49 protein-coding genes and 1 tRNA gene (2 of these 50 only partly in view) are annotated in these 57,671 nt (G+C 62.7%); 38 read left to right on the top strand and 12 right to left on the bottom strand.

Annotated elements, in window-relative coordinates; all coding sequences use genetic code 11:
• A protein-coding gene (locus QCE49_RS13575; RefSeq protein WP_175979872.1) for a sensor histidine kinase crosses the window boundary here: on the bottom strand, positions 1-1,358 show its 5' portion. It extends 97 nt beyond the left edge of the window; 1,358 of the gene's 1,455 nt are visible here — the first part of the coding sequence; the start codon lies at positions 1,356-1,358; its stop codon lies off the left edge, out of view.
• 80 nt (positions 1,359-1,438) lie between these two features.
• Positions 1,439-2,125 (bottom strand): response regulator transcription factor, encoded by a 687-nt coding sequence (locus QCE49_RS13570; protein ID WP_008352418.1) that lies wholly within the window; start codon positions 2,123-2,125, stop codon positions 1,439-1,441.
• 178 nt (positions 2,126-2,303) lie between these two features.
• Here QCE49_RS13570 and QCE49_RS13565 point away from each other — a divergent pair, with 178 nt between their 5' ends.
• Both QCE49_RS13565 and QCE49_RS13560 read left to right on the top strand, forming a co-directional pair.
• A complete protein-coding gene (locus QCE49_RS13565; RefSeq protein ID WP_008352420.1) occupies positions 2,304-2,534 on the top strand; it encodes a DUF3717 domain-containing protein in 231 nt (76 codons plus the stop codon).
• 249 nt (positions 2,535-2,783) lie between these two features.
• A complete protein-coding gene (locus tag QCE49_RS13560) occupies positions 2,784-3,290 on the top strand; it encodes an Lrp/AsnC family transcriptional regulator (RefSeq protein WP_008352422.1) in 507 nt (168 codons plus the stop codon).
• Here the strand turns inward: QCE49_RS13560 and QCE49_RS13555 are convergent.
• Both QCE49_RS13555 and QCE49_RS13550 read right to left on the bottom strand, forming a co-directional pair.
• A complete protein-coding gene (locus QCE49_RS13555) occupies positions 3,245-3,778 on the bottom strand; it encodes a class IV adenylate cyclase (protein WP_008352423.1) in 534 nt (177 codons plus the stop codon). The two genes, QCE49_RS13560 and QCE49_RS13555, sit on opposite strands and share 46 nt — an antisense overlap.
• A 106-nt stretch (positions 3,779-3,884) precedes the next feature.
• Positions 3,885-4,787: a LysR family transcriptional regulator gene (locus QCE49_RS13550; RefSeq protein ID WP_239294376.1), complete on the bottom strand. Its 903-nt coding sequence runs from the start codon at positions 4,785-4,787 to the stop codon at positions 3,885-3,887.
• 131 nt (positions 4,788-4,918) lie between these two features.
• Between QCE49_RS13550 and QCE49_RS13545 the strand changes: the two genes are divergently transcribed.
• The 27 genes from QCE49_RS13545 to QCE49_RS13415 all read left to right on the top strand — a co-directional run bounded on the left by QCE49_RS13545 (position 4,919) and on the right by QCE49_RS13415 (position 35,638).
• On the top strand, positions 4,919-6,595 hold the full coding sequence (locus tag QCE49_RS13545; protein WP_250457083.1) for a GMC family oxidoreductase: 1,677 nt from the start codon (positions 4,919-4,921) through the stop codon (positions 6,593-6,595).
• A 348-nt stretch (positions 6,596-6,943) separates the two neighbouring features.
• Positions 6,944-7,723: an ABC transporter ATP-binding protein gene (locus tag QCE49_RS13540; protein WP_008352429.1), complete on the top strand. Its 780-nt coding sequence runs from the start codon at positions 6,944-6,946 to the stop codon at positions 7,721-7,723.
• Entirely contained in the window at positions 7,720-8,481 is a 762-nt protein-coding gene (locus QCE49_RS13535; protein WP_008352430.1) for an ABC transporter ATP-binding protein, read from the top strand. The genes QCE49_RS13540 and QCE49_RS13535 overlap by 4 nt, the downstream gene beginning before the upstream one ends.
• 78 nt (positions 8,482-8,559) lie before the next feature.
• Positions 8,560-9,780 (top strand): ABC transporter substrate-binding protein, encoded by a 1,221-nt coding sequence (locus tag QCE49_RS13530; RefSeq protein ID WP_008352431.1) that lies wholly within the window; start codon positions 8,560-8,562, stop codon positions 9,778-9,780.
• A gap of 96 nt (positions 9,781-9,876) precedes the next feature.
• The gene (locus tag QCE49_RS13525) at positions 9,877-10,761 is read left to right on the top strand and encodes a branched-chain amino acid ABC transporter permease (protein WP_008352432.1); all 885 of its coding nucleotides are present in this window, start codon (positions 9,877-9,879) and stop codon (positions 10,759-10,761) included.
• Positions 10,761-11,732 (top strand): branched-chain amino acid ABC transporter permease, encoded by a 972-nt coding sequence (locus tag QCE49_RS13520; RefSeq protein ID WP_250457162.1) that lies wholly within the window; start codon positions 10,761-10,763, stop codon positions 11,730-11,732. Before QCE49_RS13525 ends, QCE49_RS13520 begins: the two co-directional genes overlap by 1 nt.
• 520 nt (positions 11,733-12,252) lie before the next feature.
• Positions 12,253-13,419, top strand: a complete 1,167-nt coding sequence (locus QCE49_RS13515) for an ABC transporter substrate-binding protein (RefSeq protein WP_033536459.1) — start codon at positions 12,253-12,255, stop codon at positions 13,417-13,419.
• 237 nt (positions 13,420-13,656) lie between these two features.
• Positions 13,657-14,829, top strand: coding sequence for an ABC transporter substrate-binding protein (locus QCE49_RS13510; protein WP_008352435.1), 1,173 nt, complete (start codon positions 13,657-13,659; stop codon positions 14,827-14,829).
• Positions 14,830-14,956: 127 nt separating this feature from the next.
• Positions 14,957-16,012, top strand: a complete 1,056-nt coding sequence (locus tag QCE49_RS13505) for a branched-chain amino acid ABC transporter permease (RefSeq protein WP_250457084.1) — start codon at positions 14,957-14,959, stop codon at positions 16,010-16,012.
• Positions 16,013-16,016: 4 nt separating this feature from the next.
• Positions 16,017-17,789 carry an ABC transporter permease subunit gene (locus QCE49_RS13500; protein WP_409017196.1) on the top strand — a complete coding sequence of 591 codons (1,773 nt, stop codon included), beginning with the start codon at positions 16,017-16,019 and terminating at the stop codon, positions 17,787-17,789.
• Positions 17,786-18,535 carry an ABC transporter ATP-binding protein gene (locus QCE49_RS13495; protein ID WP_250457086.1) on the top strand — a complete coding sequence of 250 codons (750 nt, stop codon included), beginning with the start codon at positions 17,786-17,788 and terminating at the stop codon, positions 18,533-18,535. The genes QCE49_RS13500 and QCE49_RS13495 overlap by 4 nt, the downstream gene beginning before the upstream one ends.
• A 157-nt stretch (positions 18,536-18,692) precedes the next feature.
• The gene (gene mnmG / locus QCE49_RS13490) at positions 18,693-20,657 is read left to right on the top strand and encodes a tRNA uridine-5-carboxymethylaminomethyl(34) synthesis enzyme MnmG (protein ID WP_250457087.1); all 1,965 of its coding nucleotides are present in this window, start codon (positions 18,693-18,695) and stop codon (positions 20,655-20,657) included.
• A complete protein-coding gene (rsmG, locus tag QCE49_RS13485) occupies positions 20,654-21,319 on the top strand; it encodes a 16S rRNA (guanine(527)-N(7))-methyltransferase RsmG (protein ID WP_250457088.1) in 666 nt (221 codons plus the stop codon). The genes mnmG and rsmG overlap by 4 nt, the downstream gene beginning before the upstream one ends.
• A 76-nt stretch (positions 21,320-21,395) precedes the next feature.
• Positions 21,396-22,175 (top strand): ParA family protein, encoded by a 780-nt coding sequence (locus tag QCE49_RS13480; RefSeq protein WP_008352447.1) that lies wholly within the window; start codon positions 21,396-21,398, stop codon positions 22,173-22,175.
• Positions 22,176-22,219: 44 nt separating this feature from the next.
• Positions 22,220-23,122, top strand: a complete 903-nt coding sequence (locus QCE49_RS13475; RefSeq protein ID WP_008352449.1) for a ParB/RepB/Spo0J family partition protein — start codon at positions 22,220-22,222, stop codon at positions 23,120-23,122.
• A gap of 12 nt (positions 23,123-23,134) precedes the next feature.
• On the top strand, positions 23,135-24,271 hold the full coding sequence (locus tag QCE49_RS13470) for an SLC13 family permease (protein WP_008352451.1): 1,137 nt from the start codon (positions 23,135-23,137) through the stop codon (positions 24,269-24,271).
• A 213-nt stretch (positions 24,272-24,484) separates the two neighbouring features.
• Complete coding sequence (locus tag QCE49_RS13465) at positions 24,485-25,030, top strand: ATP synthase subunit I (RefSeq protein WP_081851863.1); 546 nt, start codon at positions 24,485-24,487, stop codon at positions 25,028-25,030.
• A 177-nt stretch (positions 25,031-25,207) separates the two neighbouring features.
• A complete protein-coding gene (gene atpB / locus QCE49_RS13460; RefSeq protein ID WP_008352455.1) occupies positions 25,208-26,059 on the top strand; it encodes a F0F1 ATP synthase subunit A in 852 nt (283 codons plus the stop codon).
• 89 nt (positions 26,060-26,148) lie between these two features.
• A complete protein-coding gene (atpE, locus tag QCE49_RS13455; RefSeq protein ID WP_007180033.1) occupies positions 26,149-26,418 on the top strand; it encodes a F0F1 ATP synthase subunit C in 270 nt (89 codons plus the stop codon).
• Positions 26,419-26,551: 133 nt separating this feature from the next.
• Positions 26,552-27,022 (top strand): F0F1 ATP synthase subunit B, encoded by a 471-nt coding sequence (locus tag QCE49_RS13450; protein WP_008352476.1) that lies wholly within the window; start codon positions 26,552-26,554, stop codon positions 27,020-27,022.
• A gap of 2 nt (positions 27,023-27,024) precedes the next feature.
• On the top strand, positions 27,025-27,567 hold the full coding sequence (locus tag QCE49_RS13445; RefSeq protein WP_034472325.1) for a F0F1 ATP synthase subunit delta: 543 nt from the start codon (positions 27,025-27,027) through the stop codon (positions 27,565-27,567).
• Positions 27,568-27,637: 70 nt separating this feature from the next.
• Complete coding sequence (gene atpA / locus QCE49_RS13440; protein WP_008352478.1) at positions 27,638-29,179, top strand: F0F1 ATP synthase subunit alpha; 1,542 nt, start codon at positions 27,638-27,640, stop codon at positions 29,177-29,179.
• Positions 29,180-29,243: 64 nt separating this feature from the next.
• Positions 29,244-30,128 (top strand): F0F1 ATP synthase subunit gamma, encoded by an 885-nt coding sequence (atpG, locus tag QCE49_RS13435; protein ID WP_175979661.1) that lies wholly within the window; start codon positions 29,244-29,246, stop codon positions 30,126-30,128.
• Between the two features lie 38 nt (positions 30,129-30,166).
• Positions 30,167-31,561 carry a F0F1 ATP synthase subunit beta gene (gene atpD, locus QCE49_RS13430; RefSeq protein WP_033536458.1) on the top strand — a complete coding sequence of 465 codons (1,395 nt, stop codon included), beginning with the start codon at positions 30,167-30,169 and terminating at the stop codon, positions 31,559-31,561.
• Positions 31,562-31,638: 77 nt separating this feature from the next.
• Positions 31,639-32,064, top strand: a complete 426-nt coding sequence (locus QCE49_RS13425) for a F0F1 ATP synthase subunit epsilon (RefSeq protein ID WP_008352481.1) — start codon at positions 31,639-31,641, stop codon at positions 32,062-32,064.
• A 279-nt stretch (positions 32,065-32,343) separates the two neighbouring features.
• Positions 32,344-34,074: an AMP-binding protein gene (locus QCE49_RS13420; protein ID WP_250457089.1), complete on the top strand. Its 1,731-nt coding sequence runs from the start codon at positions 32,344-32,346 to the stop codon at positions 34,072-34,074.
• A 616-nt stretch (positions 34,075-34,690) separates the two neighbouring features.
• Complete coding sequence (locus QCE49_RS13415; protein WP_250457090.1) at positions 34,691-35,638, top strand: alpha/beta hydrolase; 948 nt, start codon at positions 34,691-34,693, stop codon at positions 35,636-35,638.
• Positions 35,639-35,641: 3 nt separating this feature from the next.
• On the opposite strand, the gene QCE49_RS13410 is transcribed toward QCE49_RS13415, so the two are convergent.
• Entirely contained in the window at positions 35,642-36,487 is an 846-nt protein-coding gene (locus QCE49_RS13410; protein ID WP_008352486.1) for a transporter substrate-binding domain-containing protein, read from the bottom strand.
• Between the two features lie 182 nt (positions 36,488-36,669).
• On the opposite strand from QCE49_RS13410, the gene hemE reads away from it, so the two are divergent.
• The 4 genes from hemE to QCE49_RS13390 all read left to right on the top strand — a co-directional run bounded on the left by hemE (position 36,670) and on the right by QCE49_RS13390 (position 46,131).
• Positions 36,670-37,767: a uroporphyrinogen decarboxylase gene (gene hemE / locus QCE49_RS13405; protein WP_175979658.1), complete on the top strand. Its 1,098-nt coding sequence runs from the start codon at positions 36,670-36,672 to the stop codon at positions 37,765-37,767.
• A gap of 461 nt (positions 37,768-38,228) precedes the next feature.
• Positions 38,229-40,475, top strand: a complete 2,247-nt coding sequence (locus QCE49_RS13400) for a primosomal protein N' (RefSeq protein ID WP_250457091.1) — start codon at positions 38,229-38,231, stop codon at positions 40,473-40,475.
• A 471-nt stretch (positions 40,476-40,946) separates the two neighbouring features.
• The gene (gene putA / locus QCE49_RS13395; protein WP_250457093.1) at positions 40,947-44,873 is read left to right on the top strand and encodes a trifunctional transcriptional regulator/proline dehydrogenase/L-glutamate gamma-semialdehyde dehydrogenase; all 3,927 of its coding nucleotides are present in this window, start codon (positions 40,947-40,949) and stop codon (positions 44,871-44,873) included.
• A gap of 112 nt (positions 44,874-44,985) precedes the next feature.
• Positions 44,986-46,131, top strand: a complete 1,146-nt coding sequence (locus tag QCE49_RS13390) for a branched-chain amino acid ABC transporter substrate-binding protein (RefSeq protein WP_008352495.1) — start codon at positions 44,986-44,988, stop codon at positions 46,129-46,131.
• A 61-nt stretch (positions 46,132-46,192) separates the two neighbouring features.
• Here the strand turns inward: QCE49_RS13390 and QCE49_RS13385 are convergent, their stop codons facing one another.
• The 4 genes from QCE49_RS13385 to QCE49_RS13370 form a co-directional block, all read right to left on the bottom strand.
• Complete coding sequence (locus tag QCE49_RS13385) at positions 46,193-47,095, bottom strand: NYN domain-containing protein (RefSeq protein ID WP_239295427.1); 903 nt, start codon at positions 47,093-47,095, stop codon at positions 46,193-46,195.
• 127 nt (positions 47,096-47,222) lie between these two features.
• Positions 47,223-47,738: a cytochrome b/b6 domain-containing protein gene (locus QCE49_RS13380; protein ID WP_250457094.1), complete on the bottom strand. Its 516-nt coding sequence runs from the start codon at positions 47,736-47,738 to the stop codon at positions 47,223-47,225.
• 10 nt (positions 47,739-47,748) lie between these two features.
• Positions 47,749-48,012 (bottom strand): PepSY domain-containing protein, encoded by a 264-nt coding sequence (locus tag QCE49_RS13375; protein ID WP_008352500.1) that lies wholly within the window; start codon positions 48,010-48,012, stop codon positions 47,749-47,751.
• A gap of 78 nt (positions 48,013-48,090) precedes the next feature.
• Positions 48,091-49,782, bottom strand: coding sequence for a thiamine pyrophosphate-binding protein (locus QCE49_RS13370; protein WP_034472322.1), 1,692 nt, complete (start codon positions 49,780-49,782; stop codon positions 48,091-48,093).
• Between the two features lie 296 nt (positions 49,783-50,078).
• Here QCE49_RS13370 and flhF point away from each other — a divergent pair, with 296 nt between their 5' ends.
• The 3 genes from flhF to QCE49_RS13355 are packed head-to-tail and all read left to right on the top strand — an operon-like array spanning position 50,079 to position 53,511.
• Positions 50,079-51,851 carry a flagellar biosynthesis protein FlhF gene (gene flhF, locus QCE49_RS13365; RefSeq protein ID WP_250435339.1) on the top strand — a complete coding sequence of 591 codons (1,773 nt, stop codon included), beginning with the start codon at positions 50,079-50,081 and terminating at the stop codon, positions 51,849-51,851.
• A complete protein-coding gene (locus tag QCE49_RS13360) occupies positions 51,844-52,761 on the top strand; it encodes a flagellar biosynthesis protein FlhG (RefSeq protein WP_034472320.1) in 918 nt (305 codons plus the stop codon). The genes flhF and QCE49_RS13360 overlap by 8 nt, the downstream gene beginning before the upstream one ends.
• An 18-nt stretch (positions 52,762-52,779) precedes the next feature.
• Positions 52,780-53,511, top strand: a complete 732-nt coding sequence (locus tag QCE49_RS13355; protein WP_008352509.1) for an RNA polymerase sigma factor FliA — start codon at positions 52,780-52,782, stop codon at positions 53,509-53,511.
• Between the two features lie 6 nt (positions 53,512-53,517).
• On the opposite strand, the gene QCE49_RS13350 is transcribed toward QCE49_RS13355, so the two are convergent.
• Positions 53,518-54,612: a GGDEF domain-containing protein gene (locus QCE49_RS13350; protein WP_008352510.1), complete on the bottom strand. Its 1,095-nt coding sequence runs from the start codon at positions 54,610-54,612 to the stop codon at positions 53,518-53,520.
• Between the two features lie 212 nt (positions 54,613-54,824).
• Between QCE49_RS13350 and QCE49_RS13345 the strand changes: the two genes are divergently transcribed.
• Complete coding sequence (locus tag QCE49_RS13345; protein WP_250457095.1) at positions 54,825-55,814, top strand: aromatic ring-hydroxylating dioxygenase subunit alpha; 990 nt, start codon at positions 54,825-54,827, stop codon at positions 55,812-55,814.
• 33 nt (positions 55,815-55,847) lie between these two features.
• Here QCE49_RS13345 and QCE49_RS13340 read toward each other — a convergent pair.
• Positions 55,848-55,923, bottom strand: a tRNA-Arg gene (locus tag QCE49_RS13340).
• Between the two features lie 312 nt (positions 55,924-56,235).
• On the opposite strand from QCE49_RS13340, the gene QCE49_RS13335 reads away from it, so the two are divergent.
• Complete coding sequence (locus tag QCE49_RS13335) at positions 56,236-57,123, top strand: cytochrome c5 family protein (RefSeq protein ID WP_250457096.1); 888 nt, start codon at positions 56,236-56,238, stop codon at positions 57,121-57,123.
• 62 nt (positions 57,124-57,185) lie between these two features.
• Here the strand turns inward: QCE49_RS13335 and QCE49_RS13330 are convergent, their stop codons facing one another.
• On the bottom strand, positions 57,186-57,671 hold the final stretch of the coding sequence (locus QCE49_RS13330; RefSeq protein ID WP_008352515.1) for a UvrD-helicase domain-containing protein. 1,602 nt of this gene lie beyond the right edge of the window; the window shows 486 of its 2,088 coding nt (coding positions 1,603-2,088); its start codon lies beyond the right edge, outside the window — the gene reads right to left on this strand; the stop codon is at positions 57,186-57,188.

Here is a 57,671-nt window from a genome sequence, read left to right as displayed (position 1 = left end):
AGCACCATGATGTCGTGAACGATCGCGAGTCCGAGGCCCGCGCCGCCTTCGACGTTTTGCCCGTCGCCGCGGAAAAAGCGCTTGAAGAGATCGCCTTGCTGATCCGGCGGCACGCCTGGTCCGTTGTCTTCCACGACGACTTCGCCGAAGCGCCGGCCGTTCGCGTCGCTCCATTCCGTGACCGACATCGTGATGCGCGCGCCTTCGATGCGAAACGGCGGAATGTACTTGAGCGCGTTGTCGATCAGATTCGCGAGCACCTCACGCGCGAGCACGACATTGCCGCGCACGATCAGCGGATGTTCGTTCTCGGGATCGTCGAGGCGCTGAAAACCGAGATCGACGTGTGCGGCGAGGGCGCGCGGCACCCATTCCGCGCCGGTTTCGAACGCGAGCGCGGCCAGATCGAAATCGGAAAAGCGCGCCGCCTGTTCGCCCGGCTCGGCGCGCGCGAGCGAAAGCAATTGATTCGACAGCCGCACCGCCCGGTCTGCCGATGCGCGCAACTCCTTCACCGCTTCGACGGCCTTCGCGGGATCGCGCGAACTGAGCGCCTGCTCGGCGTGCAGCTTGACCGCCGTCAGCGGCGTGCGCAGTTGATGCGCGGCATCGGCGATGAACTTGCGTTGCGCATCGAGCGCGCTTTGCAGGCGCACGAGCAGGCCGTTCATCGCGCTCGTGAGCGGGCGGATTTCGCTCGGCACGTAAGTCTCGTCGACAGGTTCGAGCGAGATGTGCGTCTGCTGATTGAGCGCGTCGGCGAGATCGGTGAGCGGGTTCAACTGCTGATTCACGACGCGCCACACGATCACCCATCCGGCGAGCAGCAGCAACAGCAGCGGCATCATGATCGCGATGAGAAATTCGACCGCGATCCGATATCGCGAACCCACGCGTTGCGCCACTTCGACGACGATTGGATTGCCCGTCGGCTGCGGCACGCGCACTTGCGCCGCGCGCACGGAGACGCCCTCGAAGTGCGTCTCGAAGACGTACGCGTAGTGAATGCGCCGCACGTTGGTGCCGGTGAGCGGCAGATCGGGTTCCCCGGCGATTTCCTCATCGCCCGTGCTGATGCGGTAGATGAGTTGCTCGACGGGATCCGAGAACATCGCCTGCGCGAGCGGCGGCACGGTGACGGGCGCATCGACGCCGGCGAGCTGGATCTGCTTGGAGATGGCCGTCGCGAGATCCGCGAGCGAGCGGTCGACGACGTGCTGCGTGTATTGCCACGCGAGCCAGTAGGCCATGAGGCCGGACATCAGCGCGAGCAGGGACAGCGGCGCGGCGAGGCGGCGCAGGAGCGTGCGCCGCAGACTCGGCGGCGCCGGCGTCTCGGCGGCTTTCGACCGCGCCAGATCGAGCCAGTCTTCGCGGGCGAAACGCTGGTCGCCCGCGCGGCGAGTGGGAAATCGCAAGGCGTTTTACGGCAGAAGCGTTACGCCGCTTGCCGGATCTCCTGAAGCAGATAGCCGAAGCCGCGCACCGTCACGATTTCCACGCGCGTGTTCTCGAGTTTCTTGCGCACGCGATGCACATACACTTCGATGGCCGTATCGCCGAGATCGCCGCCGAAGTGCGTCAGATGATCCTGCAACTGCGCCTTGCTCACGACGCGGCCGTGACGCAGCAACAGCATTTCGAGCACGGCGAATTCGCGCGGCGAGAGTTCGAGCGGACGCTCGTCGTTGAAGATGCGGCGATCGACGCCCGACAGGCGCAAGCCGCCGAGCGACACTTCGGGGCGTGGCACGTCGCCGTGCGGGCCGCTGCGTCGCATCACCGCGCGGATACGCGCTTCGAGTTCCTGCGGCTCGAACGGCTTCAGCATGTAGTCGTCGGCGCCGCTGTTCAGGCCTTGCACGCGGTCGTGCAGTTCATCGCGCGCGGTGAGGATGATCACCGGCGTGTGACGATTGCCCTGGCGGAAACGCGAAAGCAGCGTCATGCCGTCGATGCCGGGCAGGCCGAGATCGAGAATGACGAGCTCGTGGCGGTTCTGCGCGAGCGCCTGTTCGGCGAAGATGCCGTCGTGCACCATGTCGACCGTGAAGCCGGATTGTTCGAGGCTGCTTTGAATGCCGCGCGCGATGGGGCGGTCGTCTTCGATCAGAAGGATTCGCATGGAGTCGCTCAAGTACAATGGGTTGAGCTCTAGCGGGCGGGGCGGTCGGCGGCATGGTCACATGCGCGGCGTGCGGCGCGGGCTCGAGCCGGTTCAAAACTCACATCTCATGCGGCGTGCGCGACCTGTTTTTCTGAAGCCGCGAGCGGCCGTACACCGAATGTATTTCTGCCCGGACATGGCTGTCATCCCGATCCACGAACTCGAAGCCGCGATCAACTACTGGCGCGGCCGCTCCCCGTCGAGCGGCGACGAACTCAGCCTCTGCAAGGAAGCGAGCGCACTGTCCAGGCCCTATGCGCTGCTGATTGTACAGCGTCAATCCGGGCTGCCGCCCGAGCAACTGGACGACGAGGCTCGCGCCGCCTGGGAAGCTTACGAGCGCTTCAGGAATGGTAGTCGAGACTGAAAGGTAACTGACGATCGAGCTTTCTATTTGCTGTTCGAAGGCTTGCGTTTATCCCGAACTCGCGTCTTTCCGTATGAAATCCGGCCTTTCGCGGTGTCATGGTTGGTAACATGCGCGTTACCTTGTTTGCCGCTGCAAGGAATTCGTAAAACGCGCGCGAAACGGCCCCTTTGCGCAAAGGGTTTGTGAGGGCACCCGTTGCCATGCGATAAAGTCGCATACATCACGGCTACCGCGCATATCCGCCTCATGCTCGAACTCGATCATTTCGACCTCGCCCTGCTCGACGTGCTTCAACGCTTCGGGCGCGCGACGCATCAGCAACTGGGCGAGCAGGTGCCGCTTTCGCCGTCGCAGATCGGGCGGCGCCTGCAGCGCCTCGAAGCGACGGGCGTGATCGAAGGATATCGGGTGGTGTTGCGGCCCGAAAAGCTCGGCCTGGGCGTGACGGCGTTCACGAGTTTGAAGCTGAAGCATCACGGCGATTCGATCATCGAGCAGTTTCAGCAGCAGATCGAAATGCTGCCCGAAGTGCTCGAATGTCACGCGACCGTCGGCGATGCGGATTACCTGCTGCGCATCGTCGCGCCCGATTTGAACGCGCTTTCAGGCTTCGTCATGAAGAAGCTGATGCGCGTGCCGGGCGTCGACAGCGTGCGCTCGAACATCGTGCTGACGACGTTCAAGCGCAACGGTCCGCTGCCGCTTTCTCATCTCGCCGACGACGACGCCTCGGGACTGAGCAAATCGACGTAAGCGAGCGGCACGAGATCGGTCTGCGCCACGCCGAGACGCGCGAACATCGCGTGAGCTTCTTCTTCGCCACCGGCTTCGTCGTCGTCCTGGCCGAGCACCACTTCCAGCTCGATGAAATCGCCGAGACCGTCCACGCGGTCCAGATGAATGCGCGTGCGCCCGACGAGAAACACATGCCGTTCCTTCGAGACAATGCCGCGCGTCGTCAGCGCCTGCGCGAGCAGCGCGTGCATCGCCTCGGGATTCGTCACCGGGCTGCGCGTGTAATACGAGACTTTCGGGCCGTCGCGGTCGTCGCGCTGATAAAAGATCAGCTCGGATGGCGTGCCGTCGTCGAACTGGCGTAGCTTGAGGCGTCCGGTGGGCACGTCGTAGAAGAAGTCTTGCTGGCGGAAAACCAGCGGCGCGTCGGGGGCGAGCGCGGCCGCGCGTTCGCGCAGTGCGTCGAACTGATGCGCGCGCGCCTTGATTTCGATGTTGCGTGCCATGAAGACTCCTCGAACACGGTTGGATGTAAAAAAGCGAGCGCCCAGCCTAGCAGACGATCGATGAAGCGCGCTTGAAAGCCCTTGCCCGCGAAGTCGGGATTTGCCCTCAGACGGACCATTGCGCGTCGATCAAACGCAGCGCCGCCGCGATCGCCGGTTCATCGCGACGTTCCGCGAGCGCGACGAAGGACAACTGCGTCGGCACCGTGACGCCTTCGACGATCGTCAGCGCGTGTGCGTGCGCCTGCGCCAGCGCGATCGAATCGCGCGCGAGCGACAGACCGACGCCCGATTTCACGAGATCGAGCATCGACGGCTCCTGATCCACTTCCGCGACGACGAGCGGCGTCGCGCCCGCCTCGCGGAAGAGGCGCGACAACAGCCGGTTATGCGCGGATTCCTGCGGCGTCCAGATCCACGGCAGCTTGGCGAGCGCGGCCCAGTTGCGCTTGCCCTTGTTGACGCGGTTGTGCCATCCCGCCGGCGCAAGCACGCGATACAGAAATGGCGTCAGCCTGACGACGTGAAAGCGCTCGCCGTCGCGCGTGCCGTCGACGGCCGGATCGCCGATGTAATAGCCGACGTCCAGATCACGCGCCCTCACGCGCTCCAGCACCCAGCCCGACATGCCGTGCCGCAATGACGTCTCGATGCGCGGATGCGTCTCCACGAGCTGGCGCAAAAATCCGCCGAGCCGCAGAAACTCGGGATCGAGAATCGTGCCGATGCGCAGCGTGCCGCTCACTTCGTGACGCAGCGCAGCAGCGGCGCGCTGCACGTCGGCGGCGGCTGCGAGCGCGCGTTCGGCGTGCGGCAGGAGCGCTTCGCCATCGCGCGTCAGCAAAAGTCCGTGCGACGTCCGCGAAAACAGGACGACGCCCAGCATCTCCTGCAGATTCTTGATCTGCAGGCTGACGGCCGGCTGCGTCAGATGCAGTTGCGCCGCCGCGCGCGTGAGGTTGCCTTCGCGTGCAACGGTGATGAAGGCGCGCAGAAGAATGTAGTCCATCGGCTGATATTAAAGCTTCTTATATCCCAGTTGAACATATCTGATTGGATTCGCAAGCGCATCCCGCAGTACGCTCGGTTGATCTGCAAGCCAAAGACGCCGCACAAGACGGCGCGCCACGGAGACAAGCGATGAAACAGAACGCGCGCAAGCTGGAAGGTGAATTCGACTACATCGTGGTCGGCGCGGGCACGGCCGGTTGCGTGCTCGCGAATCGCCTAACCGAAGATCCCGACGTGAACGTGCTGCTGCTCGAAGCGGGCGGCAAGGACGACTATCACTGGATTCATATTCCGGTCGGCTATCTGTATTGCATCGGCAATCCGCGCACGGACTGGCTTTACAAGACGCAGGCCGAACCGGGCCTGAACGGACGCGCGCTGTCGTATCCGCGCGGGCGCGTGCTCGGTGGATGCTCGTCGATCAACGGCATGATCTACATGCGCGGCCAGCGCGAGGACTACGACGACTGGGCGCATGTCAGCGGCGATCCGAACTGGTCGTGGGATTCCGTGCTGCCCATCTTCAAGCGCAGCGAGGATCATCACGGCGGCGGCAACCAATGGCACGGCGCGGGCGGGGAATGGCGCGTCGAGAAGCAGCGTCTGAAGTGGAAGATTCTCGAAACCTTCGCGAAGGCCGCGCAGCAGAGCGGCATTCCCGCGACCGATGACTTCAATCGCGGCGACAACACGGGCGTCGGTTATTTCGAAGTGAATCAGCGCGGCGGCATTCGCTGGAATGCGGCGAAGGCCTTTCTCCGTGAAGCGATGAAGCGTCCGAACCTCACGACGATCACCGGCGCGCACACGCAACGCCTCGTGTTCGAAGGCGCGCGCTGCGTCGGCGTGGAGTATCGCGGCGGCGATGTCGATTACATCGCGCGCGCGCGATGCGAAGTCATTCTCAGCGCGGGCGCGGTGAATTCGCCGCAGATTCTCGAACTCTCGGGCATCGGCAATGGCGCGCGTCTGCAGCGTCTCGGCATCGATGTCGTGAAGAGTCTGCGCGGCGTCGGGGAAAATCTGCAGGACCACTTGCAATTGCGCATGGCGTACAAGGTCAACGGCGTGCGCACGTTGAACACGTTGTCCGCGCATTGGTGGGGCAAGCTTTTCATCGGCATGCAATACGCGCTGTTGCGTAGCGGCCCGATGTCGATGGCGCCATCGCAGCTCGGCGCGTTCGCGAAGTCCAATCCCGACGATGCATCGATCAAGCGCCCCGACGTGCAGTATCACGTTCAGCCCTTGTCGCTCGAACGCTTCGGCGAACCGCTGCACGCGTTCAATGCGTTCACGGCATCCGTGTGCAATCTGCGGCCGACATCGCGCGGCAGCGTGCATATCGAATCGCCCCATGCCCATGCGGCGCCGCTGATCGCGCCGAATTATCTGTCGACGGACCGCGACCGCGAAGTCGCCGCGAATGCGTTGCGCCTCACGCGGCGCATCGCCGGCGCGCCCGCGCTCGCGCGTTATGCGCCGGAAGAGATCTTGCCCGGCATTCAGTTTCAGACGCAGGAAGAACTCGTCGAAGCGGCGGGCAAGGTCGGCACGACGATCTTTCATCCGGTCGGCACATGCCGCATGGGCACGGACAACGATCCGGGGGCGGTCGTCGACAGCCGCCTGCGCGTGATCGGCGTGCGCGGCCTGCGCGTCGTCGATGCATCGGTGATGCCGACGATCACATCGGGCAATACGAATTCGCCGACGCTGATGATCGCCGAGCGCGCGAGCGACATGATCCGCGAAGACCGGCGCAGCGTCGAAGCGCAGGAAGTGATCGCGACGGCGCTCGCGTGACGCGATGAATGACGTATGCATGACGCGCGCATGACGCTCGATCAGTCATCGCTTATTTGCGCCCTGCATAAGCATTCCCCATGCCCCCATAACGTGCATGCGGCGGGACTCCAAGCAAATCGTTAGTAAGTGCAAATCCCAATGATTGCGCTGCATCATTGGCGCGACAATGGCCCCGGAATTAGTGATGCTCGGCTTGCCACGTGCACACTTTGTGCGGCCGCAACAGCGACGCGCGAAGCGAAGCAGTACCGGAATGGAGACAACGTTCGGGTGCGCGCGGAAAGAAAAAATAAGGCGCAGGCGAACAGAGTTTGCCCCAGCGTCTCACTTCGCATGGAAGGGGACATGATTCTCGGCGACACCATTCTTGAAACGCGAGGACTCACGAAGGAATTCAAAGGCTTCACGGCCGTGAATGGCGTGAACCTGCGCGTTCGCCGCGGTTCGATCCATGCGCTGATCGGACCGAACGGCGCAGGCAAGACAACCTGCTTCAACCTGCTCACCAAATTTCTCGAACCCACTGCGGGCCAGATCGTTTTCAACGGCACGGACATCACGCGCGAGCGGCCGGCGCATATCGCGCGGCGCGGCATCATCCGCTCGTTTCAGATTTCCGCCGTGTTTCCGCATCTGACCGTGCTGCAGAACGTGCGTATCGGCTTGCAGCGGCAACTGGGTACGTCGTTTCATTTCTGGCGCAGCGAGCGTTCTCTCGACGCGCTCAACGACCGCGCGATGGATCTGCTCACGCAAGTCGGCCTCACCGATTTCGCCGATACCAAAACTGTCGAGCTTTCGTACGGCCGCAAGCGCGCGCTGGAGATCGCGACCACGCTGTCGATGGAGCCCGAACTCATGCTCCTCGACGAACCGACGCAAGGCATGGGCCACGAAGACGTCGACCGCGTGACGGCGCTCATCAAGAAAGTATCGGCGGGCCGCACCATCCTGATGGTCGAGCACAACATGAACGTCATCGCGGGCATCTCCGACACCATCACCGTGCTTCAGCGCGGCGAAGTGCTGGCCGAAGGCAGCTACGCGGAAGTGTCGAAGAATCCGCTCGTGATGGAAGCCTACATGGGCAGCGCCGATGCGGCGCTCACCGGAGCGCATGCATGAGTACGATCGTGGAGGAGCGCCGCTCGCGCGAGGCGAACGGCGCGGCGGGCAATGTGCCCGCGCTGGAAATCTCGGGATTGCAGGCGTGGTACGGGGAATCGCACATTCTGCATGGCGTGGACCTCAAGGTGAACCGTGGCGAAGTGGTCACGCTGCTCGGCCGCAACGGCGCGGGCCGCACGACGACGCTGCGCGCCATCATGGGCCTGACCGGGCGCAGGACGGGCTCGATTCGCGTCGCGGGACACGAAACCATCGGGCTCGCCACACACAAGATCGCGCATTACGGGGTCGGCTATTGTCCGGAGGAGCGCGGCATTTTTTCGAGCTTGTCGTGCGAGGAAAACCTGCTGTTGCCGCCGCTCATCGGCAAGCAGAAGGACGCGATGTCGCTCGACGAGATCTATTCGATGTTCCCGAACCTGAAAGAGCGCCGCGCGAGCCAGGGCACGCGTCTTTCGGGCGGCGAGCAGCAGATGCTGGCCGTCGCGCGCATTCTGCGCACGGGCGCGAATCTGCTTCTGCTCGATGAAATCTCGGAAGGTCTCGCGCCGGTCATCGTGCAGACACTCGCGCGCATGATCCTCATGCTGAAGTCGCGCGGCTACACGATCGTCATGGTCGAACAGAATTTTCGTTTCGCGGCGCCGCTCGCGGACCGCTTTTACGTGATGGAGCACGGAAACATCGTCGAGCATTTCGGCGCGGGGGAACTCGAAGCGAAGATGCCGGTGCTGCACGAATTGCTCGGGGTGTAATCGATCCCGAACGCGGCACGCCGGAAAGAAGGGCAACACCAGTAACACCGCAACAAATCAAAACTCATGGAGACTGGAATGAAAAAGAAGACCCTCGCGCGCCTCTCTACTCTGTGCTTTGCGGCTGCGGCGGCGAGTGTGGCGGTGATGAGCACGAGCGCCAACGCCGCCGACGGCAACACCGTGAAGATCGGTTTCGTCACCGACATGTCGGGCCTCTACGCGGACATCGACGGCCAGGGCGGCCTCGAAGCCATTCGCATGGCGATCGCGGACTTCGGCGGCAAGGTGAACGGCAAGCCGATCGAACTCGTCTATGCGGATCACCAGAACAAGGCGGATATCGCGGCATCGCGCGCGCGTGAATGGATCGACCGCGACGGCGTGAACGCGATCATCGGCGGCACGAATTCGGCGACGGCGCTCTCGACCGCGCAAGTCGCGGCGGAGAAGAAGACGCCGTACATCAACATCGGCGCGGGCGCGGACAACCTGACCAACGAGCAATGCTCGCCGTACACGGTGCACTACGCGTACGACACGATGGCGCTCGCGAAAGGCACCGGTTCCGCGGTGACGAAGCAGGGCGGCAAGACGTGGTACTTCCTCACCGCCGACTATGCGTTCGGCAAGGCGCTCGAAAAGAATACGGCCGACGTCGTGAAGGCGAACGGCGGCCAGGTGCTCGGCGAAGTGCGTCATCCGCTGTCGGCGTCGGACTTCTCGTCGTTCCTGCTGCAGGCGCAGGGATCGAAGGCGCAGGTGCTCGGCCTCGCGAACGCGGGCGGCGACACGATCAACTCGATCAAGGCCGCGAAGGAATTCGGCATCACCAAGTCGATGAAGATCGCCGCGCTGCTCATCTTCATCAACGATATCCACAGCCTCGGGCTCGAAACGACGCAGGGTCTCGTCCTGACGGACAGCTGGTACTGGAACAAGGATGAGAACACGCGCAAATGGGCGCAGCGCTACTTCGGCAAGATGAAGAAGATGCCGTCGAGCCTGCAGGCAGCGGACTATTCCGCCGTGATGGCCTACCTGAACGCGGTGAAGGCGGCGGGCACGACCGACGGCGACAAGATCATGGCGCAGCTCAAGAAGACGAAGATCGACGACTTCTACGCGAAGGGCTACATCCGCGAAGACGGTTCGATGATTCACGACATGTATCTGATGGAAGTGAAGAAGCCGTCGGAATCGAAGGAGCCGTGGGACTACTACAAGATCACCGCGACGATTCCGGGCGATCAGGCGTTCGGCACGAAGGCGGAGTCACGCTGCAAGCTCTGGAAGTAAGCGTTCGGCGGTGATTCAGCGCGTTCGCGAGGCGGGCGGCCAAGAGGGCCGCTCGGCCGCCGCAACCGCGTCAACACGTTTCTGACGGCAGGTTCAATGGAAATTTTCGGCATTCCACTCGCCGCGATGATGAGCCAGCTGCTGCTCGGGCTGGTGAACGGCTCGTTCTACGCGATCCTGAGCCTCGGGCTCGCGGTGATCTTCGGCTTGCTCAACGTCATCAACTTCGCGCACGGCGCGCTCTTCATGCTGGGCGCGATGCTCGCATGGATGGGCGCTTCCTACTTCAACGTCCCGTACTGGGCGATGCTCGTGCTCGCGCCCGTCATCGTCGGGCTGTTCGGCGTTTTCGTCGAGCGATCGATGCTGCGCTGGCTCTACAAGCTCGATCATCTCTACGGGCTGCTGCTCACGTTCGGCCTCACGCTCGTGATCGAAGGCGTGTTTCGCTCGATCTACGGTTCGTCGGGGCAGCCTTACGACGTGCCGTCGCTGCTGCAAGGCGCGACCAATCTCGGCTTCATGTTCCTGCCGAACTATCGCGCGTGGGTGGTCGTGGCGTCGCTCGTCGTGTGTTTCGCGACGTGGTTCGTGATCGAGAAGACGCGCGTCGGCGCTTATCTGCGCGCGGGCACGGAGAATCCGAAGCTCGTCGAGGCGTTCGGCGTCAACGTGCCGATGATGATCACGCTCACCTACGGCTTCGGCGTCGCGCTCGCGGCGTTCGCGGGCGTGCTTGCGGCGCCGGTGATTCAGGTGTCGCCGCTGATGGGCCAGTCGATGATCATCACGGTGTTCGCGGTGGTCGTGATCGGCGGCATGGGTTCGATCATGGGCTCGATCCTCACGGGTCTCTTGCTCGGCGTGATCGAAGGCTTGACGCGCGTGTTCTATCCGGAAGCGTCCGCGACGGTCGTCTTCGTCATCATGGCGATCGTGTTGATGATTCGCCCGGCAGGATTCTTCGGCAAGGAAAAATGATGCAGAGAAAAGCGCTCTACGGCCTGTTGCTGATCGGCCTGATCGTGGCGCCGTTCGTCGGCGTGTATCCGCTGTTCATGATGAAAGTGCTGTGCTTCGCGCTCTTCGCAGCCGCGTTCAATTTGCTGATCGGCTATACGGGGCTGCTGTCGTTCGGGCACGCGATGTTCCTCTCTTCCGCGGGCTACGTGGCCGGCTACGCGATCCAGACGCTCAACTTCACGCCGGAGCTCGGCGTGCTCGCGGGCACGGCGGCGGCGACGCTGCTCGGTCTCGTCGCCGGCCTGATCGCGATTCGGCGCCAGGGCATCTACTTCGCGATGGTCACGCTCGCGCTCGCGCAGATGGTGTACTTCGTCTTCCTCCAGGCGCCGTTCACGCATGGCGAAGACGGTCTGCAAGGCGTGCCGCGCGGCAAGCTGTTCAACGCGATCGATCTGGGCAACGACATCACGCTGTATTACGTCGTGCTCGTGGTGATGCTGCTCGCGTTCGCGCTGATCGTGCGCATCGTGCATTCGCCGTTCGGGCAAGTGCTGATCGCGATCAAGGAGAACGAGCCGCGCGCTATTTCGCTCGGCTACGACACGTCGCGCTACAAGCTGCTCGCGTTCGTGCTGTCGGCGGGGCTCGCGGGTTTCGCGGGCGCGACGAAGACGCTCGTGCTCGGCTTCGAAACCCTGGGCGACGCGCACTGGACGATGTCCGGCCTCGTCGTGCTGATGACCCTCGTCGGCGGCATGAGCACGATGTTCGGCCCGCTGCTCGGCGCGGCGATCATCGTCGCGCTGGAAGACCGGCTCGGCGATATCGGCAGCGGCATCGCGCGGCTCACGGGCGTAGCGTGGTTCAACTCGCTGGGCGAATCGGTGACGATCGTGACGGGCGTCATCTTCATCGCGTGCGTGCTGGCGTTCCGTCGCGGAATCGTCGGGGAGATCGTTGCGCGGGTTCGGCCGCTGCAAGGCTGAAGCGATTTACTTTGAATTGCGAATTAATTGGGGCTTCGCGAGAAGCGCGCTGTATTGCAAGAAATACGCCCCGTTGAGGTGCTTTTGTGCACCACTAGGGTAAATGCTAGGTTGCCGGGCACTGTTGCGTTCTTTAACATGCGTCCTAGTTCTGTTGCACCCAGATTTTTGAGGTGGAGAACGAGGAGACATGAGGCACGAAGTGCCCGACCGAAAAGCGCTGTTGGATGAGTCCAACAGCGCTTTTTTATTTGCCCGTCGATAATACGAATTAATCCCTCGACGGATTTAAGGCGGGGTTTTCCCGAGGGTTTAGGGATGCGTGCGGCGTCGTCGGAAAAGCGCTGAAAAAACAACGTTCGAAGCCCGGGAAGACCCTTCAAAAGGCTTGCTGCCCGGCGCTTTCGTCCGCTAAACTGCATTTCCCGACCCGTCGGTCGGCGATTCGAAGCGGCGCGAATCACGGACATATCCGCAGGCGATTCTTTACGCATAAGCACGATTTACGGGGCGCAAATCAATGAAGTTGGCATTACGCGGAAAGGCGGTCGCAATGGCCGTCGCGGCATTATCGGCGGTAATCAGCAATCAGGTTTTGGCGGACGTGAAAATCGGCGTGACGGTTTCGGCAACGGGCCCGGCGGCGTCGCTTGGCATTCCCGAGAAGAACACCGTTTCGTTGCTTCCGAAGGAGGTCGCCGGGCAGAAGGTGGAATACATCGTTCTCGACGACGCCACCGATTCCACGCAGGCCGTGAAAAACGCGCGCAAGCTGACGAGCGAAGATCATGTCGATGCGCTCGTCGGCTCGACCGTCGTTCCGAACTCGCTCGCGATGACCGACATCGCCGCTGAAACGCACACGCCGATGATCTCGATGGCCGCAGCCGCGAGCATCGTCGAACCGATGGACGCGAAAAAGGCGTGGGTCTTCAAGACGCCGCAGAACGACATTCTGATGGCCACCGCGATCGCGCAGCACATGTCGAATCATGGCGTGAAGACGGTCGCGTTCATCGGCTTCTCCGATGCCTACGGCGAGAGCTGGTTCAAGGAATTCTCGAAAGCGGCCGATCTCGCGAAGCTGAAGATCGTCGCGAACGAGCGCTTCGCGCGCAACGACGCATCGGTGACGGGCCAGGTGCTCAAGACGATGTCGCAGAACGCGGACGCGGTGCTGATCGCGGGCGCGGGCACGCCGGCCGCGCTGCCGCAGAAGACGCTCAAGGAGCGCGGCTACAAGGGCAAGATCTATCAGACGCACGGCGTCGCCAATAACGACTTCCTGCGCGTGTGCGGCAAGGATTGCGAAGGCACGTTCCTGCCCGCCGGACCGCTGCTCGTCGCGGAGCAGTTGCCCGACAGCAATCCCGTGAAGCAGGCCGCGCTCACGTACAAGAAAGCGTATGAAGGCGCCTACGGCGCGGGTTCGGTGTCGACCTTCGGCGGTCACGCGTGGGACGCGGGCCTCATTCTGCAGCGCGCGATTCCCATTGCGCTGAAGAAGGGCCAGCCCGGCACGCCGGCGTTCCGCGAAGCGCTGCGCGCGGCCATCGAAGAGACGAAGAATCTGCCGGCATCGCACGGCATCTTCAACATGAGCCCCAACGATCACTCCGGACTGGACCAGCGCGCGCGCGTGATGGTGGAGATCGTAGGCGGCAAGTGGAAGCTCTCGGGCAACTGACGCAATCGCATGTGAACTGATTCGAAGAACAAAGGCGCGTCGTTTCGAACGCGCCTTTTTTCTGCGCTGTGCAACGAAAGCCCCGACGAAGAAGAGGGCGCAACGGTCAGGGAAAACGAGCCTTGGCACGCAGTATCGCGGTAAATAGATTGGGGCGGCTCTTTGATTGGCCTCGAAAGTCGCATCGATAACAACTCGCAGCAACGCACCGCCAGTGTGCGCGTTTGGAGACAAGCAATGAAAACGAAGAAGGCATGGATCAAGACCGGCATCGCGCTCGCCATCGCGGGCAGCGTGTTCGCGGGCGCGGGCGCGGCGCTCGCGCAAGTGAAGATCGGCGTGACGCTCTCGGCGACGGGACCGGCGGCATCGCTCGGGATTCCCGAGAAAAATACCGTCGCGCTGTTGCCCAAGGAAATCGGCGGGAAGTCGGTCGAATGGATCGTGCTCGACGACGGTTCCGACACGAGCCGAGCCGTGCAGAACACGCGCAAGCTGATCGACGAAGATCACGTCGATGCGATCGTCGGCTCGACCGTGACGCCAAACTCGCTCGCGATGATCGACCCGGCCGCCGCGGGCAAGACGCCGATGATCTCGATGGCCGCCTCGGCCGCGATCATCTCGCCGATGGACGCGAAGAAAGCGTGGGTCTTCAAGACGCCGCAGAACGACGCGCTCATGGCCGACGCGATCGCGAGCTACATGGAGAAGCACGGCGTGAAGACCGTGGGCTTCATCGGCTTCGCCGATGCCTACGGCGACGGCTGGTACAACGTGTTCAACACGGCGGCCACGGCGCACAAGCTGAAGATCGTCACGAACGAGCGCTTCAACCGCACGGACACGTCCGTGACCGGCCAGGTGCTGAAGACGATGGGCGCGAACCCCGACGCGGTGCTGATCGCGGGTGCGGGCACGCCGTCCGCGCTGCCGGCGAAGGCGCTGAAGGAGCGCGGCTACAAGGGCAAGGTCTATCAGACGCACGGCGTCGCCAACAACGACTTCCTGCGCGTGTGCGGCAAGGATTGCGAGGGAGAGATCCTGCCCGCCGGTCCGGTGCTCGTCACCGAGCAATTGCCGGAGAGCAATCCGGTTAAGAAGTCGTCGGCGGCGTACAAGGACGCGTACGAGAAGGCCTACGGCGCGGGTTCGCTGTCGACGTTCGGCGGCCACGCTTGGGACGCCGGGCAGATGCTTCAGCGCGCGATTCCCGAAGCGCTGAAGAAGGGCCAGCCGGGCACGCCTGAGTTCCGCGAAGCGCTGCGCGCGGCGCTCGAAAACCTCAAGGATCTGCCGGTGTCGCACGGCATCATGAACATGACGCCGACCGATCACAACGGCTTCGACAATCGCGCGCGCGTGATGGTGCAGATCGTCGACGGCAAGTGGAAGCTGCTGAACGACTGATGTCGTGGAACGCGCCTTACCCGCGCGTTCCTGTTTCTTAAATTCGAGATGATCTCGTAGAACAAGCGGCGCACCGGCAACGGCGCGCCGCTTGACCATGTTTCACAAGAAGCTCCAAAGAGGAAGTATGGACTTATCGATTGCGGCGATCCTCGCGCAGGACGGGATCACCACGGGCGCGATCTACGCGTTGCTCGCGCTCGCGCTGGTGCTCGTGTTCTCCGTGACACGCGTCATTTTCATTCCGCAGGGCGAGTTCGTCGCGTATGGCGCGCTCACGCTGGCCGCGCTGCAGACGCAGAAGCTGCCCGCCACCTGCTATTTGCTCATCGCGATGGGCGTCGGCTGCTTTATCGCCGAACTCGCTGGCATCGTTCGGCATCCTTCGCGATATCACCAGATCGGACGCTTGCTCGCCGTCCTGGCCGGCAAGTATCTGCTGTTTCCCGTTGCGGTTTGGGGCATTACGCAAGCCGCTTTTGCGCAGCCTTTGCCGATGTTGGCCCAGATCGCGCTGACGCTTCTGATCGTCGTCCCGATGGGGCCGTTCGTCTATCGCCTCGCCTATGAGCCGATCGCGGAGGCGAGCACGCTGTTGCTGCTGATCGTCGCGGTCGCCGTGCACTTCGCGATGGTCGGCCTCGGGCTCGTGATGTTCGGCGCCGAAGGATCGCGCACGACGGCATTCTCCGACGCCAACTTCAATCTCGGCAGCGTATCAATCTCCGGGCAAAGCCTGTGGGTCGTGGGGACGGCTGTCGTGTTGATCGTCGCGCTGTACTTCTACTTCGATCGCTCGATTTCCGGCAAGGCGTTGCGCGCGACGTCGGTGAATCGTCTGGGCGCGCGGCTCGTGGGCATCGGCACGACACAGGCGGGGCGCCTCGCGTTCACGCTCGCGGCCGGGCTCGGCGCGCTCTGCGGCGTGCTCGTCGCGCCCATCACGACGATCTACTACGACTCGGGCTTTCTGATCGGCCTGAAGGGTTTCGTGGGCGCGATCGTCGGCGGTCTGGTGAGCTATCCACTCGCGGCGGCGGGGTCGCTGCTCGTGGGTCTGCTCGAATCGTATTCGTCGTTCTGGGCGAGCGCGTACAAGGAGGTGATCGTCTTTACGCTGATTATTCCGGTGCTGCTGTGGCGAAGCCTGGCGAGCCCGCATTCGGATGAGGACGAGGAGTGAGCCGATGAAATTCCGTTCTTTCTGGATCTTTCTGCTGATCGTTTTCGCGTTGCCGATTCTGCCCGGGCCGGTCGCCGTGCCCGAGTACTGGATCACGCTGCTGAACTACATCGGCCTCTATTCGATCGTCGCGATCGGCCTCGTTCTGCTGACGGGCATCGGCGGGATGACGAGCTTCGGCCAGGCTGCGTTTGTCGGCGTGGGCGCATACGCGACGGCCTTCCTGACGACGCGCTATGGCGTCTCGCCGTGGCTCGCGCTCATCGCAGGCGTCGTGCTGACGGCATTTATCGCGCTGCTGCTCGGTCTTATCACCATGCGTCTGTCCGGGCACTTTCTGCCGCTCGGGACGATCGCGTGGGGCCTCTCGCTGTTCTATCTGTTCGGCAACATGGAACTGCTCGGCAAGTACGACGGCATCAATGGGATTCCGGTGCTCAACGTGTTCGGCTGGCAGCTCGAATCGGGGCGCAGCATCTACTACCTGATCTGGGTCGTCGTGCTGCTCGCGGTGATATCTGTTCAGAATCTGCTTAATAGTCGGCCAGGCCGCGCGATTCGCGCATTGCGCGGAGGCGGCACGATGGCCGAGGCGATGGGCGTCAATACGGCGTGGATGCGCGTGGTCATCTTCATTTATGCAGCAGTTCTGGCGGCCATTTCCGGCTTCCTGTACGCGCACTTGCAGCGCGCGGTGAATCCGACGCCGTTCGGGCTGAATCACGGCATCGAGTTCCTGTTCATGGCGGTGGTCGGCGGCGTGTCGCACGTCTGGGGTGCGATTCTCGGTGCGACGATCCTCACCGTTCTGCAGGATTATCTGCAGACGCTTCTGCCCAAGCTGATCGGCGCCAACGGCAATTTTGAGATCATCGTTTTCGGCGTCGTGATGGTTCTGCTGTTGCAATACGCGAGACAGGGCGTATGGCCGTTCGTCGCGCGCATCTTTCCTCGTGGTCCTCGCGCTCACGTTCCAGGTCACGGCGACACCCTACCGCAGCGCAGCAAACCGACGGCGGGCGAGCGCTTGCTGGTTGTCGACAAGGCGCGCAAGCAGTTCGGTGGGCTCGTCGCGGTGAATGATGTCAGTTTCGAGGTGAAGGCCGGCGAGATCATCGGTTTGATCGGACCAAACGGCGCAGGCAAATCCACGACGTTCAATCTCGTCACAGGCGTGCTTCAAGCGACGAGCGGCGCGATCAGTTTTCACGGCGAACGCATCGAGAAGCTGACTTCGCGCGAGATCGTCAAACGCGGCATCGGGCGGACGTTTCAACACGTCAAGATGCTGCCGGGGATGACCGTTCTGGAGAACGTCGCGATCGGAGCGCATCTGCGTGGCAATACGGGCGTCTGGCGCAGCGTCGTCCGTCTGAACGCGGCGGAGGAAGCGCGGCTGATGGCGGAGGCCGCGAAGCAGATCAAACGCGTCGGGCTGGAGAAGCATATTTATAGCGAAGCGGGGAGTCTCGCGCTGGGTCAGCAGCGGATTCTGGAAATCGCCCGCGCGCTGTGCTGCGATCCGACTCTGTTGCTGTTGGACGAACCTGCCGCTGGCTTGCGGTATCAGGAAAAGCTACAACTGGCTGACTTGCTGCGAAAACTTCGCGCCGAAGGGATGAGCATTCTTCTAGTCGAACACGACATGGACTTCGTGATGAATCTGACGGATCGGCTTGTGGTGATGGAGTTCGGCACCAAGATCGCCGAAGGATTGCCGACAGAAGTCCAGAAGGATCCTGCGGTGCTCGAAGCATATTTGGGTGGGCTGGAATGATGGCAGATCCGATTCTTCAAGTGGACGGCTTGTCGGTACGCTACGGCAAGGTCGAGGCGTTGCACGACGGCAAGCTCACCGTCGGCGCGGGGCAGATCGTTTCCGTCATCGGGCCGAACGGCGCGGGAAAGTCGACGCTGCTTAACGCGATCATGGGCGCGCTGCCGCAGACGGGGCATTCGAAGGGTGTTGTGCGATATCTTGGAGAAGATATCTCTGCGTTACCGATTGAGCGTCGTGTCGCGCGTGGAATGTGCCTGGTGCCGGAAAAACGCGAGCTATTCGCGACGATGGCGGTAGAGGACAACCTCGTGCTCGGCGCTTATCGGCGTAAAAAGGCAGGCGAACGGAATTACCTTGATCAGCTCGATCATGTATTTCAGCTTTTCCCGCGACTGAAGGAACGGCGGAAGCAAGCGGCCGGAACCTTGTCGGGTGGAGAGCGGCAGATGCTGGCGGTGGGTCGCGCGCTGATGGGTAAGCCGCAACTTCTCATGCTCGACGAGCCGAGCCTCGGGCTGGCGCCGCTGATCGTCAAGGAGATTTTCCATATCATCAGCGCTCTGCGTCAGACGGGCGTTGCCACGCTGCTGATTGAACAAAATGCACGCGCGGCGCTGCAAATCTCCGACTACGGCTATGTTCTCGAAACGGGTGAGTTTGCCCTCGAAGGGAACGCCGATGCGCTTCAACACAATCCCCAAGTTATCGAGACTTATCTTGGCCTGACGAAAAAAGTGGCTTAGACGCCACAACGGCGGTGCCCACCGATGGCGTGTTTCACGTGAAACACGCCATTTTTTTCGTCTCTGCCCGTTTGACCGAATTCGAGGGCGGGAAGAAACCGTTATAATTCAAAGCTATTCTCTCTTCAGGTTCGTGTCGTTCGCACACGATATCCCAATGCTTTATCCCACAGAATTTGATGTGATCGTCGTCGGAGGCGGTCACGCGGGCACTGAGGCGGCGCTCGCCTCCGCGCGTATGGGCTGCAAAACGCTGCTTTTGACCCATAACATCGAGACGCTCGGTCAGATGAGCTGTAATCCGTCCATCGGCGGGATTGGCAAAGGCCATCTCGTCAAGGAGGTCGACGCGCTCGGTGGCGCCATGGCTGCGGCGACGGACGAGTCCGGCATTCAGTTCCGCATTCTCAATTCGTCGAAGGGGCCGGCGGTGCGGGCGACGCGCGCCCAAGCTGATCGCCTTCTGTACAAGCAGGCGATCCGCCATCGGCTGGAAAATCAACCGAATCTCTGGCTGTTCCAGCAAGCGGTCGATGATTTGATGGTCGAGGGCGATCGCGTCGTCGGTGCTGCCACCCAGGTGGGTCTGCGTTTTCGCGCGCGCGCCGTCGTACTGACCGCAGGGACGTTCCTCGATGGGAAGATCCACGTTGGTCTGAATAACTATGTCGGCGGTCGCGCGGGCGATCCCGCTGCGGTGTCGCTTTCCGCGCGTCTGAAGGAATTGAAGCTGCCTCAGGGCCGTCTCAAAACGGGCACGCCGCCGCGCATCGATGGCCGCACGATAGATTTCTCTCAGCTCGAAGAGCAACCGGGCGACCTCGATCCGATCCCGGTATTTTCGTTTCTGGGTCGAGTAGAGCAGCATCCGCGTCAATTGCCGTGCTGGGTCACGCACACGAATGCACGGACGCATGACATCATCCGCTCCGGACTCGATCGATCGCCGATGTATACGGGCGTTATTGAAGGCGTCGGACCGCGCTATTGCCCGTCGATCGAGGACAAGATCCACCGCTTCGCTTCGAAAGACGCGCACCAGATCTTCTTGGAGCCGGAAGGACTGACCACGAACGAGTTCTATCCCAACGGCATCTCCACGAGTCTGCCGTTCGACGTGCAACTCGAGCTCGTGCGCTCGATGCGGGGCCTGGAGCATGCGCACATCCTTCGTCCTGGCTATGCGATCGAATACGACTACTTCGATCCGCGGGCGCTGAAGGCTTCGTTGGAAACGAAGGCGATCAACGGCTTGTTCTTCGCCGGACAGATCAACGGTACGACCGGCTACGAAGAGGCAGCTGCGCAAGGCTTGCTTGCGGGAATCAACGCCGGACTCCAAGTCCAAGGTAAAGAGGCGTGGTCGCCGCGTCGAGATCAGGCGTATCTGGGCGTGCTCGTAGACGATCTCGTGACGCGGGGCGTATCTGAGCCGTACCGCATGTTTACGAGCCGCGCGGAGTACCGTCTGTCGCTCCGCGAGGACAACGCGGATATGCGTCTCACGGAAATTGGCCGCGAGCTTGGTGTCATCGACGATATTCGCTGGGACGCGTTCAGCCGCAAGCGCGACGCTGTTTCACGTGAAACACAGCGTCTTCGCTCGACATGGGTCAACCCGAAGACGCTGCCGGCCGAAGAGGCGACCGCGTTGCTCGGCAAGCCGATCGACCATGAGTACAGCTTGGCGGATCTGCTGCGCCGGCCGGGTGTTTCGTACGACGGCATCTGCGCGCTGCGCGACGGAGCGTGTGGCCCGGACGCGCCGTTAGCGGAGGATTCGGTTCTTCTCAGCCAGATCAAGGAGCAAATCGAAATCGGCGTGAAGTACCAAGGTTACATCGACAGGCAAGCGGACGAGATCGTGCGGAACGGCGCGCAGGAAAATACGCGCCTGCCCGAAGGTCTCGACTACAACGAAGTCCGCGGCCTGTCGTTTGAAGCTCGCCAGAAACTGATTCAGCACCGGCCCGAGACCATCGGTCAGGCATCGCGAATCTCGGGCATTACGCCGGCCGCGATCTCGCTGCTGATGGTGCATCTGAAGCGCGGCGCGGGACGTCGCGGCCGCAACTCGCCTAGCGACGATTCGGCAAGCGGTAATACGACGGCGGTTCAATGACGGAGCGCAACCAAACTCTGGCGACGACGCTCGAAAAGGGCGTCGCCGCGCTCGGCCTCGCGCTGTCGTCTTCGCAAAGCCAGAAATTACTCGATTATGTCGCGCTGCTCGCCAAGTGGAACTCCGTCTATAACTTGACGGCAATCCGCGACCCGCAGCAGATGCTGATCCAGCACATTCTGGATTCGCTCGCGATCGTCCCGGCTGTATCCGCGCGAAATCCGTCGACTCTGCTGGACGTCGGTTCGGGCGGCGGTTTGCCCGGCGTCGTGCTGGCGATCGCGCAGCCAGATGTGCGTGTGACGTTGAATGACATCGTCCACAAGAAAACAGCTTTTCAGTCGCAGGCGAAGGCCCAGTTAGGTCTGAACAATCTGTCTGTCGTAACCGGGCGCGTCGAAAGTTTACGTCCAGGCGTCGAAGTACCGGAAAAATTCGATGTAATCGTGTCGCGCGCATTCGCAGAGCTCTCCGATTTCGTTACACTTTCGCGTCATCTGGTTGCGGACAACGGGCGGATTCTGGCGATGAAAGGGGTGAAGCCAGATGCCGAAGCCGCGCGAGTGCCGGCGGGCGCCACGGTGCTCGGCATCGAGCGCTTGAATGTGCCGATGCTCGACGCCGAACGGCATCTCGTCGAGATTGCCGTCGAGCCGGTATGACGGTTCGTTGAAGGTTTTCATCCGCCATTCCAGGCACGCTGATCTTCTGACAGCGAAGAAACGAGGACACTAAACGATGGCAAAAATCTTCTGCGTCGCAAATCAGAAGGGCGGCGTTGGAAAGACCACGACAGCGGTCAATCTCGCGGCGAGCCTCGCGGGGCTGGGTCAGCGCGTGTTGCTGATCGACCTGGACCCGCAGGGCAACGCGACCATGGGTAGCGGCATCGACAAGGCCGCGTGCGAGAACACGGTTTACGAAGTGCTCGTCGATGGCGTCACGCTGCGCGAAGCGCGTACCCGTCCGGAGGCCGTTGGTTACGACGTGCTGCCGGCCAATCGCGAACTCGCTGGCGCGGAAGTCGAACTCGTGGACATGGAAAACCGCGAGCGCATTCTTCGCGTCGCGATCGAAGAAGTAGTCGATGACTATGACTTCGTGCTGATCGATTGCCCCCCGGCGCTTTCGCTGCTGACGCTCAACGCGTTGTGCGCGGCGCACGGCGTCGTGATTCCGATGCAGTGCGAATACTTCGCGCTGGAAGGGCTGTCCGACCTCGTGAACACGATCAAGCAGGTTCACGCCAATCTGAACCGCGACCTGAAGGTCATCGGCTTGCTGCGCGTGATGTTCGATCCCCGGATCACGCTGCAACAACAAGTGTCGGATCAATTGAAAGAGCATTTCGGCAGCAAGCTGTTCGACGTCGTGATCCCGCGCAATGTGCGTCTTGCCGAGGCGCCGAGCTACGGGCTGCCGGGTGTCGTGTTCGACAAGTCGTCGCGCGGCGCGCAGGCGTATATCCAGTTCGGCACGGAAATGATCGAGCGCGTGCGTGCGCTCGACCTCAACTAAGCAAACCCATTCGATGCGGCAGTCACGCCGATGGAGGAACCGAAATGAGCGCTGTGATGAAAAAGAAGGGTTTGGGCCGAGGCCTGGATGCATTGCTCGGCGGCAGCGTCGACATTACGGAAGCGGTGCGCGGTGAAGGCACGCCGTCGGTGTTGCCGCTCGACAAGCTGCAGGCCGGGAAGTATCAGCCGCGCACGCGCATGGACGAGGGCGCGCTGCAGGAGCTCGCGGCGAGTATCCGCGCGCAAGGGCTGATGCAACCGATCCTCGTGCGCTCCGTCGGCGACGATCACTATGAAATCATCGCGGGCGAGCGGCGTTTTCGCGCCGCGCGCCTGGCGGGGCTCGATGAAGTACCCGTGTTGGTAAAAAACGTGCCAGATCAGGCTGCCGCAGCGATGGCGCTGATCGAAAACATCCAGCGCGAGGATTTGAATCCGCTGGAAGAGGCGCAGGGCATCCAGCGCCTGCTCGATGAGTTCAGCTTCACGCACGAACAGGCTGCCGAGTCGGTCGGCCGCTCGCGCAGCGCCGTCTCTAATCTGTTGCGTCTTTTGAACCTGGCGACGCCCGTTCAGACGATGCTCCTCGCCGGCGACCTCGACATGGGCCACGCGCGCGCGCTGCTCGCCGTCGACGCAGCGACGCAGATTCAACTTGCCAATCACGTTGTCAATCGCCGCTTGTCGGTGCGTGAAACGGAGCGCCTCGTCGCGGCGACGACCAAGGAAGCGCCTGCGACAAAAGCACGCGCCGCGAACGACGGCGGACGTGATACGCGTCGGCTCGAAGAAGAGTTGTCGGATCTGCTATCGGCCAACGTGAAGATCAAGCTGGGCGGAAGAGGGCGCGGAAAAGTCACGATCGATTTCGGCACGCTCGACTCGCTCGAAGGCATTCTGACGAAGCTGCGCGGCAGCATCGAAGCGACGACTCCCACAGCCTGACCCGCGCACATCTTGTCCGAATTCGACGTCAACCGTACACGTTCCGACTTTCTTGCGCGCATCTGGCGGGCCGTCTCGAAAGAGCCGGTTCTCGCCATTTTGGTATTCGCGCTCGTCGTGTTGCAGATCGCCCATCCACGTCCGTGGATGTCGCTGCCGGGTCTCGTCGACTGGCAGACGGTGCTTACACTCGCGGGCCTGCTGGTGCTGACCAAGGCCATCGAATTATCAGGATTCCTGATGTGGGCCGCGCATCGGCTCGTGCATCACATTCATGGCGAACGCACGTTGGCGCTGCTCCTCGTGGCGCTCGCCGCGGGCCTCTCCACGGTGCTGACCAACGACGTAGCGCTTTTCGCCGTCGTCCCGCTCGCCTTGTCGTTGCACAAGCTCGCGCCGCTGCCGATCAAACGGCTCGTCATCGTCATTGCGCTGTCGGTCAACGCAGGCTCGATTCTCACGCCACTCGGCAATCCCCAGAACCTTTTCCTGTGGCAGACGAGCGGCGTCGGCTTCCCGGCGTTCGTCTGGGCGATGCTGCCGCTGTGCGCCGCGTTGATGGCGCTGCTCGGCATCGTCACGTTCGCGATGTTCCGCGCGGAGCCGCTGGATCTTTCCGGCGATGTCGAGGAACATCGCGTCGATCGCGTGCTGTGCGGTGTCAGCGTGCTCGCGTTTGCGGCGTTCGTCGCGCTCGCCGATGCGCATCACGCCGGCCCGGCGCTGGCCGTTCTGGCGGCCGTCTTCCTGTTGTGGCGACGTGAAGTCGTGTTGAAGATCGACTGGCTGCTGCTCCTCATCTTCGTGATGATGTTCATCGTGCTGCGCAGCGCGGCCGCGTTGCCGTCGATTCACGCAGGCATCGCCCATATAGGCATCGATACGCCGATGCGCGCGTATGCGGCGGGCGCGGTGCTGTCGCAGGCCATCAGCAACGTGCCGGCGGCCATCGTGCTCGCGGAGTTCTCGAAGGACTGGCGCGCGCTCGCATTTGGCGTGAGCGTCGGTGGATTCGGTATCGCAATCGGTTCGCTCGCGAATCTCATCGCCGTGCGCTTGTCGGGTGAAAAAGGCATGTGGATGCCATTTCACATGGTGTCGATCCCGTTCTGGATCGTGGCAATCGTCATCGGCTGGGCGCTCGTTTGATGCTCGGCGCAGGCTCCTCCATCGAATGAAAATCTCCTTGCAATTGCAAGGAAAGTCTCGCTTTTGAGACCGTTTTTTAAGGTTCGTCTGCTTGGTTTTTGACGCGCCTAAACTATTGAATCCGTGACAACAATCGCTTACAATCGCCCGGATTTATCAGCTAGGCCACCTCGAAAGCGCAGCGAAAGCGCAGGGGGTGATTTTCCCGGACTTTTGGTTGAAGGTTGGAAGACGGTGCGAGAGGAAAATCGAGCGCCGGACGCTCACGCAACCGGCGATGAAAACGCCTCCGGAAATCAGCCGCGCAGTTCGTCGAGCGACTCGTGGGATGCCGAAGCGCAAGAAAATAATATCGTTCCGCTCACGCGGGATCAGGCACAGAAGCTGTTTGGGCCCGAGGTGAGTCGTCCATCGCGTGTCACGCCGTTTAAGGTCGTGGCAGCGCAAATGGTTTTGTCCCTGGGTGCGACGCTGTTGTGGTGGCTGTTCTACAAGCCGCCGGGCGATGCTGCGCTGTCCGCATTTCTGGGGGGAGCGATCTGCTGGGTGCCGAGCGCTCTGTTCGCCGCGCGCCTGCGGGCGAAGAGCGGCGCGGAGACGATCATGAGCTGGATGATCGGCGAAGCGCTCAAGATGGGAGCGACGATCGCCATGTTCGTGGCGGTCGCGTACTGGTACAAGAGCGCGTTGTGGTTGCCGCTGCTCGTTACGTACATCGTCGCTCTGAAGACATACTGGGTTGCAATGGCGCTTCGGTGACGATTCTTGACGTCCCAGGTAAGTGCCCGCAGCACGGATTGTAAGTAGCATCACGTATGAACAAGTGCGGACGTTGTGCCGCACTCGGGCCTCTCGACCCGGAGCCGCGACGCGAAGCGGCGGCTCGGAAGCGACAGGCGGCGAAAGATTTTTGACAATTTGGGTGGCTTTAACGATATGGCAGCTAGCGAAGGAACGCACGCTCTGGATCCGTCCGAGTACATTGCGCACCACTTGCAGAATCTTTCCACGCACGCACAGACGTCGATCTTCGACATCCACGTCTGGAATCTCGACACGCTGTTCTGGTCGATCGTGTGCGGTGTCATCACCATCGTCATTCTCGGTCTTGCTGCACGCAAGGCGACGTCCGGTGTTCCCGGCCGTTTCCAGTGCGCCATCGAGATGCTGGTCGAAATGGTCGAAGACCAGTCGAAGTCGATGATCCACGGCAGCCGCCGCTTCATCGCTCCGCTCGCGCTGACCGTATTCGTCTGGGTCGCCCTGATGAACTCGCTCGACTTCATCCCCGTGGATCTGCCGCCGCGCATCATCGGCTGGCTCGGTCTCGAAAACGTCCTTCCGCATCATCGCATCGTTCCGACGGCTGACCTCAACGGCACCATCGGTATCGCGCTCGGCGTGTTCGTGCTGATGATCTACTACAACTTCAAGATCAAGGGCGCTGGCGGCTTCGTGCACGAACTGCTGTCCGCTCCGTTCGGCGCGCATCCGCTGCTGTGGATTCCGAACCTCGCGCTGAACATCATCGAGTTCGTCGCCAAGACGGTGTCGCTCGGCATGCGGCTGTTCGGCAACATGTACGCCGGCGAACTGCTGTTCCTGCTGATCGCCCTTCTGGGCAGCATGTGGACGTTCGGTGCGGACGCTTCCGTGCTCGGATTCATCGGCCACGTGGTCGCGGGCACGGTTTGGGCGATCTTCCACATTCTGATCGTGCTGTTGCAGGCGTTCATTTTCATGATGCTGACGCTGGTGTACATCGGCCAGGCGCATGACTCACACTGACGCGTTGCGGCACGTTCCGGAATCGTTCAGGTTTTAGGTTTTCGTTTTTTATAAATCCAGTTCCAAAGTCTTTAATCAAAGGAGTGATCATGCAAGCTTTCATCGCCAACATCCAAGGTCTGACCGCCATCGGTATCGGCATCATCATCGGCCTGGGTGCAATCGGCGCCTGTATCGGTATCGGTCTGATGGGCGGCAAGTACATCGAAGCATGCGCCCGCCAGCCGGAACTGATGAACCCGCTGCAGACCAAGATGTTCCTGCTGGCTGGTCTGATCGACGCGGCGTTCCTGATCGGCGTTGGTGTGGCAATGCTGTTTGCGTTCGCGAACCCGCTGCTCTCGAAGCTCGCAGGCTGAGGTTCCTCGGAAGTGTGCGTCTGACTTTTTAAAGACGCTGAACGGAACGGGTGAGGCGCTGATCGAGCTCAACAAGCCGATGAGCGCCTTTTAACCGTTTCACCTCCGATCAAGCAACGTTTAAGGAAACACCGTGAATCTCAACGCAACCCTGTTTGCGCAAATGGTCGTGTTTCTGATCCTCGCGTGGTTCACGATGAAGTTCGTGTGGCCGCCGTTGATCAACGCCCTCGACGAGCGCTCGAAGAAGATTGCCGACGGCCTCGCCGCCGCCGACAAGGGCAAAGCGGAACTCGAAGCTGCGCACAAGCGCGTCGACCAGGAACTCGCGCAAGCGCGCAACGACGGCCAGCAACGCATCGCCGACGCTGAAAAGCGCGCTGCCGCAGTCGCAGAAGAAATCAAGGCCAACGCTCAAGCCGAAGCCGCGCGTATCGTTGCGCAAGCCAAGGCCGACGCCGACCAGCAAATCGTGAAGGCTCGCGAAGCGCTGCGTGGCGAAGTCGCTGCGCTGGCTGTGAAAGGCGCTGAGCAGATTCTGAAGCGCGAAGTCGATCAGAAGGCACACGCCGATCTGCTGAATCAACTCAAAACCGAGCTCTGATCATGGCCGAACTTGCAACCATCGCTCGTCCTTACGCAGAAGCGCTGTTCCGCGTGGCCGAAACCGGCGATCTCGCGGGCTGGTCCACCTTCGTTGAGGAGCTGGCACAGGTTGCGCGTCTGCCCGAAGTGGAGACGGTCGCTTCGAGCCCGAAGGTGAGCCGCCAGCAAATCGTCGATCTCCTGCTCGCCGCAGTGAAGTCGCCGTTGGCCCAAAGCCAGCCTCAAGCGAAGAACTTCGTCGGCATGCTGGTCGAGAACCATCGCCTGCCGCTGCTGCCGGAAATCGCCGTCCAGTTCGACGAGCTGAAGAACGCCCGTGAAGGTGCTGCCGATGCTCACATCGTGAGCGCGTTCCCCCTCGAAGGCGAACAGTTGAACGACCTCGTTGCAAGCCTCGAACGCAAGTTCCAGCGCAAGCTGAAACCGACCGTCGAAATCGATCAGTCGCTGATCGGCGGCGTTCGCGTGACGGTTGGCGACGAAGTGCTCGATACCTCGGTCCGCGCGCGCCTCGCCAGCATGCAGACGGCTCTGACCGCTTAATTTGCGAATTAATGCGATCAACCGAGTCTGATGACTGGCACGCAACAGAATTGACTATCAGGAGCGAATAATGCAACTCAATCCCTCTGAGATCAGCGAGCTGATCAAGAGCCGGATCCAGGGCCTTGAAGCGAGCGCGGACGTTCGCAACCAGGGCACCGTGATCTCCGTGACCGACGGTATCGTGCGTATCCACGGCCTGTCGGACGTGATGCAGGGCGAAATGCTCGAATTCCCGGGCAACACCTTCGGCCTCGCGCTGAACCTCGAACGTGACTCGGTCGGCGCCGTTATTCTCGGCGAGTACGAGCACATCTCGGAAGGCGACATCGTCAAGACGACGGGCCGCATTCTGGAAGTGCCGGTCGGTCCGGAACTCGTCGGCCGTGTGGTCGACGCGCTCGGCAACCCGATCGACGGTAAAGGCCCGATCAACGCGAAGGCAACGGACGCAATCGAAAAGATCGCCCCGGGCGTGATTTGGCGTAAGTCGGTGTCGCAGCCGGTGCAGACGGGTCTGAAGTCGATCGACTCGATGGTGCCGATCGGCCGTGGCCAGCGCGAGCTGATCATCGGCGACCGTCAGTGCGGCAAGACCGCGGTGGCCGTCGACGCGATCATCAACCAGAAGGGCAAGGATCTCATCTGTATCTACGTCGCGATCGGCCAGAAGGCTTCGTCGATCATGAACGTGGTGCGCAAGCTCGAGGAAACCGGCGCGATGGCTTACACCATCGTCGTGGCGGCTTCGGCTTCGGAATCGGCCGCGATGCAGTACCTCGCGCCGTACGCCGGCTGCACGATGGGCGAATACTTCCGCGATCGCGGCCAAGATGCGCTGATCGTCTATGACGACTTGACCAAGCAGGCGTGGGCGTATCGCCAGATCTCGCTGCTGCTGCGCCGCCCGCCGGGCCGCGAAGCGTATCCGGGCGATGTGTTCTATCTGCACTCGCGTCTGCTCGAGCGTGCGGCTCGCGTCTCGGAAGAGTACGTCGAGAAGTTCACGAACGGCGAAGTGAAGGGCAAGAGCGGTTCGCTGACGGCACTGCCGGTCATCGAAACGCAAGCCGGCGACGTGACCGCATTCGTTCCGACGAACGTGATCTCGATTACCGACGGCCAGATCTTCCTGGAAACCGACCTGTTCAACGCCGGTATCCGCCCTGCTATCAACGCGGGCGTGTCGGTGTCGCGCGTCGGCGGTGCGGCTCAGACGAAGGTCATCAAGAAGCTGTCGGGCGGTATCCGTACCGACCTCGCGCAGTATCGTGAGCTCGCCGCGTTCGCGCAGTTCGCATCGGACCTCGACGAAGCCACCCGCAAGCAGCTCGAGCGCGGCCGCCGCGTGACGGAACTGCTGAAGCAGCCGCAGTATCAGCCGCTGCAAGTGTGGGAACTGGCCGTCGCGCTGTTCGCAGCCAACAACGGCTATCTGGACGATCTCGAAGTTTCGCAAGTGCTCGCATTCGAAAAGGGCATGCGCGAATTCCTGAAGACCAGCCACGGCGATCTGATTAAGCGCATCGAAGACAATAAAGACTTGTCGAAGGACGACGAAGGCGCACTGCATGCCGCGCTGAAGGACTTCAAGAAGTCGGGCGCTTATTGATCGGGATAGAGGAGCAACGCGCGATGTCACCGGACGTCGCGCGGCTTCGATCAAGGAGTAAGCAATGGCTGGAATGAAGGAAATTCGCGGCAAGATCAAGAGCGTGCAGAACACGCGCAAGATCACGAAAGCGATGGAAATGGTCGCCGCATCGAAGATGCGCCGCGCCCAGGAGCGCATGCGTTCCGCCCGTCCGTATGCCGACAAGGTCCGTTCGATCGCATCGCACATGAGCCGTGCGAACCCCGAGTATCGCCATCCGTTCATGGTCGAGAACAAGGGCGCAAAGACGGCCGGCCTGATCCTCGTCACGACCGACAAGGGTCTGTGCGGCGGCATGAACACGAACATCCTGCGTGCGTCGCTGAACAAGATCAAGGAACTCGATCAAAGCGGTGTCCAGATCGAAGCTTCGGCGATCGGCGGCAAGGGACTCGGCTTCCTGAATCGCCTGAAGGCGAAGGTCGTGTCGCAAGTCACGCAACTGGGCGACACGCCGCATCTGGAAAAGCTGATCGGCGCGATCAAGGTGCAGCTCGACCTGTATTCGGAAGGCAAGATCAACGCGGTGTACCTCGCGTACACGCGCTTCATCAACACGATGAAGCAGGAAGCGGTGATCGAGCAACTGCTGCCGTTGTCGGTGGACGACCTGGACGCGAAGGACGAAGACGGCGTCACGCCGAAGACCTCGTGGGACTACATCTACGAGCCGGACGCGCAAACCGTGGTGGACGAGCTTCTCGTGCGCTACGTCGAAGCGCTCGTCTATCAGGCGGTCGCGGAAAACATGGCGTCGGAGCAATCCGCGCGCATGGTCGCGATGAAGGCCGCGTCGGACAACGCGAAGACCGTGATCAACGAACTGCAGCTCGTCTACAACAAGAGCCGCCAGGCCGCGATTACGAAAGAATTGTCGGAAATCGTCGGCGGCGCCGCAGCGGTCTGACGGCCGCGTGAAAGAACACAGTATCTAAAGGAAATGCGATGAGTACTACTGCTTTGGTAGAAGGCAAGATCGTACAGTGCATCGGCGCCGTTATCGACGTGGAATTTCCGCGTGCGCAAATGCCGAAGATTTACGACGCGCTCATTCTGGAAGGCACCGAACTGACGCTCGAAGTCCAGCAGCAGCTGGGCGACGGCGTGGTTCGCACCATCTGTCTGGGTGCATCCGACGGCCTGCGCCGCGGCACGATGGTCAAGAACACGGGCAAGCCCATCAGCGTGCCGGTCGGCAAGCCGACGCTCGGCCGCATCATGGACGTGCTCGGCCGTCCGATCGACGAAGCGGGTCCGATCGAATCGGAAACGACGCGTTCGATCCACCAGAACGCACCTTCGTTCGACGAGCTGTCGCCGTCGACGGAACTGCTCGAAACCGGCATCAAGGTTATCGACCTGATCTGCCCGTTCGCGAAGGGCGGCAAGGTCGGTCTGTTCGGCGGTGCAGGCGTGGGCAAGACCGTGAACATGATGGAACTCATCAATAACATCGCGAAGGAGCACGGCGGTTACTCCGTGTTCGCGGGCGTTGGCGAGCGTACCCGTGAAGGGAACGACTTCTATCACGAAATGAAGGACTCGAACGTTCTCGACAAGGTCGCGCTGGTCTACGGCCAGATGAACGAGCCGCCGGGCAACCGTCTGCGCGTCGCGCTGACCGGTCTGACGATGGCCGAGCACTTCCGTGACGAAGGCCTCGACGTGCTGTTCTTCGTCGACAACATCTATCGTTTCACGCTGGCGGGTACGGAAGTGTCCGCACTGCTCGGCCGTATGCCTTCGGCAGTGGGCTATCAGCCGACGCTGGCTGAAGAAATGGGCAAGCTGCAAGAGCGCATCACGTCGACGAAGACCGGCTCGATCACGTCCGTTCAGGCCGTGTATGTCCCTGCGGATGACTTGACCGACCCGTCGCCGGCTACGACCTTCGGCCACCTGGATGCAACCGTCGTGTTGTCGCGTGACATCGCTTCGCTGGGTATCTATCCGGCAGTGGACCCGCTCGATTCGACCTCGCGTCAGATCGACCCGAACGTGATTGGCGAAGAGCACTACACGATCACGCGCGGCGTGCAGCAGACGCTGCAGCGCTACAAGGAACTGCGCGACATCATCGCGATTCTGGGCATGGACGAACTGTCGCCGGAAGACAAGCTGTCGGTTGCGCGCGCTCGTAAGATCCAGCGTTTCCTGTCGCAGCCGTTCCACGTTGCTGAAGTGTTCACGGGCTCGCCGGGCAAGTACGTGCCGCTGAAGGAAACCATCCGCGGCTTCAAGATGATCGTCGAAGGTGAGTGCGATCATCTGCCGGAGCAGGCGTTCTACATGGTCGGCACGATCGACGAAGCCTTCGAAAAGGCCAAGAAGATCCAGTAAGAGTCGGGTGTTTTTCAGGCGGACGTCCGCGCAGCGCGGGCGTCCACTCATGACACCGACGACAGGAGTCGACATACATGGCAACCATCAAGGTAGACGTCGTCAGCGCGGAAGAGCAGATCTTCTCGGGCCAGGCGAAGTTCGTCGCGCTGCCGGGCGAAGCGGGTGAACTCGGCATTCTGCCGGGTCATACGCCGCTCATCACGCGCATTCGTCCCGGTGCGGTGCGTATCGAGGCGGAAGACGGTACGGAAGAGTTCGTGTTCGTTGCCGGCGGGATTCTCGAAATCCAGCCGGGCATCGTGACCGTGCTCGCCGATACGGCCATCCGCGGCGCGGATCTCGACGAAGCGAAGGCAGAGCAGGCGAAGAAGCGCGCCGAGGAAGCGATTCAAAACAACACCTCGGAGCTCGAGTACGCGACCGCGCAAGCGGAACTCGCTTACGCGACGGCTCAACTCGCGGCGATTCAACGTCTGCGCAAGGCGCACGCAAAGCACTAAGCGCACGACGCATCGAGCAGCAGCGATCAGCAGGTCAAGAAAGCAGCCTTCGGGCTGCTTTTTTTATGCTCCTAATCGGCAAATCGCGCACGCAAATCTGCATAACGGTTATGTGGCGCTCACTCCGATTCACGTAAGCGATTGATTCAGCGCATCTTTCGCCGATTCCACGAAAGCGGCATTGCGGGAAACACTCAATGCCCGCGCCCGTCCTCGCGATGCACAATGGCCTCCAATTAGCCTTCACCGGGCGGCGATTCACATTGGCGGAGACCATCGATGACAACTGAACCGACCCACGCCGGCGCGCAGATCGAACCGCGCGACGGCATTTCCTATGTTCGCGGCGCGACCGACGTCCCATTGAGCGACGCGACCGTTGCGCGCTTCCTTCTCGAAACCGCTGGGAGATTCCCCGATCGCCCGGCCGTCGTGTTCCGCGAGCAGAACATCCGCTGGACGTGGCGCGAGTTCGCAAATCAGATCGACGTGCTCGCGAGCGGACTGCTCGCGCTCGGCATCGAGGCGGGTGATCGCGTCGGCATCTGGTCGCCCAACCGCATCGAATGGCTGCTCACGCAGTTCGCCACCGCGCGCATGGGCGCCACGCTCGTCAACATCAATCCGGCGTACCGGCTGGCCGAGCTCGAATATGCGCTGAACAAGGTCGGCTGCAAGGCGATCATCGCGGCCGAGCAGTTCAAGTCATCGAAATATCTGGAGATGCTGCAGACGCTCGCGCCCGAACTCGCGCATGCCGAGCCGAACGCGCTTCACGCCGGGAAGCTGCCGGAATTGCGCGCCGTGATCCGCATGGGCGAGAGCAAGACGCCCGGCATGCTCAATTTCGAGGACGTGATGCGTACCGGTCGCGAACGGCTCGACGCGGCGCCGCTCGACGCAGTCGAGGCGAAGCTGAAGCCGGACGATCCGATCAACATCCAGTTCACGAGCGGCACCACGGGCAATCCGAAGGGCGCGACGCTCACACATCGGAACATCGTCAACAACGCGCGCTATATCGCAATGGCGATGCGCCTGACCGAGCAGGATTCGCTGTGCATTCCGGTGCCGCTGTATCACTGCTTCGGCATGGTCCTGGCCGTGCTCGCGTGCGTATCGACGGGCTGCACGATGGTGTTTCCCGGCGAAGCCTTCGACCCCGCCGCGACGCTCGCTGCCGTGCACGAGGAAAAATGCACGGCGCTGCATGGCGTGCCGACGATGTTCATCGCCGAACTCGATCACCCGGACTTCGGGAAGTACGATCTGAGCCGGCTGCGCACGGGCATCATGGCGGGTTCGCCGTGTCCGATCGAGACGATGAAGCGCGTCGTGTCGAAGATGCATCTCAGCGAGATCACGATCGCGTACGGCATGACTGAGACAAGCCCCGTGTCCTTCCAGAGCTCGACGACCGATCCGCTCGACAAGCGCACGACGACCGTCGGACGCATTCAGCCGCATCTGGAAGTGAAGATCGTCGATCCGCTGGGCAATATCGTGCCGGTCGGCGAAACCGGCGAGCTGTGCACGCGCGGCTATTCGGTGATGAAAGGCTACTGGGGCGACGACGCCAAGACGCGCGAGGCGATCGTCGACGGATGGATGCACACCGGCGACCTCGCGACCATCGACGCGGAAGGTTACTGCAACATCGTCGGCCGCCTGAAGGACATGCTGATTCGGGGCGGCGAGAACGTCTATCCGCGCGAAATCGAGGAATTCCTGTTCCGTCATCCGAAGGTGCAGTCGGTGCAGGTCTTCGGCGTGCCCGATCAGAAATACGGTGAGGAAGTATGCGCGTGGATCGTCGTGCGTCCCGGCGAGCAGGCGAGCGAGGAGGAAATTCGCGAGTTTTGCCAAGGACAGATCGCGCACTATAAGATTCCGCGCTACATCCGCTTCGTCGACGAACTGCCGATGACCGTCACCGGCAAGGCGCAGAAATTCGTGATGCGCGCCCGCATGATCGACGAACTGAAGATCGCCGAGGCCAAAACGGCCTGAACTTCGGCGCTGCTTCGCGGTGAAAAGACAAAGGGAGCGCTGCGGCGCTCCCTTCTGTCATTGGACGAAACGTTCAGGTGTTGAAATCCCAAAACGCAAACGTTTGTCCGGGCGAAAAAAAAGCGGGCCTGGAGCCCGCTAAAAACCACACGCTACGGGGTTAGCGCGAGGAGACCAAACGTGGGATGTGTCGAATGCCTTGCATTCGAATAACGATCCCAACACCGATGCCCCAAATGTGAGTGCTTCGGCCACAGCCTGCCATCGGATCACGTTGTTTTCGCACGACGCGACCCAATACATCCGTGTTGAAACCGTTTCAACAGATTGTGGGCGAATTGAATCCGAGTCGCCGTAACAAAGTGTTTCAGGTTGTAACCCGCGCCCGATAAGGCTCGGAGGAAATTTTCGAGCGCGATTGTCCAGTTTTCGACCGATATATTGTCTGTTATTCGGACGATTAATCCGTTCGGGATGACTTGACGTGCGATTGCAGATTTTCAAACCCGTGCGATTATTCTATTTTTTTCGCGGAAATCGAACGCCCGGACGCATGAAATCGATGCGCAAAGTAGGCCGCGCGCGCATAACGACACAAAAACCTATGGAGATACGCATGAGCATTGATGCAGCCCTGCTTCGCTATTACCGCGCCGTCGAGGACGCTTTTCCGGCTTTGCCGCCCGACGCGGATGCGCTGGCGTTCCGGGAGCGCTTCAGCAAGGTCGCTCGAGCCTACGCCGGAGAGCGCGACGATGCCGTAACGGCGGAAAATATTCAGCTCGATCTCGAAGGCCGCACGCTCGCCGCCCGCATCTACAAGCCGAAAGAGGCGCGCGGCCCGCTGCCGCTGATCGTGTACTTTCACGGCGGCGGCTGGGTCGTCGGCGATATCGACACGCACGATGGCCTCGTCGCACGGCTCTCGCGCGACTCGCAATGCGCGGTGGCGAGCGTCGACTACCGGCTCGCGCCCGAGCATCCGTTTCCCGCGCCTTGCGAAGACGCGCTCGACGCGCTGCTCTGGCTCGCGGAGCACCGGTCGCGGCTCGGCTTCGCGACCGACCGGCTGGCTGTCGGCGGCGACAGCGCGGGCGCGCATCTGGCGGTTGTTGCGGCACGCGGCGCGAACGAGCGCGTCGCGGGCATCGTCGGCTTGCAACTGCTGCTTTACCCGGTCATGCGTCGTCAGTTCGAGAGCCCGAGTTGCATCGCCAATGCGAACGGTCCCGGTCTCACGAACGATGAGATGAAGTGGTACTGGACCCAGTTCCTTTCGGGTGAAACACCGCAGGCGCACGATGTGCGCGCCTTTCCGCTCTCCGAGCCGTTCGAGCGCACGCCGGCGCCCGCGATCGTCGTCGCGGCGGCGTACGATCCGCTCTATGACGACGCCGTCGAACTCGAACGCTTCCTGCAAGCGAACGGCGGCCGTGTCGAGCTGATCGACGCGCGCGACATGACGCACGGATTCGGCCGCATGCATTCACAGTCCGAGGCGGCGCTCGGCTGGCTGCGCAAGATCGGCGAGCGCACCGGCGAACTCTTGCGCGCCGCGCGCTGACCGCTACTTCAGCCACTTGTCATAGACAGCCTGAAACTCGCCCGACGAACGGGCGAGATGCAGCCACTGATCGACATACTGCTGGAACGGCACGTCGCCGCGCGGCAGCAGATACGCCTTTTCGCCAAACTGGAACGGCTTGTCCGGATGCACCGAGCACAGCCCCGGATTGAGCTTCTGCTGAAGCAGCGTTTCGGATGCGTCCGTGACCATGACGTCGGCCTTGCCGTCGAGAATCTGCTTGAAGATGGTCACGTTGTCCGGATACTCGATCAGTTGCGAGTGCGCAAAGAACTGCTTCGCGAAGCGTTCGTTCGTACCGCCCGGATTCACGATCGTCCGCACGTTCGGCTGATCGATCTGCGCGACGGTCTGATACTTCTCGACATCGTCGCAACGCACGATCGGCGTCTTGCCGTCTTCCATGTACGGCGCGGTGAAAAACGCGCGCTTCTGCCGTTCGAGCGTCGTCGAGACGCCGCCCACGGCGATATCGCATTTCGCGATGAAGTCGTTCATCAGATTCGACCACGACGTCTTCACATACTCGGCCTTCGCGCCGAGCGACTTCGCGAGACTTTCCGCGAGATCGATGTCGATGCCCTCGAACTGCCCGTCCGGACGCAGGAACGAGTACGGTTTGTAATCGCCGGTCGTGCAGACGCGCAGCGTGTGGCGTGCGAGGATGTCGTCGAGGCGAGAGGGCGCGGCAACCGACGAAGGCGCGGGCGCGGCGGACTTTGCTCCGGCGACGGTGCCGGCCTGAATCGTCTGCGCGTGCGCGGCGTTCAAAAGCGAGAGCGACACCGCGAAGGCAGCGGCTGCGAGACTGACGGACGTGCGTTGCATCGATTCTCCTGGTTCTAGTTGTGTAAGCACACTGATCATAACGAGGGCTTCGCTTGCCCGAAATCCGGCCAAACGACATAGGCCGCGCGGCATGAGCCGTTCCGAATTGCCGGGCTCAGCCGGCGTAAACGTTCGACCGCTCCGGTAGAATGGACGATTCTCTGCCTTGAGCATCGAGCGACGTGGCACACACTCTTCTGAACGACACCTTCCTGCGCGCGCTCTTGCGCCAGCCGACCGACTACACGCCGATCTGGCTGATGCGCCAGGCAGGGCGCTATCTGCCGGAATACAACGCGACGCGTGCTCGCGCGGGCAGTTTTCTCGGTCTCGCGAAGAATCCGGATTACGCGACCGAAGTCACGCTTCAGCCGCTCGAACGCTTTCCGCTCGACGCCGCGATTCTCTTCTCGGACATCCTGACCGTCCCCGACGCGATGGGGCTCGGTCTGAACTTCGTGCAGGGCGAGGGGCCGCGTTTCGAGCGCACGGTGCGTACCGAAGACGATGTGAAGCGCCTTGCCGTGCCGGACATCGGCGCGACGCTTTCCTACGTCACCGACGCCGTAAGCCAGATTCGCCGCGCGCTCACCGACGCGCAAGGCCGCCAGAAGGTCCCGCTGATCGGCTTCTCCGGTAGTCCGTGGACGCTCGCGTGCTACATGGTCGAAGGCGGTGGCTCGGACGACCATCGCACGGTCAAGTCGATGGCGTATTCGCGGCCGGACCTGATGCATCGCATTCTCGAGGTCAACGCGCAAGCCGTCACCGCTTACCTGAACGCGCAGATCGAAGCGGGCGCGCAGGCCGTGATGATCTTCGATACATGGGGCGGCGCACTCGCGGATGGCGCGTATCAGCGCTTCTCGCTCGAATACATCGCGAAGGTGGTTGCCGGCCTGAAGCGCGAGCACGATGGCGCGCGCGTCCCGGTCATCACGTTCACGAAGGGCGGCGGACTCTGGATCGAGGAAATCGCGGCGACGGGCGTCGATGCGGTCGGTCTCGACTGGACCATGAATCTCGGCCGGGCGCGCGAAAAGGTCGGCTCGCGTGTGGCGCTGCAGGGGAACATCGATCCGAGCGTGTTGTTCGCGCCGCCCGCGTCGATCCGCACCGAAGCGCGCGCCGTGCTCGAAAGCTTCGGCAATTTTCCGGGCCACGTCTTCAACCTGGGCCACGGCATCTCGCAGTTCACGCCGCCGGAAAATGTCGCGGAGCTGGTCGACGAGGTTCATCGACATAGCCGCGCCATGCGCGCCGGCCAAGCCGCCCGGTAAAAGGCGTACGAAAGCCTGCGTTGCGGACGCGTGCCGCAGTGCAATATCGGTGATTCGGGGCAAGTGATCAGGAGCTGGAGGGTTCTGTCCGGATCGCCCGCCTCAGGCGGCGCTCCCCGATGTCAAGACTGAACTTATGCACAATTTGTTCGCTGCGGCGCGCCATCAGACGTATGGCTTACAGCAACCAATAAGATGTCGCTATATGTGCTTCAAGCCAATGATTTTTAACGCATTTCGACGGCTTCGCCCGAAATGTGGGTTAGCGCACATAAGGGATTCGTGACATTGTTTGCGGCGATCACGGACGCACTTCTCAACAAAGTTATCCACAGGGCTGTGGAAAGCATCGGAAATCCAAAAATAATCGGCGGTTTACAGACGATTCTGATGTTTCACTTTAACTTCTCCCGCCTCGGGCGCTTGGTTCTGTCGAACCGTCTTGCGCGGGGTCCCGCGCGGTGACTGATCTATTCGTCCGCGTCGCCGTCGATCAGCCCATGCCCGTGCTGTTCGACTACCGCTATGCGCTGCCGGCCGCGCCTGCCGTCGGCATGCTGGTGCAGGTGCCGTTCGGGCGACGCGAAGTCGCCGGGTTGATCTGCGAAATCGCCCATTCAAGCGACGTGCCCGCTGCCAAACTGCGCGACATCACTTCGATTTGCGAAGGCTGCGCGCCGCTGTCGGAAAAGTGGATCGCGCTTGTCAGCTTCGCCGCCGATTACTATCAGCGCGGGCTGGGCGAAGTCGCGCTGCCGGCGCTTCCGCAGGCGTTGCGCGACGCCTCGCGCTGGGATCGCCTTTTTGCCGTCGAGCCGCGCTTTCGGATTCTCCCCGAAGGGCGCGCGCAACTCCCCGATGCTTTGCCCGCCCGCGCCAGCGCCCTCCGGCGTCTCGCCGATGCGCTCGCGGAACAGCCGTCGCTGACGTTGTCCGACGCGCGTGCGTTGCATCCGAAAGCGGGCGCGACCTTCGACGACTGGATCGCGCGCGGATGGATCGAAGCGGTGACAGCGCAGATCGCCGAACCCGACGCGAGCGCGCCCATGCTGCCGACCGGCGCGGTGCCGCTGCCCTTGCTGACCGATGAACAACGCGAAGCCGTCGATGCAATTTCCGGCGCGCAAGGGTTCGCCCCGTTCCTGCTGCACGGCGTGACGGGCAGTGGCAAGACCGAGGTGTATCTGCACGCGCTCGCCGCGTTGCTCGCCGACCGGCCCGACGCGCAGGCGCTCGTCCTCGTTCCCGAAATCAATCTGACGCCGCAGTTCGAAGCGGCGTTTCGCGCGCGCTTCGCCGCGCTCGCGGACGGCTCGATCGTCACGATGCACAGCGGACTCGCCGAAGGCGAACGCGCGCGCAACTGGCTCGCGGCGCATACGGGCAGCGCGCGCATCGTGCTCGGCACGCGCCTCGCGATTCTCGCGTCGATGCCGAAGCTCGCGATCATCGTCGTCGATGAGGAACACGATCCCGCGTACAAGCAACAGGAAGGCTTGCGCTACTCCGCGCGCGATCTCGCCATCTATCGCGCGAAGCAACTGGATATTCCCGTCGTGCTCGGATCGGCGACGCCATCGCTCGAAACCTGGTGGCAGGCCGAGCAGGGCCGCTACACGCGACTCACGCTCACGCGCCGCGCCGTCGCCGAAGCGGTGCTGCCGAGCGTCCGGCTCATCGATCTGGAAGAGGAAAGACGGCGAGGCCGCGCCTCGGTCGAGGGGCTCGCGGGGCCGCTGATCGCGGCGCTGAAGACACGCGTCGAGCGCGGCGAGCAAAGCCTCGTATTCCTGAACCGGCGCGGCTATGCGCCGATCCTGTCCTGCGATGCCTGCGGCTGGGTCGCCGGTTGTCCGCGTTGCAGCGCGTATGCCGTGCTGCATAAGCCTGAGCGCGCGCTGCGTTGTCATCACTGCGGCTGGGAATCGCGCATTCCGAAGTCGTGTCCGGAATGCGGCAACATCGATATCGCGCCGATGGGCCGCGGCACGCAGCGCGTCGAGGAAACGCTCGCGAGCGTGGTGCCGGGTGCTCGCGTGCTGCGCATCGACGCCGACAGCACGCGCCGCAAAGGCAGCGCGCAGGCGCTTTTCTCCGATGTCCACGCGGGCGAAGTCGACATTCTCGTTGGCACGCAGATGATCGCGAAGGGCCATGATTTCCGGCGCGTGACGCTCGTCGGCGTGCTGAACGCGGACACCGCGCTCTTCTCCCACGACTTTCGCGCGAGCGAGCGGCTCTTCGCGCAACTGACGCAGGTGAGCGGGCGCGCCGGACGCGCGGGCTTGCCCGGCGAAGTGATGATCCAGACGCGCTATCCGCGTCACGCGCTGTATCAGGCGCTTTCGCGACAAGACTACGTGGGTTTCGCCAATTCGACGCTCGCCGAACGCCGCGACGCGCGTCTGCCGCCGTTCGTCTATCAGGCGATGCTGCGCGCCGAAGGCCGCACGCTCGATGCGGCGCTGAAATTCCTCGAGGAAGCGGCGGCGGCGTTCGCGCCTCTGCCCGGCGCTGAGCGCGTGACGGTCTACGACGCGGTTCCGCTCACCATCGTGAAAGTGTTCAATGTCCACCGTGCGCAACTGCTGCTCGAAAGCGCGTCGCGGGCCGCGCTGCAGGCGTCGCTGCGCGCGTGGCAGCCGGCGCTGCGCTCGCTCAAGGGCGTGCTGCGCTGGAACGTGGAAGTCGATCCGCTGGACGTCTGATTCAGATTTCGGCGCGTGGAACGTCGCTGACCGCGCGGTCGCCTTGGCCGGAAGCGTCATCGCACCGATGAACGTGCGGCGACGCGCCCCGCACGAACAACACGACGCAGACCGCGAACATCGCCCAAACGCCGGCCACCACCATCCAAGTGCTCATGCTCGTTGCTCTCCCCGAAATCGCGGAATATCGACCGCTGAAGGCGTCGCCATCGACGGCGCATGGCGTTTATAACGGCGGTGTCCGAGGATTTACTTAGGGGCCGTCTCAAAAATTCCGGATTAGGGAAACTACTAGGCACCGAGCGCCGCGCGCCATCCGGCGGTGCACCGCTCAAAGCCTTGTGCCACAAGGGTTTCATTGTGGTGCAACCCTAGCGAAAATCTCGGTTGCACCTTTTAAATCAGCGGGGTACGATTCGCCAACTTTTCAGGTCTCTGGCCGGCTGAGCACGACCGGCAAACGAAGGAAATATGGCGAGCACAACCCTAGGCGTCAAAGTCGACGATCTGCTGCGTTCCCGGCTCAAAGATGCCGCGACGCGCCTCGAACGCACTCCCCACTGGCTTATCAAGCAGGCGATCTTCGCTTATCTGGAGCGCATCGAGCATGGCCAGCTTCCGCCCGAACTGACGGGTGCGAACGGCTCGTCGGAAATGGCGGATGCACCTTCCGTCGATGGCGACGAAGACGGCGCGCCGCATCCGTTCCTCGATTTCGCGCAGAACGTGCAGCCGCAATCGGTGCTGCGCGCGGCGATCACGGCGGCGTATCGCCGGCCGGAGCCGGAGTGCGTGCCGTTCCTGATCGGTCAGGCGCGACTGCCTTCGAACGTCGCGGCCGAAACCGAAAAGCTCGCGACGAAGCTCGTCGAAGCGCTGCGCGCGAAAAGCTCGGGCGGCGGCGTCGAAGGTTTGATCCACGAATTCTCGCTGTCGAGCCAGGAAGGCGTCGCGCTGATGTGCCTCGCCGAAGCGCTCCTGCGCATTCCCGACCGCGCCACGCGCGACGCGCTGATTCGCGACAAGATCAGCAAGGGCGACTGGAAATCGCACATGGGCCAGGCGCCGTCGCTGTTCGTGAACGCGGCGACATGGGGTTTGATGATCACCGGCAAGCTCGTCACGACGAACAGCGAAGCGGGCTTGTCGTCGGCGCTGACGCGTCTGATCGGCAAGGGCGGCGAGCCGCTGATCCGCAAGGGCGTCGACATGGCGATGCGCCTGATGGGCGAGCAGTTCGTCACCGGCGAGACGATTTCCGAAGCGCTCGCGAACAGCCGCAAGTACGAAGCGCGCGGGTTCCGCTACTCGTACGACATGCTCGGCGAGGCCGCGACGACGGAAGAAGACGCGCAGCGCTACTACGCGTCCTACGAGCAGGCGATCCACGCGATCGGCAAGGCGGCGGGCGGGCGAGGCATCTACGAAGGCCCGGGCATTTCGATCAAGCTCTCCGCGCTGCATCCGCGTTATTCGCGCTCGCAGCAGGAACGCACGATGAACGAGCTGCTGCCGCGCGTGCGCTCGCTCGCGCAACTGGCGCGCCGTTATGACATCGGCCTGAACATCGACGCCGAGGAAGCCGATCGTCTCGAAATCTCGCTCGATCTGCTCGAAGCGCTCTGTTTCGATCCGGAGCTCGCGGGCTGGAACGGCATCGGTTTCGTGGTGCAGGGTTATCAGAAGCGCTGCCCGTTCGTGATCGACTATCTGATCGATCTCGCGCGCCGCAGCCGTCATCGCCTGATGATTCGCCTCGTGAAGGGCGCGTACTGGGACACGGAAATCAAGCGCGCGCAAGTCGATGGACTCGAGGGCTATCCGGTCTATACGCGCAAGATCTACACGGACATCTCGTATCTCGCGTGCGCGAAGAAGCTGCTCGGCGCGCCGGATGCCGTCTATCCGCAATTCGCGACGCACAACGCGTTCACGCTCTCCGCGATCTATCACCTCGCCGGACAGAACTACTATCCCGGCCAGTACGAGTTCCAGTGCCTGCACGGCATGGGCGAGCCGCTCTACGAAGAAGTCACGGGCCGCGACAAGCTGAACCGTCCGTGCCGCGTGTATGCGCCGGTCGGCACGCACGAAACGCTGCTCGCGTATCTCGTGCGCCGTCTGCTGGAAAACGGCGCGAACACGTCGTTCGTGAACCGCATCGCCGATGAATCGATTCCGGTGAAGGAACTCGTGCGCGATCCGATCGACGAAGCGCAGGCGATCACGCCGCTCGGCGCGCCGCACGCGAAGATTCCGCTGCCGCGTCAGCTTTACGGCAACGAGCGCTTCAATTCGATGGGCCTCGATCTGTCGAACGAGCATCGGCTGGCTTCGCTGTCGTCGGCGTTGCTGGCGAGCGCGCATCATCCGTGGCGCGCGGAACCGATGCTCGAAGGCGGTGACATCGGCAACGGCGTCGCGCGCGATGTGCGCAATCCGTCGGATTTGCGCGATCTCGTCGGCACGGTCGTGGAAGCGTCGCCGGAACAGGTGAGCGCCGCGATCGCCAACGCGGTCGCCGCCGCGCCGATCTGGCAGGCGACGCCGGTCGAAGACCGCGCCGATTGCCTCGCGCGCGCCGCCGATCTGCTCGAAGCGCAAATGCACACGCTGATGGGCCTCGTCGTGCGCGAAGCGGGCAAGTCGCTGCCGAACGCGATCGCGGAGATTCGCGAAGCCATCGATTTCCTGCGCTACTACGCATCGCAGATTCGCGCCGAGTTTTCGAACGATACGCATCGCCCGCTCGGTCCGGTCGTGTGTATCAGCCCGTGGAACTTCCCGCTCGCGATCTTCATGGGCCAGGTCGCCGCTGCGTTGGCCGCGGGCAACCCGGTGCTCGCGAAGCCCGCTGAACAGACGCCGCTGATCGCCGCGCAAGCCGTTCGCCTCCTGCGCGAAGCGGGCGTGCCGGCGGGCGCGGTGCAACTGCTGCCGGGCAATGGCGAGACGGTCGGCGCGGCGCTCGTCGCCGATCCGCGCACGCGCGCCGTCATGTTCACCGGTTCGACGGAAGTCGCGCGCCTCATCAACAAGACGCTGTCCGAGCGCCTCGATCCGGATGGCCGCCCAATTCCGCTGATCGCCGAAACCGGCGGCCAGAACGCGATGATCGTCGATTCGTCGGCGCTCGCGGAGCAGGTCGTCGCGGACGTGCTGCAGTCGTCGTTCGATTCGGCTGGCCAGCGCTGCTCGGCGCTGCGCGTGCTGTGCCTGCAGGACGACGTCGCGGATCGCACGCTCGAGATGCTGACCGGCGCGATGAACCAGCTCGCGGTCGGCAATCCGGATCGTCTGTCGACGGATGTCGGTCCCGTCATCGACGCCGACGCGAAACGCGGCATCGACGCGCATATCGCCGGGATGCGCGACAAGGGCCGCAACGTCACGCAACTGCCGCTGCCCGACACCTGCGCGCAAGGCACGTTCGTGCCGCCGACCTTGATCGAGCTCGATAGCATCGACGAACTCAAGCGCGAAGTATTCGGCCCGGTGCTGCATGTGGTGCGTTATCGCCGTTCGAACCTTGATAAACTCCTCGACCAAATTCGCTCGACGGGTTATGGCCTCACGCTCGGCATCCATACGCGTATCGACGAAACCATCGCGCACGTGATCTCGCGGGCGCATGTCGGCAACATCTATGTGAACCGCAATGTGATCGGCGCCGTGGTCGGCGTGCAGCCGTTCGGCGGCGAAGGGCTGTCGGGCACGGGTCCGAAGGCGGGCGGCGCGCTGTATCTGCAGCGTCTGCTCGCGAAGCGCCCGACCGGTCTGCCGAAATCGCTGGCGAGCACGCTCGTCGTCGATCAGGTGGCGTCGAAGGACACGCCGACGGCCGCGCTCACCGCATTGCGCGACTGGGCGATCGGCGAACGCGATCCGCAGACGGCCGCGCGTTGCGACGGTTATCTGCAGCATGTGATGGCGGGCGCGACGGCCGTGTTGAGCGGACCGACCGGCGAACGCAACACGTACACGCTCGGCGCGCGCGGCACGGTGCTGTGCGTGGCGGCGACGGCGAGCGGCGCGCGCGCGCAACTGGCCGCCGTGCTGGCGACGGGCAACAAGGCGTTGTTCTCCGGCTCGGCGGGCGAGCAACTGGCGGCGTCGTTGCCTTCTGCGCTCAAGCCGTTCGCGATGGTCAGGAAAGCGGCGGAAGACTTCGACGCCGTCTTGTTCGAAGGCGACAGCGATGAACTGCTGTCGCTCGTGAAGGAAGTCGCGAAGCGTCCGGGACCGATCGTATCGGTGCAGGGCGTGGCTGCGGGAGCGTTCGCCGACGCTGGCCACGACGGTGAAGACTACGCGCTCGAACGTCTGCTGACGGAACGCTCGGTGAGCGTGAACACGGCGGCGGCGGGTGGCAATGCGAATTTGATGACGATCGGTTGAGACACCCCTCGAACGCTCGGTTCAAACGAATTCAAACAATCGGCAGCAGGCACGGCGTAACGGAGACACGCGCGGCACAGGCTGCCATCCACACTGGAACACAGGAGAAGCTATGAAGCACACGATGACCAAGCTGGCGGCAGCCATGACGCTCGCCGGCCTGTTCGCGGGGACCGCAGCTGCACAGCAGGCAGAAGACGTGAAGGTTGGCTACGCCGGCCCGCTGACCGGTGCGCAGGCGCACTACGGCAAGGACATGCAGAACGGCATCACGCTCGCCGTCGAAGACTTCAACGCCACGAAGCCGGTGATCGGCGGCAAGCCGGTTCGCATCGTGCTGAACTCGGCGGACGACCAGGCCGACCCGCGCACGGGCACGACCGTGGCGCAACGCCTCGTCGACGATGGCATCAAGGGCATGCTCGGCCACTTCAATTCGGGCACGACTATCCCGGCATCGCGCATCTACGCGAACGCGGGCATCCCCGAAATCGCGATGGCGACGGCGCCCGAGTACACGACGCAAGGCTTCAAGACCGCCTTCCGCATGATGACCTCCGACACGCAGCAAGGCTCGGTCGCGGGCGAGTTCGCGGTGAAGACGCTGAAGGTCAAGAAGATCGCGATCGTCGATGACCGCACGGCATATGGCCAGGGTCTTGCCGACCAGTTCGAGAAGGCGGCGAAGGCGGCGGGCGGCACGATCGTCGACCGTGAATTCACGAACGACAAGGCTGTCGACTTCAAGGCGATTCTGACGAAGATCAAGTCGACGAATCCGGACCTCGTGTACTACGGCGGCGCGGATTCGCAAGCCGGCCCGATGGTCAAGCAGATGAAGACGCTCGGCTTCCGCGCGCCGCTGATGGCGGGCGAAATGGTGAAGACCGACACGTTCCTGAAGATCGCGGGCGACGCGGCTGACGGCACGGTGGCATCGCTCGCCGGCCTGCCGATGGACGAAATGCCGGGCGGCGCGGACTACTCGGCGAAGTACAAGAAGCGCTTCAACGAAGACGTGCAGACGTACTCGCCGTACGCCTACGACGGCGCGATGGCCATGTTCACCGCGATGAAGGCTGCGAACTCGACGGATCCGGCAAAGTACCTGCCGTTCCTCGCGAAGACCGACATGCAGGGCGTGACGGCGAAGCACCTGTCGTACGACTCGAAGGGCGATTTGAAGAACGGCGGGATTACGCTGTATAAGGTCGTCGGCGGGAAGTGGACGACGTTGCAGAGCGTGGGCGGGAAGTAAGGGCTTGTCGCAGTGTTCGAACGGCCCGGTCGCGAAAGCGGCTGGGCCGTTTTGTTTTCTTCTAGCTGCTGACCGTTCGAACCTTTCTCGCGAACAGACCTTTCTGTCCCATGCCCTCGAGATAGCTCACTTCCATGCCTACCTCGAGTTCATCGGAATCCGCGTCGGACAGTGCGGAGTAGTAAAAGTAGAGTTTCTTGAGGCCGTGTTCCGGCCTGATGTAGCCATATTTTTCCGTCAGACTTTCAATTGTTCCCATCTTCCGGTCGGCCTCTGGCGTACCGGAATTAGGTTGTCGGTCGCGGCGTCGTTGGAACAGGTCGCTCAAGACATCGCGCTCGTCTCCTCGCGTCTCATCCATCTTGTCGATGACTTCGGACATCGAGATGCGATAGCTCACTTCCTTTAGCAACATTGTGCTTGGTCGTTCAGGCTTGGCGTCGCCATTACTGACTGACTGCGTGAAGGTCCAGGTGACGATCATGACGCGGATTCCCAGAGTCTTGAGTTTGCGGACCAGTGGGACATAGTCGCTGTCGCTTGCAATCAACACGACGACGTCAAAGTGCTTGTGGATCGAAAGGTCGAAGGCTTCGAGCGCAAGCCATACGTCGATCCCTTTTTCCTTTCCGGCGAAGTTCATCGGCAGATAATGCGCAGTGACATTCTCGCGCATCAACATGTCATCAACGACGCGATCGTAGTAGAACGCATCACCGCCTTTCTCTTTGCTCTTTTGCGCCGAGAAGCGTCCCCTGAAATAATGAGCGTCGATTACTTGACAGTTGCCAATGTCGACAGCTTCCTCGTCGGCAACCTTATAGCGGATGTACTCATGCAGCCCGGGAATCGAAATCCAGGCCTTCTTCTCATGCTGATGGTTGTAGTACTTGCTGACGCGATCGAAATAATTGCCATCGTAAAAAACGCCGATCTTGGTCAGTTGCCTCGCTGCGTGAGACATCGTGCAGTCGCTCCTTTATCGTTTATCGAAGTCGGCTCTCTGAATCGAGAGCGTGGATCCGATTATCCGAAGCTGCCAGATGTCTTCGATAGTGCAGGATGCTGAATTTAAGTTGCCCAGAAGCAGTTCAGTCGGACGCTTTCTTGATTCGCTTATTCCCCGTCACCATCGCCCGAACCAAATTCTCCCGCGTCCACACGCTCATCAGCACGGCCGCGGCGACGTGCACGCAGACACAAACCTCGACCGCGATGGCGAGCCACGCATGAATCTCCTGCGGCCAGTCCTCGCCCCAGAACGCATCGAGCCGCATGATCCACCCGGACAGCGCGAGCGCGAGAATCAGGAACCAAAGAAAGAGCGCCATCAACCCGCCAAGCGGATTGTGCGAAACGTGATGGATCGGCCTGGCCCTGGCAAGCGACCTCAGATAGTCGACGAGATGCGAGCGCGTCGGCCACCACGCCGAAAACCGCGCATGACGCGAGCCGACGAAACCCCAAACGATACGCGCAACGACAAGCCCGGCCGCGACATACCCGAGCACGCGATGCGTGGAATCCGTCGGTCCGAACAGATTCCACAAGACGATGCCCGCGACGGCCCAATGCGTCAGCCGGACGAAGCCGTCCCAGACTTTCACGGCGCGAGCGTCACTCGACTTCCGACTTCACGACCGCCAGCGTCTTCGTGTCGTAATAGATCTCTACCTTCTTGCCGTTCTTGTCGTGACCGTAGATTTCGTAGCAGTTGCCATCGACCTTGAACTTGCGGATCTTGTAGCCTTGCGCTTCAAGCTGCGCCTTGGCATCCGATTCCTTCATCCATTCGCTCTTCGGATGCGCCGTGCAATCCGCCTTCGCGAATGCCGCACCCGAAAAGCCCAACGCCAACGACAAAGCCAGAACCTTAAGCATCGCTAACTCCCGGTGTTTTCGAACTGGCTACTCTACTGCCACCGGAAGCGCGCTGCAAGCAGCTTGAAAGTTTGTCCGCTAGCGCTTGCCTTGCTGGCGAATTTGTTCGAGTGTCGCGCCCGGCGTGCTCTGGTCCCGCGGAATGCGAATCTCGATCACCGCGGGCAAGCCGGATTCCCGCGCGCGCTCGAACGCGGGCATGAACTGCTCCGTCGATTCGACCAGCTCGCCATGCGCGCCGAACGCGCGCGCATACGCCGCGAAATCCGGATTCGTGAGCTCCGTCCCGTGCACGCGATTCGGATAATGCCGCTCCTGATGCATGCGGATCGTGCCGTACTGCGCGTTGTTCACGACGATGAAAATCACCGGTAGCCGATACTGCATCGCCGTCGCGAGTTCGTTGCTCGACATCATGAAGCAGCCGTCGCCCGCAAACGCGATCACCGTGCGGTCCGGATACAGCGACTTCGCGGCGATCGCGGCGGGCACGCCGTAGCCCATCGCACCGCTCGTCGGCGCGCACTGCGACCGGAAATGCCGATACGAATAATGCCGATGCAGCCACGTCGCGTAATTGCCCGCGCCGTTCGTCAGGATCGAATCGGCGGGAATCGTCTCGGCGAGCTGACGCATGATTTCGCCGAGCTGCACATCGCCCAACATCGGGCGCGGCTTGCGCCACTCGAGATACGCGGCGTGCGCGGCTTCGGCGCTGCCATCCCATGCAACGCTGGCGGGCGCTTCCAGCGAAGCCAGAAGAGACGCGATCTCCGGCATGCCCGACACGATGGGCAATTCCGCGCTATACACGCGCCCGAGTTCCTCCGCGCCCTGATGCACGTGGATGAGCGTCTGCTTCGTCTTCGGGATATCGAGCAGCGTGTAGCCGCCCGTCGTCGATTCGCCCATGCGCGGGCCGAGCACGAAGAGCACGTCGGCATCGCGCACGCGCGCGGCGAGCGCCGGATTGATCCCGAGGCCGACATCGCCCGCGTAGTTCGGATGGTCGTTGGAGAGCGTGTCCTGAAAGCGGAACGCGCAGCCGACCGGCAGTTTCCACGCTTCCACGAAGCGCGCGAAGTCCTGCGTCGCCTCGGCGGTCCAGCCGCTTCCGCCCGCGATCACGAACGGCTTCTTCGCGTTCGCGAGCAGTTCGCGCAGGCGCTCCATCTGCGCCTTCGACGGCGACGCCGCCACGCGCTGATATCGCGGCGCGGGCGGCACGGCATCGACGGTTTCGGTCAGCATGTCTTCCGGCAGCGCGAGCACGACCGGACCCGGACGGCCGGACATCGCCGTGTGAAACGCGTGGCTCATGTATTCAGGCACGCGGCGCGGATCGTCGATCTGCGCGACCCACTTCGCCATCTGCCCGAACATGCGCCGATAGTCGATTTCCTGAAACGCCTCGCGGTCCATGTGATCGCGAGCGCATTGGCCGATGAGCAGGATCATCGGCGTCGAGTCCTGAAACGCGGTGTGCACGCCGATCGACGCGTGCGTCGCGCCCGGCCCGCGCGTCACGATCGCGACGCCCGGCTTGCCGGTGAGCTTGCCGACCGCCTCGGCCATGTTCGCCGCGCCCGCCTCGTGGCGGCAGACGATCGTCTGAATCTGCTCGGTCTCGTCATGCAGGGAATCGAGCACGGCGAGAAAGCTCTCGCCGGGCACGCAGAACACGCGCTCGACGCCGTGATGGACGAGCGCATCGACGAGCAATCGCGCGCCGGTGGTTTGATCCTGTGAGGAAGGGACAGCGGACGTCATGCGAAGAAGTCTCCTTTGATTGTCCGGCGCGGCTTCGATGCGCGCGGAGCCTAAAGCTTACGCCGCCGCGCCCGCGCGCGGAAACGGGCGAAGCGGAATCTTTTTCCGGGCAAACGCCCGCCCTTGCGATGCACGGCGCGCTTCCATCAGCCGAAATACCCCTTTTTCTCACCCCTTATCCAGCGATGGACAAAGACTCAAGTTCGCAATAATGGCTTCACTGAAAAGCGGACACGGCAACGAGCCAAGTGGGTCCGCTTGCTAAAGATCGCAGTTTCACCTCATCGGGGGCAAGTTTGAACATTCGTAAATTCATCGGCGCGAACAGCCGCGACGCACTGCGCCAGGTTCGTGAAGCGCTCGGCCCCGATGCCGTCGTGTTGTCCAATCGCACGCTCGATGACGGCTCGGTCGAGATCGTCGGCGTCGCGGACAGCGACATCGCGTCGATCTCGCCCGCCGCGAAGGAACAGGCAGCACGTTCGGCGGGCACGTCGCGCGCCGCGCTGGCCGCCGCTGCAGCCGCGATGCCGGCGAAGCAGTCGGCCGCGAATCCGTACGCGAGCGGCGATGTGTTCTCGTCCGTCTTCGGCGCGAACACCGATGCGGACGATGAATTTCACGCCGAGCCGGAAGCTCGCGCAGAAGACGACACGCCGCCGACGATGGCCGATTCCAATCCGTGGCTGATCGAGCATGCGAAGCGCATCGCGCAGCAGGCGTCGATGCCGTCGAACCGTCCGCTGACCGCGTCGGCTGCGATCGCACGCGGCATGGGCGTGCCGGTCCCGGTGACTGCGCAAGAGACGCGCGTCGAAAAGACGGCGGACTCGGCCCGCTACGCCATGCGTCAGCAAACGAAGCGCGCGGAAGCCGCCGTCGAGCCGAAGGTCCAAACGCCCGACTGGGCACGCGAAGCCGCGCAAATCGCCGCGCGCCGCGCCGCGCAGAAGATCAACGCGAGCGCGCCGCACGCCGAAGCAGCCGAGGCGAACGCCGCGCCGGCATCGAAGGAACACGCATTCGATGGCTTGCCCGCGAACGCGGCGGCCGTCGTCACCGAAGCGATCCGCACGCGCATGGAGCAGGTCGTCAACGAAACGGTGATGAACGAGCTTTCGTCGATGCGCTCGATGATGGAAGAGCACTTCTCCGGTCTCATGTGGGGCGAGCGCCAGCGCCGCAACCCGACGGGCGGCGCGCTCACGAAGCGTTTGTTCGCCGCCGGTTTCTCGGCGCAGCTCGTCCGCATGATGGTGGACAACATGCCGGAACTCGAGAGCGTCGAAGGCGCGCTCGAGTGGGTGCAGCAGGTGCTCGAATCGAACATTCCGGTGATGGACAGCGAAGACGCGCTGATGGAACGCGGCGGCGTGTTCGCACTGATGGGCCCGACTGGCGTCGGCAAGACGACCACGACGGCCAAGCTCGCCGCGCGCTGCGTGATGCGCTTCGGCGCAAGCAAGGTCGCGCTGCTCACGACCGACAGCTACCGTATCGGCGCGCACGAGCAACTGCGCATTTTCGGCAAGATTCTCGGTGTGTCGGTTCACGCGGTGAAAGACGGCGCGGACCTGCAACTCGCGCTTTCGGAACTCCGCAACAAACATATCGTGCTGATCGACACGATCGGCATGAGCCAGCGCGATCGCATGGTCTCGGATCAGATCGCGATGCTGTGCGGCGCGGGTCATCCGGTGCAGCGCATCCTGCTGCTCAACGCGACGAGCCACGGCGACACGCTCAACGAAGTCGTGCAGGCCTACAAGAGCGCGGCGGACCAGCCGCCGCTCGCGGGCTGCATCCTGACCAAGCTCGACGAAGCGACGAATCTCGGCGGCGTGCTCGATACGGTCATCCGCTACAAACTGCCGGTGCATTACGTGTCGACCGGTCAGAAAGTGCCGGAGAACCTGTACGTCGCGACCAAGCGGTTTCTCATCAAGAGCGCGTTCTGCATCCCGCGCGACAACTCGCCCTTCGTGCCGCAAGACGAAGAAACGCCTGCGCTGCTGTCCGCGTTGTCCGCGCGCGCCACGACCGAACTGCATGAGGTGCACTTTGGATAAGTTCGTGCTCGACCAGGCGGAAGGCCTGCGACGGCTCCTTACGCGCGCCGGTTCGCGCGTGGTGGCGATCGCGGGCGGACCGGCCGGCATCGGATGCACGTCGGCGGTGGTGAATCTCGGCGCGGCGCTTTCCATCCACGGCAAGGACGTGCTCGTGATCGACGAGCACCGCAACGCGGGATCGGTGAGCCGTCTCGTGGGCACCGAAGACGCGGGCGCGCTCGCCTCGGTGATGTCGGGCCGGCGCATGCTCGGCGATGCCGTCGAGCGCACGCCGTTCGGCTTCTCGCTGATGGCCGCGCCGCGCGACGAACGCATCGTTCACGATGCCGCGCAATGCCGCGCGTTGCTCGACGGTCCGGCGGACATCGTGCTGATCGATGCGCAGCTCGATCGCCACGGCGCGCTGTCGACGCTCGCGGCGCAGGCGCATGACTTTCTTATTGTGACGCGGGTAGCCGCGTCGGCGATCACCGAGGCGTATGCGTGCATGAAACGACTGCACTACGCCCATGCGATCGGCCAGTTCCGCGTGCTCGTCAATCACGTGCAGAACCCGGCCGACGCGGCGGTCGCGTTCGACAACCTGTCGGGCGTCGCGAGCCGGTATCTGGCCGTGTCGCTCGTGCAGGCGGGATATGTGTCCGAGGATGCGCGCGTCGCTCGGGCGATGGAACTCTCACGCTGCGCAGTCGAAGCGTTCCCGGCCACGGCCGCGGCGCGCGACTACCGCGCAATCGCGGCGGAGCTCCTGCACTGGCCGATGCGCCCCGCGCCTTATATGCGCGATGCGGGCGGCCAGGCCGACGCGCGAAATCCGGTTAGCGACTCTGTACAGGGCGCGCGGGAGGCGTCGCATCGTGCGGCTGCGCTTCACGACTTTGCATTGAGCAGCACGGCGTCGATGTGATCAAGATAGGTGACCAAGATGTATAACGCCCAAGGCAAACTCTCACAGTCGGAAGTGCTGACGAAATACGCACCGCTCGTTCGACGGCTGGGGCTCCAACTCGTCGCCAAGATGCCGGCGAGCGTCGATCTCGACGATCTCATTCAGGCCGGCATGATCGGCCTGCTGGACGCGGCGAGCCGCTACAAGGAAGATCAGGGCGCGCAGTTCGAAACATATGCGAGCCAGCGCATCCGCGGCGCGATGCTGGATGAGCTCCGCGCGAACGACTGGCTGCCGCGCAGCATGCGCAAGACGTCGCGCGAAGTGGAATCGGCGGTGCACAAGGTCGAGCAGAACCTCGGCCGCGCGGCGAGCGAGCAGGAAATCGCCGAGCACATGAAGATGCCGCTCGACGAATATCAGTCGATGCTTCAGGACTTGCACGGCAGCCAGCTGATCTATTACGAAGACTTCGATCGCTCCGCCGACGACGAGCCGTTCCTCGACCGCTATTGCGTCGATCGTTCGGATCCGCTGTCCGCGCTGCTCGACGACAGCCTTCGCGGCGCGCTGATCGAAGCCATCGACAAGCTGCCCGAGCGCGAGAAGCTCCTGATGAGCCTCTATTACGAACGCGGCCTGAACCTGCGCGAAATCGGCGCGGTGATGGAAGTGAGCGAGTCGCGCGTGTGTCAGTTGCACAGCCAGGCGGTCGCGCGTCTGCGCACGAAGCTGCGCGAGCAGGCGTGGACGAGCGTCGAGGCCTGACGTTCCCTAGCTGATCTCGAAGTCCCGCGTCTCGGCGAAGACCGTTTTCCCTTCGCCGAGACTTTTCGCGCGGTACATCGCGCGGTCGGCGGCGCGCAGCACGGCGGTCATGCCGGTTTGATGCGCGGACGCCGCGCTCGAAAGCAGGCATGCGCCGATGCTAGCCGATACCGACACCGGCCGCTCCTGCACCGACGTAATTTCGCCGAGCGCCGAATGGATGTTGTCGGCCACCGACAACACGGCGTCGCGGTCGCGCATCTGATGCGCGAGCACGACGAACTCGTCGCCGCCCAGACGCGCGATGGTGTCCGACTTGCGCATGCGCTTCGCGAGCGAGTCCGCGAAGGCTTGCAGCAGCAGATCGCCGACGGCGTGACCGTAGGTATCGTTCACTTCCTTGAAGCCGTCGAGATCGATCAGAAGGAGCGCGGTGGCGTGATCGCCATTGGCTTCGGGCGCGTTCATCGCGCGATCGACGACTCTTTCCAGCGCGTACCGGTTCGACAGACCCGTGAGCGGATCGGTCGATGCCTGACGCGCTAGATCGCGATTCGCGTTGCCGAGCCGATCGACGAGCACGCTCAGATACACCGATGCGCCGAGTACGCTCAGCGCGAGCCCGATCGCGGCGGGAAGATTCTCGTGCCACCACGGCTGCCAGACGGCCATCGCCGTGACGATGATGAGCGCCGTCGCGCACGATACGGCGAGCGTGCGCTTGCCGTATCGGCATCCCGAACCGATCAGAAACCAGAACATCACCCAGAGAAGCGGCAGCGCCGTTGCGCCGCCCGCGGCGAGCGCGAGCCCGAGGATCGTCTGATCGGCGATGGTCGTGACGGTCAGGCGCGCAACAGAAGGCGCGCTCATGCGGCTGACGATCAGAAGCGTGATCGCCCCATAAGACACATAGAGCGCGACGAGGCGCGTGGTCAGGAAGGCATCGTGTGAAGGGCGGAGCCACGCGAAAACGCCGTAAGCCAGAAGAACCACCGCTCCCATCCAGACCCGCAGCGTGGCCTGCTCGCGTTCCGGATTCCGGTGTTCGGACCATGCGAAGGCATAAGTCCGGCGTGCCGGTTGATGCGCCTGCTCCATACTGAACCCCTGGATGGTGATTTCTTTCTTTTATCTTGCTGCCAAGTACTGCGGCCCCGTCGCATGGCATCGGCTGAATGGAGTGGTATCGAGTTGCACCGAGCGAGCGATCCGCTATTTTGCAACGTTTTGCGAAGACGCTGTGTTTCGTGTAAGAACAGCTTAAGAACGTCCATTTCTCATTCACGGCGATGCGCGACGAATCCATTTCTTTGGCTGCCGAATGGCTGCCCGTTTGCAATAGCGAAGACGTGCCGGAAGGCGGCGCGCGCGGATTCATCGTGGCCGATGAGCGGATCGTCGTGTGGCGGGACAGCATCGGCGCGGCGCATGCGTGGCGCGATTACTGTCCGCATCGGGGCGCGCAGTTGTCGCTCGGGCATGTGATGCGCGATCAGATCGTGTGTCCGTATCACGGCTGGAGTTACGACATCGAAGGACAGTGTTTGCGGATTCCGTCGAATCCTTCATTGCGCCCGTCGAAGCGCGCGTGCGCGACGACTTTCGTTTGCGAAGAGAAGTACGGCGTTATCTGGATGTGTTTCGGCGAGCCTGCGTATGCGCTCGATTTCTTTCCCGAAGCCGCGATTCCCGGTGGCCGGCGCATCAATCTCGCGCCGCAGACGGTGAGGTCGTCGGCGCCGCGCGTCGTCGAGAATTTTCTGGACATGGCGCATTTCTCGTTCGTGCATGCGGGGATTCTGGGCGAGGACACGCATACGGAAGTGCCCGATTACGAAGTCGTCGCGAGCGATGAAGGTCTGGAAGCGCGGCAATGCCGATACTGGCAACCGGCGGGAATGCCGTGGCAGGGCGGCGGCGCGATGATCGATTATGTGTATCGCGTGAAGCGGCCTTTGATCGCGAAGCTGACGAAGATGGCGTCGGGCGGGCAGGGCGCGCTGCATATCATGCTGGCGGCGTCGCCGGTGACGCAGACAGAGACGCGCGCGTGGCTCGTCTCGATTCACGAGGACGATTCGACGCATTCCGATCGCGAGCTATACGACTTCAATATGGAGATTTTGATGCAGGACACGCCGGTGGTGGAGTCGCAATGGCCGCAGCGCTTGCCGCTCGATCTCGATGCGGAGTTGCATCAGAAGTGCGATCGGATGGCGGTGGCTTATAGGAGGTGGTTGGCGGGGATGGGGTTTGGTTGGGGGACGACGACGGCGAATCGCGACGGCGGACTCGAGTAGTTTCGACTGCGACGGCTGTCGAGTGGAAACGCTTGGCGCGCCCGGCTGGGATCGAACCAGCAACCCCTGCCTTCGGAGGGCAGTACTCTATCCATTGAGCTACGGGCGCATCGGAGAAGGGCTTGCGGAAGAACTACACACGCCGTAAGACGGCTGCAAGGCCCATGCGAATCCGAGAGGATACCTGTTTTCCGTGACGCCGTCCATTGTGCGGGACCGGACGCCCTGCGCGGAACGAGTCACAAAGCATCACACGATTCGGGTAAACGCCCGCTTCGCCGCCCCGGCCACCCCGCGCCGACAGTTAAGCGTTCCGTCTATAATCGACCGTGCCTTTCCCCAAGGCGCGCCTAGCGCACTGCCGTAGCTGTCACGCTGTCACTGAACCGACTCACACCAAAAAACGGGAGACGAGACAAGCATGAGCGAAGCACCCCACGGAGCCCCGATCAAGACACCCGGCCAACTCATCGCCGCGGTCATCGCGGGATTCGGCATCCCGGTCGCCATCATCATCCTGCTCGCGGTGTACGTGAACAATTCCACGCGCACCGGCGCCGGCACGGACATCGAGCAGTCGGTCAACGCGCGCATCGCGCCCGCCGCACAAGTCGATGTCCGCGACGCCAACGCGCCGCGCGTCTACAAGTCCGGCGAGGAAGTCTTCAAGGCCGTGTGCTCGGCCTGTCACGCGACAGGCACCGCCGGCGCGCCCAAGTTCGGCGATGCCGGCGCATGGGCCCCGCGCATCGGCGAAGGTTACGACACGCTGCTGCACAACGCGCTCAACGGCAAGGGCGGCATGCCCGCGCGCGGCGGCACCAGCCCCGACGATTACTCCGACTTCGAAATCGCGCGCGCGGTCGTCTATATGGCGAACGGCAGCGGCGGCAAGCTCGCGGAACCGGCGCAACCGGCATCGGGCGCCGCGGCTGCATCGAGCGCGGCAGCGCCCGCCGCAGCCAGTTCGAACGAAAATGCTCAGGCCGCCGCAGCGGTCGCGGCGCTCGCATCGGTGCCGGCGGCTGCATCGGCGGCGCCGGCCGCGGGCGCGCAAAGCGCCGACGCCGCTCAGGCAGGCAAGGCGCTCTACGAGCAGGTCTGTCAGGCGTGTCACGCGGCGGGCGTGCTCGGCGCGCCGAAGTTCGGCGACAAGGCCGCGTGGGCGCCGCGCCTGAAAGAGCCGATGGACACCGTCTACAACTACGCGCTGCACGGCAAGGGCGCGATGCCGCCAAAGGGCGGATCGAACGCATCGGATGCAGATGTGAAAGCCGCCGTCGATTACATGGCGAACGCGGCGAAGTAAGCGAAAACCCTGCGCGAGCGGCCGCGCGAGCGGGGTTTTTCATCAGCAAGACGGCAAACCGTTCACGTCTTCTGCAACATCGCCTTGAGCATCGCCATGCGATCTTTCGGCGACAAAGGCGCTTCTTCGGCCGTCGGCGGCGGCGCATCGTCGAGCAGCATCTCTGGGATGAACCGCGACGGCTCGCACACCACCGTCTCCCGCGCGCGCTTTCTCTTCTTGCACCAGTTCAGATGCAGACTGCGCTGCGCCCGCGTGATCGCGACATACATCAGCCGGCGCTCTTCCTCGATGCGCGAATCGTCGACGGGCGCGTCGTCGTCCGAACTGCCGCGATGCGGCATGATGCCTTCCTCGACGCCCACCAGAAAGACGTGTGGATACTCCAGCCCCTTCGACGCATGCACCGTCGACAGGCGCACTGCATCCGGGTCTTCTTCCTTGCCTTCGAGCATCGACATCAGCGCGACGGTCTGGATCAGGCCGAGCAGGTTCTTGCCTTCATCGGCGAAACCGTCGGCGGTGTCGAAACCGGTCTGCTCCGCGCC

The sequence above is a fragment of the Caballeronia sp. LZ008 genome, assembly GCF_031451435.1.
Lineage (GTDB): Bacteria > Pseudomonadota > Gammaproteobacteria > Burkholderiales > Burkholderiaceae > Caballeronia > Caballeronia zhejiangensis.
This window is presented reverse-complemented; position numbering and strand designations above follow the sequence as displayed.

Excerpts from the sequence above, each read along its gene's own strand:
- QCE49_RS13510 (WP_008352435.1), top strand. The coding sequence starts at position 13,657 with ATGAAAACGAAGAAGGCATGGATCAAGACCGGCATCGCGCTCGCCATC.
- putA (WP_250457093.1), top strand. The coding sequence starts at position 40,947 with ATGGCGAGCACAACCCTAGGCGTCAAAGTCGACGATCTGCTGCGTTCC.
- QCE49_RS13495 (WP_250457086.1), top strand. The coding sequence starts at position 17,786 with ATGATGGCAGATCCGATTCTTCAAGTGGACGGCTTGTCGGTACGCTAC.
- QCE49_RS13420 (WP_250457089.1), top strand. The coding sequence starts at position 32,344 with ATGACAACTGAACCGACCCACGCCGGCGCGCAGATCGAACCGCGCGAC.
- QCE49_RS13445 (WP_034472325.1), top strand. The coding sequence starts at position 27,025 with ATGGCCGAACTTGCAACCATCGCTCGTCCTTACGCAGAAGCGCTGTTC.
- QCE49_RS13475 (WP_008352449.1), top strand. The coding sequence starts at position 22,220 with ATGAGCGCTGTGATGAAAAAGAAGGGTTTGGGCCGAGGCCTGGATGCA.
- QCE49_RS13370 (WP_034472322.1), bottom strand. The coding sequence starts at position 49,782 with ATGACGTCCGCTGTCCCTTCCTCACAGGATCAAACCACCGGCGCGCGA.
- QCE49_RS13545 (WP_250457083.1), top strand. The coding sequence starts at position 4,919 with ATGAAACAGAACGCGCGCAAGCTGGAAGGTGAATTCGACTACATCGTG.
- atpG (WP_175979661.1), top strand. The coding sequence starts at position 29,244 with ATGGCTGGAATGAAGGAAATTCGCGGCAAGATCAAGAGCGTGCAGAAC.
- QCE49_RS13525 (WP_008352432.1), top strand. The coding sequence starts at position 9,877 with ATGGAAATTTTCGGCATTCCACTCGCCGCGATGATGAGCCAGCTGCTG.
- QCE49_RS13550 (WP_239294376.1), bottom strand. The coding sequence starts at position 4,787 with ATGGACTACATTCTTCTGCGCGCCTTCATCACCGTTGCACGCGAAGGC.
- atpA (WP_008352478.1), top strand. The coding sequence starts at position 27,638 with ATGCAACTCAATCCCTCTGAGATCAGCGAGCTGATCAAGAGCCGGATC.
- QCE49_RS13355 (WP_008352509.1), top strand. The coding sequence starts at position 52,780 with ATGTATAACGCCCAAGGCAAACTCTCACAGTCGGAAGTGCTGACGAAA.
- QCE49_RS13415 (WP_250457090.1), top strand. The coding sequence starts at position 34,691 with ATGAGCATTGATGCAGCCCTGCTTCGCTATTACCGCGCCGTCGAGGAC.
- QCE49_RS13425 (WP_008352481.1), top strand. The coding sequence starts at position 31,639 with ATGGCAACCATCAAGGTAGACGTCGTCAGCGCGGAAGAGCAGATCTTC.
- QCE49_RS13385 (WP_239295427.1), bottom strand. The coding sequence starts at position 47,095 with ATGTCTCACGCAGCGAGGCAACTGACCAAGATCGGCGTTTTTTACGAT.
- QCE49_RS13375 (WP_008352500.1), bottom strand. The coding sequence starts at position 48,012 with ATGCTTAAGGTTCTGGCTTTGTCGTTGGCGTTGGGCTTTTCGGGTGCG.
- QCE49_RS13350 (WP_008352510.1), bottom strand. The coding sequence starts at position 54,612 with ATGGAGCAGGCGCATCAACCGGCACGCCGGACTTATGCCTTCGCATGG.
- QCE49_RS13565 (WP_008352420.1), top strand. The coding sequence starts at position 2,304 with ATGGCTGTCATCCCGATCCACGAACTCGAAGCCGCGATCAACTACTGG.
- QCE49_RS13335 (WP_250457096.1), top strand. The coding sequence starts at position 56,236 with ATGAGCGAAGCACCCCACGGAGCCCCGATCAAGACACCCGGCCAACTC.
- mnmG (WP_250457087.1), top strand. The coding sequence starts at position 18,693 with ATGCTTTATCCCACAGAATTTGATGTGATCGTCGTCGGAGGCGGTCAC.
- QCE49_RS13520 (WP_250457162.1), top strand. The coding sequence starts at position 10,761 with ATGCAGAGAAAAGCGCTCTACGGCCTGTTGCTGATCGGCCTGATCGTG.
- QCE49_RS13570 (WP_008352418.1), bottom strand. The coding sequence starts at position 2,125 with ATGCGAATCCTTCTGATCGAAGACGACCGCCCCATCGCGCGCGGCATT.
- atpB (WP_008352455.1), top strand. The coding sequence starts at position 25,208 with ATGGCAGCTAGCGAAGGAACGCACGCTCTGGATCCGTCCGAGTACATT.
- QCE49_RS13555 (WP_008352423.1), bottom strand. The coding sequence starts at position 3,778 with ATGGCACGCAACATCGAAATCAAGGCGCGCGCGCATCAGTTCGACGCA.
- QCE49_RS13505 (WP_250457084.1), top strand. The coding sequence starts at position 14,957 with ATGGACTTATCGATTGCGGCGATCCTCGCGCAGGACGGGATCACCACG.
- rsmG (WP_250457088.1), top strand. The coding sequence starts at position 20,654 with ATGACGGAGCGCAACCAAACTCTGGCGACGACGCTCGAAAAGGGCGTC.
- atpE (WP_007180033.1), top strand. The coding sequence starts at position 26,149 with ATGCAAGCTTTCATCGCCAACATCCAAGGTCTGACCGCCATCGGTATC.
- QCE49_RS13390 (WP_008352495.1), top strand. The coding sequence starts at position 44,986 with ATGAAGCACACGATGACCAAGCTGGCGGCAGCCATGACGCTCGCCGGC.
- QCE49_RS13410 (WP_008352486.1), bottom strand. The coding sequence starts at position 36,487 with ATGCAACGCACGTCCGTCAGTCTCGCAGCCGCTGCCTTCGCGGTGTCG.
- QCE49_RS13560 (WP_008352422.1), top strand. The coding sequence starts at position 2,784 with ATGCTCGAACTCGATCATTTCGACCTCGCCCTGCTCGACGTGCTTCAA.
- atpD (WP_033536458.1), top strand. The coding sequence starts at position 30,167 with ATGAGTACTACTGCTTTGGTAGAAGGCAAGATCGTACAGTGCATCGGC.
- QCE49_RS13500 (WP_409017196.1), top strand. The coding sequence starts at position 16,017 with ATGAAATTCCGTTCTTTCTGGATCTTTCTGCTGATCGTTTTCGCGTTG.
- QCE49_RS13540 (WP_008352429.1), top strand. The coding sequence starts at position 6,944 with ATGATTCTCGGCGACACCATTCTTGAAACGCGAGGACTCACGAAGGAA.
- QCE49_RS13535 (WP_008352430.1), top strand. The coding sequence starts at position 7,720 with ATGAGTACGATCGTGGAGGAGCGCCGCTCGCGCGAGGCGAACGGCGCG.
- QCE49_RS13480 (WP_008352447.1), top strand. The coding sequence starts at position 21,396 with ATGGCAAAAATCTTCTGCGTCGCAAATCAGAAGGGCGGCGTTGGAAAG.
- QCE49_RS13530 (WP_008352431.1), top strand. The coding sequence starts at position 8,560 with ATGAAAAAGAAGACCCTCGCGCGCCTCTCTACTCTGTGCTTTGCGGCT.
- QCE49_RS13515 (WP_033536459.1), top strand. The coding sequence starts at position 12,253 with ATGAAGTTGGCATTACGCGGAAAGGCGGTCGCAATGGCCGTCGCGGCA.